The organism is Caulobacter sp. GW821-FHT12D05, assembly GCF_058807295.1.
The window spans coordinates 1134606-1189013 of record NZ_JBXAQO010000001.1; the positions used below are offsets into that span (position 1 = coordinate 1134606).

The 54408-nt window shown below is 67.9% G+C and carries 59 protein-coding genes (2 of these 59 running past the window's edge); 29 read left to right on the forward strand and 30 right to left on the reverse strand.

The features are described 5' to 3' along the window. The 4 genes from AC1RRR_RS04980 to AC1RRR_RS04995 all read right to left on the reverse strand — a co-directional run. Positions 1–1621, reverse strand: the 5' portion of a protein-coding gene (locus tag AC1RRR_RS04980; RefSeq protein ID WP_492811011.1) for an MASE1 domain-containing protein. The gene continues 827 nt to the left of window position 1, outside the view; the window shows 1621 of its 2448 coding nt (coding positions 1–1621); it begins with the start codon at positions 1619–1621; the stop codon falls past the left edge of the window. 132 nt (positions 1622–1753) lie between these two features. Further along, positions 1754–2098: a peptidase inhibitor I78 gene (locus tag AC1RRR_RS04985; protein WP_454716412.1), complete on the reverse strand. Its 345-nt coding sequence runs from the start codon at positions 2096–2098 to the stop codon at positions 1754–1756. Then, complete coding sequence (locus AC1RRR_RS04990) at positions 2095–2556, reverse strand: DNA polymerase III subunit chi (RefSeq protein ID WP_492811013.1); 462 nt, start codon at positions 2554–2556, stop codon at positions 2095–2097. Before AC1RRR_RS04990 ends, AC1RRR_RS04985 begins: the two co-directional genes overlap by 4 nt. A gap of 2 nt (positions 2557–2558) precedes the next feature. Further along, positions 2559–4040, reverse strand: coding sequence for a leucyl aminopeptidase (locus tag AC1RRR_RS04995; protein WP_492811015.1), 1482 nt, complete (start codon positions 4038–4040; stop codon positions 2559–2561). A gap of 225 nt (positions 4041–4265) precedes the next feature. On the opposite strand from AC1RRR_RS04995, the gene lptF reads away from it, so the two are divergent. The 8 genes from lptF (at position 4266) to AC1RRR_RS05035 (ending at position 13275) form a co-directional block, all read left to right on the forward strand. Further along, positions 4266–5405, forward strand: coding sequence for an LPS export ABC transporter permease LptF (lptF, locus tag AC1RRR_RS05000; RefSeq protein ID WP_492811017.1), 1140 nt, complete (start codon positions 4266–4268; stop codon positions 5403–5405). Further along, positions 5405–6505, forward strand: a complete 1101-nt coding sequence (lptG, locus tag AC1RRR_RS05005) for an LPS export ABC transporter permease LptG (RefSeq protein ID WP_492811019.1) — start codon at positions 5405–5407, stop codon at positions 6503–6505. Before lptF ends, lptG begins: the two co-directional genes overlap by 1 nt. Then, complete coding sequence (locus AC1RRR_RS05010) at positions 6498–8912, forward strand: LPS-assembly protein LptD (RefSeq protein WP_492811020.1); 2415 nt, start codon at positions 6498–6500, stop codon at positions 8910–8912. The genes lptG and AC1RRR_RS05010 overlap by 8 nt, the downstream gene beginning before the upstream one ends. Before the next feature lie 169 nt (positions 8913–9081). Next, positions 9082–10446, forward strand: a complete 1365-nt coding sequence (locus AC1RRR_RS05015) for a peptidylprolyl isomerase (RefSeq protein ID WP_492811022.1) — start codon at positions 9082–9084, stop codon at positions 10444–10446. Between the two features lie 4 nt (positions 10447–10450). Further along, entirely contained in the window at positions 10451–11446 is a 996-nt protein-coding gene (pdxA, locus tag AC1RRR_RS05020; protein WP_492811024.1) for a 4-hydroxythreonine-4-phosphate dehydrogenase PdxA, read from the forward strand. Positions 11447–11457: 11 nt separating this feature from the next. Next, a complete protein-coding gene (gene rsmA / locus AC1RRR_RS05025) occupies positions 11458–12279 on the forward strand; it encodes a 16S rRNA (adenine(1518)-N(6)/adenine(1519)-N(6))-dimethyltransferase RsmA (protein ID WP_492811026.1) in 822 nt (273 codons plus the stop codon). A gap of 11 nt (positions 12280–12290) precedes the next feature. Continuing rightward, complete coding sequence (locus AC1RRR_RS05030) at positions 12291–12812, forward strand: SMI1/KNR4 family protein (protein ID WP_492811027.1); 522 nt, start codon at positions 12291–12293, stop codon at positions 12810–12812. 4 nt (positions 12813–12816) lie between these two features. Next, positions 12817–13275: a GNAT family N-acetyltransferase gene (locus AC1RRR_RS05035; RefSeq protein ID WP_492811028.1), complete on the forward strand. Its 459-nt coding sequence runs from the start codon at positions 12817–12819 to the stop codon at positions 13273–13275. Here AC1RRR_RS05035 and AC1RRR_RS05040 read toward each other — a convergent pair. Then, positions 13272–13673: a MerR family DNA-binding protein gene (locus AC1RRR_RS05040; protein WP_492811030.1), complete on the reverse strand. Its 402-nt coding sequence runs from the start codon at positions 13671–13673 to the stop codon at positions 13272–13274. The genes AC1RRR_RS05035 and AC1RRR_RS05040 overlap by 4 nt on opposite strands. A 68-nt stretch (positions 13674–13741) precedes the next feature. Between AC1RRR_RS05040 and AC1RRR_RS05045 the strand changes: the two genes are divergently transcribed. The 3 genes from AC1RRR_RS05045 to AC1RRR_RS05055 all read left to right on the forward strand — a co-directional run bounded on the left by AC1RRR_RS05045 (position 13742) and on the right by AC1RRR_RS05055 (position 16751). After that, on the forward strand, positions 13742–14482 hold the full coding sequence (locus AC1RRR_RS05045) for a MauE/DoxX family redox-associated membrane protein (protein WP_492811032.1): 741 nt from the start codon (positions 13742–13744) through the stop codon (positions 14480–14482). 72 nt (positions 14483–14554) lie between these two features. Continuing rightward, a complete protein-coding gene (locus AC1RRR_RS05050; RefSeq protein WP_492811034.1) occupies positions 14555–16207 on the forward strand; it encodes a sensor histidine kinase in 1653 nt (550 codons plus the stop codon). 286 nt (positions 16208–16493) lie between these two features. Then, positions 16494–16751, forward strand: coding sequence for a GlsB/YeaQ/YmgE family stress response membrane protein (locus tag AC1RRR_RS05055; RefSeq protein WP_291878538.1), 258 nt, complete (start codon positions 16494–16496; stop codon positions 16749–16751). A gap of 146 nt (positions 16752–16897) precedes the next feature. Here the strand turns inward: AC1RRR_RS05055 and gmk are convergent, their stop codons facing one another. The 8 genes from gmk to AC1RRR_RS05095 all read right to left on the reverse strand — a co-directional run bounded on the left by gmk (position 16898) and on the right by AC1RRR_RS05095 (position 23579). Further along, complete coding sequence (gmk, locus tag AC1RRR_RS05060; protein ID WP_492811037.1) at positions 16898–17539, reverse strand: guanylate kinase; 642 nt, start codon at positions 17537–17539, stop codon at positions 16898–16900. Continuing rightward, entirely contained in the window at positions 17532–18413 is an 882-nt protein-coding gene (locus AC1RRR_RS05065) for a YicC/YloC family endoribonuclease (protein WP_492811039.1), read from the reverse strand. Before AC1RRR_RS05065 ends, gmk begins: the two co-directional genes overlap by 8 nt. Positions 18414–18417: 4 nt before the next feature. Continuing rightward, a complete protein-coding gene (gene mltG, locus AC1RRR_RS05070) occupies positions 18418–19515 on the reverse strand; it encodes an endolytic transglycosylase MltG (RefSeq protein ID WP_492811041.1) in 1098 nt (365 codons plus the stop codon). Beyond that, positions 19512–20792: a beta-ketoacyl-ACP synthase II gene (gene fabF / locus AC1RRR_RS05075; protein WP_492811043.1), complete on the reverse strand. Its 1281-nt coding sequence runs from the start codon at positions 20790–20792 to the stop codon at positions 19512–19514. Before fabF ends, mltG begins: the two co-directional genes overlap by 4 nt. Before the next feature lie 166 nt (positions 20793–20958). Further along, the gene (locus AC1RRR_RS05080) at positions 20959–21195 is read right to left on the reverse strand and encodes an acyl carrier protein (protein ID WP_004615098.1); all 237 of its coding nucleotides are present in this window, start codon (positions 21193–21195) and stop codon (positions 20959–20961) included. Between the two features lie 138 nt (positions 21196–21333). Next, a complete protein-coding gene (gene fabG / locus AC1RRR_RS05085; protein ID WP_492811046.1) occupies positions 21334–22074 on the reverse strand; it encodes a 3-oxoacyl-[acyl-carrier-protein] reductase in 741 nt (246 codons plus the stop codon). A gap of 21 nt (positions 22075–22095) precedes the next feature. Then, entirely contained in the window at positions 22096–23040 is a 945-nt protein-coding gene (gene fabD, locus AC1RRR_RS05090; RefSeq protein WP_492811048.1) for an ACP S-malonyltransferase, read from the reverse strand. 68 nt (positions 23041–23108) lie between these two features. After that, the gene (locus AC1RRR_RS05095; protein ID WP_492811049.1) at positions 23109–23579 is read right to left on the reverse strand and encodes a group II truncated hemoglobin; all 471 of its coding nucleotides are present in this window, start codon (positions 23577–23579) and stop codon (positions 23109–23111) included. Between the two features lie 113 nt (positions 23580–23692). Here AC1RRR_RS05095 and AC1RRR_RS05100 point away from each other — a divergent pair, with 113 nt between their 5' ends. The 3 genes from AC1RRR_RS05100 to AC1RRR_RS05110 all read left to right on the forward strand — a co-directional run bounded on the left by AC1RRR_RS05100 (position 23693) and on the right by AC1RRR_RS05110 (position 26314). Then, positions 23693–24229: a peroxiredoxin gene (locus AC1RRR_RS05100; RefSeq protein ID WP_492811051.1), complete on the forward strand. Its 537-nt coding sequence runs from the start codon at positions 23693–23695 to the stop codon at positions 24227–24229. A gap of 86 nt (positions 24230–24315) precedes the next feature. Next, a complete protein-coding gene (locus tag AC1RRR_RS05105) occupies positions 24316–25428 on the forward strand; it encodes a helix-turn-helix domain-containing protein (protein WP_492811053.1) in 1113 nt (370 codons plus the stop codon). Positions 25429–25504: 76 nt separating this feature from the next. After that, a complete protein-coding gene (locus AC1RRR_RS05110) occupies positions 25505–26314 on the forward strand; it encodes a sterol desaturase family protein (RefSeq protein ID WP_492811054.1) in 810 nt (269 codons plus the stop codon). On the opposite strand, the gene AC1RRR_RS05115 is transcribed toward AC1RRR_RS05110, so the two are convergent. Continuing rightward, a complete protein-coding gene (locus AC1RRR_RS05115) occupies positions 26289–26951 on the reverse strand; it encodes a hypothetical protein (RefSeq protein WP_492811056.1) in 663 nt (220 codons plus the stop codon). The genes AC1RRR_RS05110 and AC1RRR_RS05115 overlap by 26 nt on opposite strands. A gap of 263 nt (positions 26952–27214) precedes the next feature. Between AC1RRR_RS05115 and rpsF the strand changes: the two genes are divergently transcribed. The 7 genes from rpsF to alr all read left to right on the forward strand — a co-directional run bounded on the left by rpsF (position 27215) and on the right by alr (position 34884). Continuing rightward, positions 27215–27601: a 30S ribosomal protein S6 gene (rpsF, locus tag AC1RRR_RS05120; protein WP_454716438.1), complete on the forward strand. Its 387-nt coding sequence runs from the start codon at positions 27215–27217 to the stop codon at positions 27599–27601. Positions 27602–27615: 14 nt separating this feature from the next. After that, complete coding sequence (gene rpsR, locus AC1RRR_RS05125) at positions 27616–27894, forward strand: 30S ribosomal protein S18 (protein WP_004615089.1); 279 nt, start codon at positions 27616–27618, stop codon at positions 27892–27894. 13 nt (positions 27895–27907) lie between these two features. Then, a complete protein-coding gene (gene rplI / locus AC1RRR_RS05130; RefSeq protein WP_454716439.1) occupies positions 27908–28492 on the forward strand; it encodes a 50S ribosomal protein L9 in 585 nt (194 codons plus the stop codon). A 198-nt stretch (positions 28493–28690) separates the two neighbouring features. Further along, complete coding sequence (locus tag AC1RRR_RS05135) at positions 28691–31141, forward strand: TonB-dependent receptor plug domain-containing protein (RefSeq protein WP_492811058.1); 2451 nt, start codon at positions 28691–28693, stop codon at positions 31139–31141. A 201-nt stretch (positions 31142–31342) separates the two neighbouring features. After that, positions 31343–32869: a replicative DNA helicase gene (locus tag AC1RRR_RS05140; protein ID WP_492811059.1), complete on the forward strand. Its 1527-nt coding sequence runs from the start codon at positions 31343–31345 to the stop codon at positions 32867–32869. A gap of 209 nt (positions 32870–33078) precedes the next feature. Continuing rightward, a complete protein-coding gene (locus tag AC1RRR_RS05145) occupies positions 33079–33765 on the forward strand; it encodes a MarC family protein (protein ID WP_492811060.1) in 687 nt (228 codons plus the stop codon). 39 nt (positions 33766–33804) lie between these two features. Beyond that, positions 33805–34884 (forward strand): alanine racemase, encoded by a 1080-nt coding sequence (gene alr / locus AC1RRR_RS05150; RefSeq protein ID WP_492811061.1) that lies wholly within the window; start codon positions 33805–33807, stop codon positions 34882–34884. On the opposite strand, the gene AC1RRR_RS05155 is transcribed toward alr, so the two are convergent. After that, a complete protein-coding gene (locus AC1RRR_RS05155) occupies positions 34881–35465 on the reverse strand; it encodes a hypothetical protein (protein ID WP_492811063.1) in 585 nt (194 codons plus the stop codon). The genes alr and AC1RRR_RS05155 overlap by 4 nt on opposite strands. Positions 35466–35614: 149 nt before the next feature. On the opposite strand from AC1RRR_RS05155, the gene radA reads away from it, so the two are divergent. The 6 genes from radA (at position 35615) to AC1RRR_RS05185 (ending at position 42595) form a co-directional block, all read left to right on the forward strand. Beyond that, positions 35615–36997: a DNA repair protein RadA gene (gene radA / locus AC1RRR_RS05160; RefSeq protein ID WP_454716448.1), complete on the forward strand. Its 1383-nt coding sequence runs from the start codon at positions 35615–35617 to the stop codon at positions 36995–36997. After that, on the forward strand, positions 36994–37611 hold the full coding sequence (locus tag AC1RRR_RS05165; protein ID WP_492811065.1) for a CvpA family protein: 618 nt from the start codon (positions 36994–36996) through the stop codon (positions 37609–37611). The genes radA and AC1RRR_RS05165 overlap by 4 nt, the downstream gene beginning before the upstream one ends. Then, entirely contained in the window at positions 37608–39107 is a 1500-nt protein-coding gene (purF, locus tag AC1RRR_RS05170) for an amidophosphoribosyltransferase (RefSeq protein ID WP_454716450.1), read from the forward strand. The genes AC1RRR_RS05165 and purF overlap by 4 nt, the downstream gene beginning before the upstream one ends. A gap of 10 nt (positions 39108–39117) precedes the next feature. Next, positions 39118–40107: a bile acid:sodium symporter family protein gene (locus AC1RRR_RS05175; RefSeq protein ID WP_492811067.1), complete on the forward strand. Its 990-nt coding sequence runs from the start codon at positions 39118–39120 to the stop codon at positions 40105–40107. A 49-nt stretch (positions 40108–40156) separates the two neighbouring features. After that, positions 40157–40912, forward strand: a complete 756-nt coding sequence (locus AC1RRR_RS05180; protein ID WP_492811069.1) for an SDR family NAD(P)-dependent oxidoreductase — start codon at positions 40157–40159, stop codon at positions 40910–40912. Between the two features lie 192 nt (positions 40913–41104). Next, entirely contained in the window at positions 41105–42595 is a 1491-nt protein-coding gene (locus tag AC1RRR_RS05185; protein WP_492811071.1) for a methyl-accepting chemotaxis protein, read from the forward strand. On the opposite strand, the gene AC1RRR_RS05190 is transcribed toward AC1RRR_RS05185, so the two are convergent. From AC1RRR_RS05190 to AC1RRR_RS05260, 15 genes are all read right to left on the reverse strand, one after another. Continuing rightward, on the reverse strand, positions 42592–43728 hold the full coding sequence (locus tag AC1RRR_RS05190) for a serine hydrolase domain-containing protein (RefSeq protein ID WP_492811072.1): 1137 nt from the start codon (positions 43726–43728) through the stop codon (positions 42592–42594). The genes AC1RRR_RS05185 and AC1RRR_RS05190 overlap by 4 nt on opposite strands. Before the next feature lie 54 nt (positions 43729–43782). Beyond that, positions 43783–44607 carry a hypothetical protein gene (locus AC1RRR_RS05195; RefSeq protein ID WP_492811073.1) on the reverse strand — a complete coding sequence of 275 codons (825 nt, stop codon included), beginning with the start codon at positions 44605–44607 and terminating at the stop codon, positions 43783–43785. Further along, positions 44607–46367: a ribosome biogenesis GTPase Der gene (gene der / locus AC1RRR_RS05200; protein WP_492811075.1), complete on the reverse strand. Its 1761-nt coding sequence runs from the start codon at positions 46365–46367 to the stop codon at positions 44607–44609. The genes AC1RRR_RS05195 and der overlap by 1 nt, the downstream gene beginning before the upstream one ends. Positions 46368–46498: 131 nt before the next feature. After that, positions 46499–47929 carry a PQQ-like beta-propeller repeat protein gene (locus AC1RRR_RS05205; protein ID WP_492811076.1) on the reverse strand — a complete coding sequence of 477 codons (1431 nt, stop codon included), beginning with the start codon at positions 47927–47929 and terminating at the stop codon, positions 46499–46501. Next, positions 47926–48699 (reverse strand): tetratricopeptide repeat protein, encoded by a 774-nt coding sequence (locus AC1RRR_RS05210; protein WP_492811077.1) that lies wholly within the window; start codon positions 48697–48699, stop codon positions 47926–47928. Before AC1RRR_RS05210 ends, AC1RRR_RS05205 begins: the two co-directional genes overlap by 4 nt. A gap of 151 nt (positions 48700–48850) precedes the next feature. Then, positions 48851–49678, reverse strand: coding sequence for a 3-methyl-2-oxobutanoate hydroxymethyltransferase (panB, locus tag AC1RRR_RS05215; protein ID WP_492811079.1), 828 nt, complete (start codon positions 49676–49678; stop codon positions 48851–48853). A 75-nt stretch (positions 49679–49753) separates the two neighbouring features. Further along, on the reverse strand, positions 49754–50137 hold the full coding sequence (locus AC1RRR_RS05220) for a hypothetical protein (protein WP_492811080.1): 384 nt from the start codon (positions 50135–50137) through the stop codon (positions 49754–49756). Next, positions 50130–50720, reverse strand: coding sequence for an RNA polymerase sigma factor (locus AC1RRR_RS05225; RefSeq protein WP_492811082.1), 591 nt, complete (start codon positions 50718–50720; stop codon positions 50130–50132). Before AC1RRR_RS05225 ends, AC1RRR_RS05220 begins: the two co-directional genes overlap by 8 nt. A 21-nt stretch (positions 50721–50741) precedes the next feature. After that, the gene (locus AC1RRR_RS05230; RefSeq protein WP_492811084.1) at positions 50742–51125 is read right to left on the reverse strand and encodes a DUF6249 domain-containing protein; all 384 of its coding nucleotides are present in this window, start codon (positions 51123–51125) and stop codon (positions 50742–50744) included. Between the two features lie 113 nt (positions 51126–51238). Next, a complete protein-coding gene (locus AC1RRR_RS05235) occupies positions 51239–51547 on the reverse strand; it encodes a hypothetical protein (RefSeq protein ID WP_492811086.1) in 309 nt (102 codons plus the stop codon). Continuing rightward, entirely contained in the window at positions 51544–52059 is a 516-nt protein-coding gene (locus AC1RRR_RS05240; protein WP_492811087.1) for an RNA polymerase sigma factor, read from the reverse strand. Before AC1RRR_RS05240 ends, AC1RRR_RS05235 begins: the two co-directional genes overlap by 4 nt. After that, positions 52059–52475: a hypothetical protein gene (locus AC1RRR_RS05245; protein ID WP_492811088.1), complete on the reverse strand. Its 417-nt coding sequence runs from the start codon at positions 52473–52475 to the stop codon at positions 52059–52061. The genes AC1RRR_RS05240 and AC1RRR_RS05245 overlap by 1 nt, the downstream gene beginning before the upstream one ends. A 12-nt stretch (positions 52476–52487) precedes the next feature. Further along, positions 52488–52664 carry a hypothetical protein gene (locus tag AC1RRR_RS05250; RefSeq protein WP_492811090.1) on the reverse strand — a complete coding sequence of 59 codons (177 nt, stop codon included), beginning with the start codon at positions 52662–52664 and terminating at the stop codon, positions 52488–52490. Between the two features lie 47 nt (positions 52665–52711). Next, complete coding sequence (locus AC1RRR_RS05255) at positions 52712–53380, reverse strand: HAD family hydrolase (protein WP_492811092.1); 669 nt, start codon at positions 53378–53380, stop codon at positions 52712–52714. Between the two features lie 124 nt (positions 53381–53504). Beyond that, positions 53505–53852, reverse strand: a complete 348-nt coding sequence (locus tag AC1RRR_RS05260) for an ArsC family reductase (protein ID WP_492811094.1) — start codon at positions 53850–53852, stop codon at positions 53505–53507. Positions 53853–53972: 120 nt separating this feature from the next. Between AC1RRR_RS05260 and AC1RRR_RS05265 the strand changes: the two genes are divergently transcribed. Both AC1RRR_RS05265 and AC1RRR_RS05270 read left to right on the forward strand, forming a co-directional pair. Beyond that, positions 53973–54326: an ArsR/SmtB family transcription factor gene (locus AC1RRR_RS05265; RefSeq protein WP_454716472.1), complete on the forward strand. Its 354-nt coding sequence runs from the start codon at positions 53973–53975 to the stop codon at positions 54324–54326. Next, positions 54323–54408, forward strand: the beginning of a protein-coding gene (locus tag AC1RRR_RS05270; RefSeq protein WP_492811096.1) for an SRPBCC family protein. The gene runs 400 nt beyond the window's last position; only the first 86 of its 486 coding nucleotides appear in the window; the start codon lies at positions 54323–54325; its stop codon lies off the right edge, out of view. The genes AC1RRR_RS05265 and AC1RRR_RS05270 overlap by 4 nt, the downstream gene beginning before the upstream one ends.

A 54408-nucleotide genomic window follows, 5' to 3' on the forward strand; every position in this document is an offset into this window, starting at 1 on the left:
GGTTCTTGGCCGCCGCGTCGGGAGCCAGCATCTCCAGCACCTCGGACACCACGCCGGTGATGGCCACGACGCGGGGATCCAGGGTGATGCGTCCCTGCTCCAGGCGCGAGAAATCCAGGATGTCGTTGATCGTCGCCAGCAGGGTCCGGCCGCCGGTGGTGATGCGGTCGACGTAGCGCTTGCCGCGTTGGCTCAGGCCCGGCTCGTCGGCCAGCAGGTTGGCGAAGCCGATCACGGCGGTCAGGGGCGTGCGCAGCTCGTGGCTCATATTGGCCAGGAACTCGCCCTTCACGGCGGCGGCGGTCTCGGCCTCGGCGCGGGCGGCGCGAAGGTCCATCTCCAGCGTCTTGCGGGCGGTGATGTCGCGGATGATGTCGGTGATGCCGGTCGGCGCGCCGGTGACGGGATCGCAGGCCAGGGTCGGACGCGATTCCAGCCAGATCATCCGGCCATCTTGGCGGAACGCGCGATACTCGACCGTCTCGGCCGGCGGCGCGGTGACGCCCTGCGGACAGTCGCGCTGGATCTCGACCACGCGGCGGATCGCGGCCCGGTCGTCCTCGTGCAGGATCTTCAGATAGGCCGTGCCCAGAAGCTCTTCGGGCTCGTAGCCCAGGATCGTCCGGGCGGCCGGCGAGATGTAGGTCATCTGCCCGTGCAGGTCGCTGTGGGCGATGATGTCCAGGGCGCTCTCGGCCAGCAGGCGGTAGCGGGCTTCGCTGCGCTCGGCCTCGGCCCGGGCCTCCTCGACCTTGGCCAGGATGGCGCGGCGCTGGCGCTGGAAGGCCGCGACCGGCAGGCTGACGAAGATCGAGACGGCCAGGAACAGCTGCAGCACGGTCGACTGCGTGCCCGTGCCGGCCAGGATCAGGTGGATCGGCCCTCGGCCGGCGATGGTCAGGACCAGGGCGATGGCGGCGACCAGCACCGCGCTCAGCGCCGCGCCCAGCACCTCCTGGCGCCACGCCACGAACAGCATGACCGGCGGCACCAGGAACAGCAGCGGATACTTGCCCTGGGCGAAGACCACGGTGGTCATCAGGCAGCAGATCACCATCGACAGCACGCCGTCGCGGGTCAGCGGCCGTTCGCGCAAATAGAGCCCGGCCTTGAAGAACACCAGCAGGCACGGCCCGATGGTCAGCATGCCCAGGATGTCGTTCAGCACCCAGCCGATGACGTTTGGTACGAGCGCCCCGCCGCGCAGGACGGTGTGGATCGACGCGGCCGCGGTTCCGGCGACCGTCGGGGCCATGAAGCCGCCCAGCAGGACAAAGGCCAGCATGTCGCGCGGCCGGCCCAGGTCGATCGACTCGCCGGTGACCCGCCGCACGGCATAGGCCGCCAGAGCGCCTTCGGTGATGTTCAGGCTGACCAGGATGACATTGACCAGCGGGCTGTCGCCGGCATGGGCTCCGGCCGTCAGCGCGCCCAGCGCGGCGCCGACGATCAGGGCCGGCCAGCGCCGTGAGGGCGACGACAGCAGGCACGCGGCCAGGAAGCCGTTCGACAGCCAGATCGGCGTAACGTGGTTATAGGAGCGCGGGATCTCGACGCAGAGATAGGCGAGAAACGCAAAGCCGAACGCGACGCCCAACGCCGTCAGGAGCGTGGCCGCCAAGTCGTCTCGGGTTCTGGGTCCGATCGTCGGTTGGTCGACCATGCTCTGAACCAGCCGGGCGGGAATCTCCGGCTTTCGAGTTATTTCATCTCAATCGCACGGAAGCCAGAAGAGCTTGGGAAAGCGCGGTCCTTAGCCGCATTTGACTTCCTGGACGACACCCGTGTCGGCGTTGAACAGGATGTTCAGCCGATCAGCGCGGTAGTCCATGGTCACCGGGCAGGTCGTGCAGGCCACGCGCCAGCGCGAGGGATCGACCGGGGCCGGCAGGCTGGTGCGCGGCTTGCCGACGAAGGCTTGGGCGTCCTTCAGGCCGCACTGGTCTTTGTCCGCCTCCGAGGCCGGCGGCTTGGCGGGCAAGGCGATGGCAGGCGGCGCGGTGGGGGTGCTGGGCGGCGGAGGCGGCGCGGGCTCGGGGGCGCTGGAGCAAGAGGCCAGGACCAGGCCCAAGGCCAGGGCGGACAGTACGCGCTTCATGCCTGCTTCTCCCAACCGCGTTCGGCGCCCTGGCGCCAGTAGGACACCGGATGCCCGGCCTTCTTGAAAACGGACCAGCGCCCGCGCGCCTGCGACAGCGCCAGCTCGTCCCTGCCGTCGAACAGCAGGATACAGCGCGAAACCCCTGAAAGATCTCCAGGTTCTGCCCCGTCGATCAGGAACAGCGCGTCCCCGGCATTGGGGTTCCCGTCGTCGTTTGTCAGCAGCACCGGCTGCCGCTCGGCCATCGGCTCCGAAGCCAGGCCGTGCGGCAGGAAGCTGTCCTCGCGGAAGGTCCACAGGTGCTGGTCCAGCGCCTCGATGCGGCCGGGATCGCCCCCGCGGACCAGGGCCTTCCAGCCACGACCCAGGGTCTTCTCCAGCAGCTCAGGCAGCACCGCCTCGAGCGGCGAGCGCTCCAGGTGGTAGAACCAGACCTCGCAGGGACCCGCCGTCATGCTCAGCCTTCGTAGGCGTCGGCGACGAGGCGGTTGAGCAGACGCACGCCGTAGCCAGCCGCGCCGTCGGGCACGGTCGGGTCGGCCGAGGGCTTCTTCCAGGCGACCGAGGCGATGTCCAGGTGCGCCCACGGCACGCCGTTGACGAACTTCTGCAGGAACAGGCCGGCGGTGATTGAACCGGCCGGGCGGCCGCCGATGTTCTTCATGTCGGCGATCGGGCTTTCGATCTGCTTCTCGTAGGCGGCCGGCAGCGGCAGGCGCCACAGCGGCTCGCGCTCGGCCTTGCCGGCGCTGAGAATTTTCTCCGACAAGCCATCGTTATTGCTGAACAAACCGGCGTAGTCATGGCCCAGCGAGATGATGATCGCGCCGGTCAGGGTGGCCAGGTTGATCATGAACTGCGGCTTGAAGCGGTCCTGGCAGTACCAGAGGGCGTCGGCCAGCACGAGGCGGCCTTCGGCGTCGGTGTTGATGACCTCGATGGTCTGGCCCGACATCGAGGTGACCACGTCGCCCGGACGCTGGGCGTTGCCGTCGGGCATGTTCTCGACCAGGCCCAGAATGCCGATGGCGTTGACCTTGGCCTTGCGGCCGGCCAGGGCGTGCATGACGCCGGTCACGGCGGCCGCGCCGCCCATGTCCCACTTCATGTCTTCCATGCCGTCGGCGGGCTTCAGGCTGATGCCGCCGGTGTCGAAGGTCACGCCCTTGCCGACGAAGGCGATCGGCTGAGCCGACTTATCGGCGCCGCCCAGCCACTTCATGATCACCAGCTGGCTCTCGCGGCGGCTGCCCTGCCCCACGCCCAGCAGGCTGCCCATGCCCAGTTCCGCCATCTGGGCCTCGCCCAGGATCTCGACTTCCAGGCCCAGGCTTTCCAGGCTCTTGGCCCGGGCGGCGAACTCTTCGGGGTGCAGGATGTTGGCCGGCTCGGAGACCAGGTCGCGGCTGAACAGGATGGCGTCGGCGAGCGCGGACAGCGGCTCATAGGCCTTCTGGGCCTTGACCGGGTCGGCGGCGGCGACCTTGACCACCTGGATCGAGGGCTTCTTCTCGGCCTTCTCGGTGGTGCGATACTTGTCGAAGCGGTAGGCGGCCAGGCGGGCGCCGAAAGCGGCGCGGGCGGCGCTCTCGGCGTCGGCGCCCAGCTTCAGGACCAGTTCGGTGACGCCCGTGGTCTTGATGGCCTGGTAGGCCGAGGCGGCGGCGGTCTCGACCGCCTCGGGCTCGACGGCGCCCGAGCCGTCGACGCCGACCAGCACCAGGCGGGCGGCTTCCAGGCCGTGCGGGGCGACGACGTCCAGGGTCTGGCCCTTGGCGCCGGTGAAGCGGCCGCCGGCGATGGCGCGCGCCAGGGCGCCGCCCGTGGCCTCGTTGGCCGCCTTGGCTTCCGGCGAGAGGGCCGCGCCCTCATGGGCCAGGACCGCGAGGGCGGCCGTGGCGCCGGCCTGGGTGTCGACGGGGACGAACTCGATACGCATGCCGCGCTCCTGCATCTGGGCGACTTATGAACGGCGCGTCGCGACGGCGCAGCCGCATCTTGAACTAGGCGGCATAGTCCAATGCCGCGCCATAGAAAAGGCTCCGTTCGGCCCCACTGCGCACAGTCAAGTCAGCTCACCGGTTGTGCCGACGCGAAGCCCCCGTGTAGAACGACCCATCTTCGGGGTTCGTCCCACGAATCCAACCGCCCCGAACGTCTCTGCATGCGCCTCATAGAACGGTATCTTTTCCGCCAGTTGCTGGGTCCGACGCTGCTGGCGACGGCGGCCCTGGTCGCGCTTGCCCTGCTGGCGCGCAGCCTGTCGGAGTTCGACGTGCTGGTGGAGCAGCGCCAGAGCGCGCTGGTGTTCCTGAAGATCATCGTGCTGGCCCTGCCGCAGCTGTTCAGCATCATGATGCCGCTGGCCCTGTTCGTGGCCGCGCTGGTGGCGCTGAATCGTCTGCACACCGAGCAGGAGATCGTCGTCTGCTTCGCCGGCGGCATGAGTCGCTGGAGCGTCATCTCGCCGGCCATGCGCCTGGCGGTGTTCGCGGCCCTGATCTCGCTGATCTCGGGCCTGTGGCTGCAGCCCTGGAGCGCCCGCCAGATCCGCGAGACGGCCTTCGAGATCAAGACCGACGTCGCCTCGACCCTGGTCCAGCCGGGCCAGTTCACCGAGCCGGGTCCGGGCCTGACGGTCTATGCCCAGTCGATCGACCGCGACAACAAGATCCAGAACCTGTTCATCCACCAGGAACTGCCCAACGGCGCGGCCTCGACCTATTCGTCGCGCGAGGCCGAGATCGCCACCCGCAAGGGCCAGCCGGTGCTGGTCATGCGCCATGGCAGCAACCAGCAGTTCTCGCGTCAGGGCGTGCTGCAGTACACCTCGTTCGACGAGTACACCTTCGACCTGTCCAGCCTGTTCAAGACCGACGAGCTGCTGCACTACAAGATCGCCGACCGCTATCCGCACGAGCTGTTCTTCCCGGACATGACCCAGGAGTGGGAGCAGCGGAACAAGGGCAAGATGCTGGCCGAGGGCCACTCGCGCTTCGCCGGCCCGCTCTACAATATCGCCCTGATGACCATGGCCCTGGCGGCCGTGCTGGGCGGCTCGTTCAGCCGCATGGGCTATGGCAAGCGGATCGCCGCCGTCGGCGCCGCGGCCGGCATCGTGCGCATCGTCGGCTTCGGCGTGCAGGCCGCCTGCGAGGACAGCGCCTGGCTGAACGTCCTGCAGTATCTGGTGCCGCTCAGCGCCATGTGGTGGGGCATGGCCCAGATCTTCCGCCAGAAGGTCTCCGCTCGCCGCGCGCCAAAGTCGGTCAAGTCCGCCCCCGCCTGGACGGGAGCCGCCTGATGACCATGGGCATGCTGGAACGCTACGTCCTCAAGCGCACCATGAGCGCGCTGATCGGCGCCCTGGCGGTGCTGGGCGCGATGGTGATGCTGATCGCCTTCGTCGACATCGCCCGCAACGTGGGCACGCGAGCGGACGCGACCTTCTTCCAACTGCTATACCTGACTGTCCTGCAGGCTCCGGCCACGATCCTGGTGCTGGCGCCGTTCGTGTTCCTGTTTGGCACCATGTGGGCCTTCGTCGAGCTGAACCGGCGCAGCGAACTGATCGCCATGCGCGCGGCGGGCGTCTCGGCCTGGCGGTTCATCATGCCGGCGGCCCTGTCGTCGTTCGTGATCGGCCTTCTGACCATCACCCTGCTCAACCCGCTGACGACGGCCATGACGGCCAAGTTCGAGAGCGAGCGCGACGCCGTGATGAACGGCTATCTGAAGGAAGCGCCCAAGGGCACCTGGCTGCGCCAGGGCGACGACAAGACCCAGATCGTCATCCGCGCCCGGGCCCGCGAAACGGTCGACGGCTCGGTGCGCCTGAAGGGCGTGTCGCTGTTCGTCTATGCCCTGAACAGCAAGGGCGTCATGGACTTCACCCGCCGGATCGAGGCCAACGAGGCGCGGCTGGAGCCGGGCTTCTGGCGCCTGTCGGGCGTGCGCGAGGCCACGCCCGGCGCCGGGGCGATCCGCTCCGACAGCCTGTCGATCCCGTCGAACCTGGACGACCGCACGGCGTCCGAGCGCTTCAACACGCCGTCGGCCGTGGCGCTGTGGCGCCTGCCGGCCACGATCCAGCGCACCGAGGACGCCGGCTTCTCGGCCGCGCCGTTCAAGCTGCGCCTGCAGCAGGATCTGGCCACGCCGCTGCTGTTCGCCGCCATGTCGGTGCTGGCCGCGGCCTTCTCGCTGCGCCTGATGCGACTGGGCGGCCTGGCCGCTCTGGCGGGCTCTGGCGTCGCCCTGGGTTTCGGGTTCTTTTTCTTCAACGAGCTGTGCAGCACATTGGGCAAGGCCGACGTTCTGGCCCCGTTCATCGCCGCATGGACGCCGCCGACCGTCGCGATTTTGGCGGGCTTCACTTTGCTTTGCTATACGGAAGATGGGTGAGTCATTGTTTGCAGGGATGACCATGACTGAAACGCGCGTCAGCGCCGCGTCCGTCTGCCGCAAGCTGCTCCTCAGCGGCGCGGCGTGGATGGCGTTCGCCTGCGCGGCCCAAGCCCAGCAGAGCTTCGTCAATATTCCGCCGACCCCGGTGGTCCCCGCCGCTCCGGCCGACGGCCTGGGCGACGAGGGCTATTATCTGGAGTCGGACCTGCTGATCCGGGACGACAAGAACCAGATCATGACGGCCCAGGGCTCGGTGCAGGCGCGCTACCAGGGTCGCACCCTGCGCGCCGACAAGGTGGTCTACGACGCCAAGACCGGCTCGGTGGTCGCCGACGGCCACGTGCAGATGCTCAATCCGGACGGCACGGCCGAGTTCGCCGACCACATGGAAGTCGACAAGGACTTCAAGGCTGGTTTCGCCCAGAATTTCGCCGCCCGCCTGAGCCAGAACATCAAGGTGGCCTCGGTCACGGCCGTGCGCCGCAACGAGAATATCCAGGAACTGAACAAGGCGATCTACACGCCCTGCGAGGTCTGCGCCGAAAAGCCCCGCCCGACCTGGTCGGTCTCGGCCGACAAGATCGTGCAGGATAAGCAGAAGCAGCTGATCTACTACAAGAACGCCGTCATCCACCTGTGGGGCGCGCCGATCCTGTACATGCCGCTGTTCTGGCACCCCGATCCGTCGGCCAAGCGCAGCTCGGGTTTCCTGGCGCCCAAGATCGACTTCTCCAAGGGCCGGGGCATCTCGTACAACCAGCCCTACCTGTACGTGATCTCGCCCTCGTCGGACATCATCCTGTCCCCGCAGATCAACACGGACGTCAATCCGTTCCTGAACGTGAACTACCGCAAGCGCTTCTACTCGGGCGTGCTCGAGGCGCGCGGCGGCTTCACCTACGACAAGGACTTCGACATCCGGGGCGACCGCTTCGGCAAGGCGACCGCCCGCAGCTACATCCTGGCGAACGGCAAGTTCGACATCGACAACAAGTGGAAGTGGGGCTTCTCGGCCGAGCGCGTCTCGGATGCCCTGCTGTTTGACAAGTACAAGGTCAACGACGTCTACCAGCAGCGCGGCCTGTTCACGAGCGACGACCATCGCCTGGTCTCGCAGCTGTATGCCACGCGCCAGGACACCCGGTCGTGGTTCTCGGTCTCGGCCGTCTCGGTCCAGGGCCTGCGCGTCGTCGGCACCACCACGGCGGGTACGGCCAACGCCTTCGAGAACAGCGGCGCCTTCCCGCTGATCGGCCCGCTGGTCGAGGCCCGTTGGGAGCCCGACAGCCCCGTACTGGGCGGCCGCCTGCGCCTGCAGGGCACGGGCGTCATGCTGAACCGTTCTGAGTCGCCGTACGGCGAAGCCCCCTACTACCTGCCCACCTACAAGGGCCAGGACGGGGTCGATTCCAGCCGCGCCAGCTTCAAGGCCGACTGGCGCACCAGCAAGATCGTCGGCAACGGCCTGAAGATCTCGCCGTTCGCCCAGGCTCGCGGCGACGCCTATTCGATCAAGACCTACGTCTCGCCCGCCGCCGCCGCGCTGGGCGACGAGGACAAGGACACCTACACCCGCGCCCTGGGCGTGGGCGGCGTCGACTTCAGCCTGCCCTTCTTCAAGCCGCTCAAGAACGGCGGCAACATCGTGCTGGAGCCCCTGGCCCAGATCGCCGCCGGCTCCGACAGCTCGCGCGTGCCGACCGTCGTCGCCCGCAACGGGACGACGACCTACCTCTACAACGAAGACAGCGCGACGCTGGAGTTCGACGAGACCAACCTGTTCCAGGCCAACAAGTCGCCGGGCTTCGACCTCTATGAGGGCGGCCAGCGCCTGAACGTCGGCGGCCGGGCCACCTACAGCCTGCCGGGCGGCCGCAGTGGCAGCATCCTGATCGGCCGCAGCTTCCGCTCGGAATTCGACCCGCTGCTGCCGGCCCGCACTGGCCTGCAGAGCAAGTCGTCCGACTGGATCGTGGCCGCCACGGTCACGCCGGTCCAGGGCATCAACGCCTTCGTCCGCACGCGACTCGACGCGCAGACCCAGGAGATCCACCGGATCGAAACGGGTGTCGACGCTTACACCAAGCGCGGTTGGGGCTCGATCCGCTACCTGAAGGACGAGATCGACTCGAACGGCGCGCGCCAGGAGAGCTTCGAAGCCCGCGGCGAAGTGAAGCTGACCAAAAAAATCTCGCTGACCACCTTCGGCCAGCGCGACATGGTGCAGGACGTGTGGCGTCGTCGCGACGTCGGCGTGGCCTACCAGGACGACTGCATTCGCATCGATGTGATCTACCAACAGGAAGACCGTTACGCCTCGACGGCCACCGGTCTGCGGCTGCAGCCTGACCGTACGGTCGTCTTCCGCCTAACGCTCGCCACATTAGGTGATACAGGGTACTGAGTGACCGCGCCTGGGGGGCGTGCGGGGCGAACCCGCATGTCAGACAGGCGTGTCTTGGGGGCGACGGCCGAAAGGAAATCGCCGGACCGGCGACGCCGCCCCTGAAAACATGATAATCGACCGCGCTTCCGCAAGGGGGCGGACCCGGTCTAGAGGAACGACACTATCCATGCGGTCTGCGCGTAGCGTGACGACTTTCGCGGCCGGCGCCGCGTCCATTCTCGCCCTGACCGTGGCGAGCCTTGGCCTGCCCGCCTTCGCTCGAATCCAGGAGGCCGCGCCGCCTCAGGTCGACGCGCCTCCGGCCGCCGCGCCGGCGCAGCCGGCTGCGCCGCAGCCGCTGCAGGAAAGCGTCGCCGCCGTCATCAACGACGAAATCGTCTCCAGCTATGACCTGATGCAGCGCATGCGCCTGCTGATGGCCACGTCGGGCATGCAGCCGACCCAGGAGAACCTGCCGCAGATCGAGCAGGAAGCCCTGCGCTCGCTGGTCGACGAGCACCTGCAGATGCAGGAGCTGCGCCGCGTCGAGAAGCAGCAGAAGATCACGATCATCTCGACCGACAAGGAAGTCGACGAGCAGATCGCCGACATCGCCTCGTCCAACAAGATGAGCGCCGACCAGCTGAAGCAGTCGCTGGTGCAGCAGGGAATCGGCCTGGACACCTGGCGCGCCCAGCTGCGCGCCGATTCGAGCTGGCAGTCCTGGATCCAGGGCCGCTACGGCTCGCGCCTGCGCATCGGCGAAGACCAGATCAAGGCCTATCAGCGCCGCCTGGCCGAGTCGGCCGCCAAGCCGCAGTACCAGCTCAGCGAAGTCTTCCTGGACGCCGGCCGCGTGGGCGGCATGGAAGTCGCCATCAACGGCGCCGGCCAGCTGATCAACCAGATGCAGCAGGGCGCGCCGTTCGCGGCCGTGGCTCGCCAGTTCTCCGGCTCGGCCACCGCGGCCAACGGCGGCGACATCGGCTGGGTCAGCCAGGGCGAGATGCCGGCCGAGGTCGACGCCGCGCTGGAGCAGCTGCGCCCCGGCCAGCTGTCCAAGCCCATCCAGGTCAAGGACGGCGTCTACATCATCTATCTGCGCGACAAGCGCGCCGGCTCCAAGACCGCGATCGTCGACCTCAAGCAGGTCGCCGCCCCGCTGGCCGCCGACGCCAACGAGGCCCAGATCGCCGCGGCGACCAAGCTGCTGACCGACCTGAAGCCCAAGATCACCAGCTGCGAGACGCTGGAAAGCGCCGCCGGCAAGGTGGACGGCCTGGTCGCCGGCGACCTGGGCGAGGCCGAGATCACCGATCTGGCTCCCGCCTTCCAAGACGCGGCCAACAAGCTGGACGTCGGCCAGATCTCGGATCCGATCCGCACCGACGCCGGCATGCACCTGATCGCCGTCTGCGGTAAGCGCCAGGGCGGCGCCAATGCGCCCAGCCACGACCAGATCGAGAACCGCCTGCGCGGCCAGCAACTGGCGCTGATCGCCAAGCGCTACCTGCGCGACCTGCGCAACCAGGCCACCATCGAGACCCGATAGGCGTATGCGTCCCCTCGCCCTCAGCGCCGGTGATCCCGCCGGCGTCGGCGCGGAGATCATCGCCAAGGCTTGGGCCGCGCTGCGCCAGGACGGCCCGCCCTTCGTCGTGATCGGCGACGCCCAGCTGCTGGCCTCGGCCGGCGGCGGGGTGAAGGTCCGCACCGTGACCCGGCCGCAGGACGTGGCGGGCGTCTTTCCCGACGCCCTGCCCGTCATCGACATCCCCCTGCTCTCGCCCGTCGTCGCGGGCCAGCCGTCGCCGGCCTATGCGCCGCAGGTGATCCGCTGGATCGAGACCGGCGTCGGCCTGGCGCTATCGGGCGGCGTGTCGGGACTGGTCACCGCCCCGATCGCCAAGGCCCCGCTGTACGAGGCCGGCTTCAAGTTTCCCGGCCACACCGAGTTCCTGGCCGAACTGACCGCCGCCGAGCGCTTCGAAGGCGCGCGCGGGCCGGTGATGATGCTGGCCGCCGCCGACCTGCGCGCCACGCTCGTCACCATCCACACGTCCATCGCCAAGGTCCCGGGCGCCCTAGATGTCGAGAGCATCGTCAATAGCGGCCTCGTCACCGCCCAGGCCCTGCGCCGCGACTTCGGGATCGCGTCCCCGCGCCTGGCCATCGCCGCCCTGAACCCGCACGCTGGCGAAGGCGGGGCGCTGGGCCGCGAAGAGATCGAGATCATCACCCCGGCCGTCCGCGCCTTGCAGGATCTGGGCGTCGACTGCTTCGGTCCCGCTCCGGCCGACACCCTGTTCCACCCGGAAGCCCGCGTCCGTTACGACGGAGTGCTGTGCATGTATCACGACCAGGCCCTGATCCCGGTCAAGATGCTGGACTTCTGGGGCGGGGTGAACATCACCCTGGGCCTGCCGATCGTGCGCACCTCGCCCGACCACGGCACCGGCTTCGACATCGCTGGACGCGGCATTGCTCGTCCCGATAGCCTGATCGCCGCCATCAAGCTGGCGGCCGACATCGCCGCCCGTCGCGGCGTCTGAGAGAACATACGATGAGCCTGGCCGACCTGCCGCCCCTGCGCGAGGCCCTGGAGCGCCACGACCTGATGGCGCGCAAAAGCTTTGGCCAGCACTTCCTGCTGGACCTGAACATCACGCGCAAGATCGCCCGCCTGGCCGACGTCCATGAGGGCGACACCGTGGTCGAGGTAGGTCCCGGTCCCGGCGGCCTGACCCGCGCCCTGCTCGAGACCGGCGCCCGCGTCGTGGCGATCGAGAAGGACAGCCGCTTCCTGCCCCTTCTGGCCGAACTGTCCGAAGCTGCCGATGGCCGCCTGGAGTTGGTCGAGGGCGACGCCCTGAAGGTCGACGGCGCCAAGGCCGCCGGCGACGTCCCGGCCCACGTGGTCTCCAACCTCCCCTACAATGTCGGCACCCAGCTCTTGATCAACTGGCTGACGGGTCCGTTCAAGCCGCTGTCGATGACCTTGATGTTCCAGAAGGAAGTCGCCGACCGCATCGTCGCCACGACCGACGACGACGCTTACGGCCGCCTGGCCGTGATCTCGCAGGTGCTGTGCGACGCCAAGACGGTCATGGACCTGCCGGCCAAGGCCTTCACGCCGCCGCCGAAGGTCGCCTCGGCCGTGGTGCGCCTGGTCCCCAAGGCCGATCCGCCGCCCGCCGACGTCATCGCCGCCCTGGAACGCGTCACCGCCGCCGCCTTCGGCCAGCGCCGCAAGATGCTGCGCTCCAGCCTCAAGGCCCTGGGCGGCGGCGAGCTGTGCGAAAGGGCCGGAATCAGCCCCGACGCCCGCGCCGAGGTCATCGACCTGGCGGGGTTCCTGGCGTTGGCGCGAGCGACGCTGGACTAGGAGAGACCGCCATGTGGGCAGAGATCATCGAGCGGATCGCCGTGCGATCACCGGACGTCCTTCCCACCCTGAACCCTCCGGCCTCGCCCGATGAGATCGCCGTCCTCGAGCAGCGGGTCGGCGCGCCCCTGCCAGAAGCCTTCAAGCAGTACCTCGCCATCGCCAACGGCCAGAACGATCTGGGCGCCGAGCACGCGCTCTTCGAAGACAACCGCTTCCTGCCCATCGACGAGATCATCGAGGCGATGGATCTGATGGAGGACCTCTTTGGCGACGAGGAACCCGTCGCGCACATTGCCGAGAATCGGATCCAGCCGGTGCTGTGGGACAGGCTCTGGGTCCCGTTCGCGGCCTTCGACGACAGTCCTCGGCTGATCCTGGACCTGCATCCTGGCCGCAATGGCGCTCATGGACAGATCCTGCTGCATTTTCCCGGCGTCGACCTGGAAGCTGACGACACGGTGATCGCGCCCGGCTTCGCGGAATTCTCCATCGCGCTGTTGCGAGACCTGACGAACGCGCCCACCTCCTGAGCGCATGTCGAACCGTTACGGCCTCTCGATCAGAGCCGCCCAGATCAGTGATGCGGAGGGCCTGGCCGAACTGCTGTCGACCGCCGGCGAGACCGTCGGCAAGGATCGGCTGGCGCACCGCCTGACCGCCCTCCTGGACCAGCCCGGCGCCTTGCTGATCGCCGACGAATGGGGACCACCCTCGGGCGTCATCGCCGTGCACTGGCATGCCGTGTTGACGGCCGATCTCAAGGTGGGGACGATCTCGGCCCTGCTGGTCGATCCCGAGCGACGCCGCAACGGCATAGCCCGCCTGCTGCTGAAGGCCGCCTCGCAAGCCGCGCGGTCGGCGGGATGTGGCGAACTGATCCTCGAAGCGCCCGCGGAGGCCAACGATCTGCGCGCCTTCGGCCTCGCCACGGGCTTCGAGCAGACCGGCGAAACCTTTGCCCGCGCACTGCGCAAGCGGGGCGCCCAGGACTAGGCCTCGAACGCCTCGATGATCGGGCACGGGCCGTTGTCCGAGGCCGCGCACGCATGCGCCAGCTTGGCTAGCGAAGCCCGCGCCGTCTGCAGCTCGGCGATCTTCTTATCCAGCGCCGTGATGCGCTCTCGCGCCAGCGCCCTTGCCCGCGCCCGGTCCTGGCCGGCGTCCAGTTCCAGCAGCTCGCCGATCTGCTCCAGGGTGAAGCCGGCCGCCTGGGCTTGGCGGATGAACTTCAGGCGGCGGACGTCCTCGGCCTCGTAGCGCCGCACCCCGCCCGAGATCGCCGAACCGCCGGACTTGTCGGGCGTTCGAAGCAGTCCGCGACGCTGGTAATAGCGCACCGTCTCGACGCCGACGCCGCCCTCGCGGGCCAAGTTCGCGATCGTATTGGCCATGCCTTGACTCCGTACCATGGTACGGAACCTACATGGGGCGGGAACAGTCGCGAGCAAGGAGTGAAGCGATGAGTCCCGCGAAGACCGCCGTGCTGTACCGCATGGTCATGCCCGAGCACCTCTGCCCGTCCGGCCTGAAGGCGCTGCACCTGCTGAAGGCCAAGGGCTATGCGGTCGAGGACCATTGGCTGAAGACCCGCGCCGAGACCGACGCCTTCAAGGCAGAGCACGACGTCAAGACCACGCCCCAGGTCTTCATCGACGGCCAGAGGATCGGCGGCTACAGCGACCTGCGCCTCCACTTCGGCGCGCGCGATCCCAAGGCCCGGACCTACACGCCGGTGATCGCCGTCTTCGCCGTGGCCGCCCTGATGGCCCCGGCGGCCAGCCAGGCGGCCTTCCACACGCCCCTGACGGTCCAGGCGGCCGAATGGTTCGTGGCCTTTTCCATGAGCCTGCTGGCGATGCTGAAGCTGCGCGACGTCGAGACCTTCTCGACCATGTTCCTGAACTACGACCTGCTGGCCCGCCGCTGGGTCCCGTACGGTTACATCTATCCCTTCGCCGAGCTGGCGGCCGGGGTGCTGATGGCGGCGGGCGTCCTGACCTGGTTCGCCGCGCCCTTGGGCCTCGTCATCGGCGGCATCGGGGCGGTGTCGGTGTTCAAGGCGGTCTATGTCGACAAGCGGGACCTCAAGTGCGCCTGCGTCGGCGGCGACAGCAATGTGCCGCTGGGTTTCGTGTCCCTGACCGAGAACCTTTTCATGGTCGCCATGGGCCTGTGGATGTTGGCGAGCCCACACGCGTAACCCCTTGCGTGAAAGGCTATTGACGCTAAGCCTGCCCCCCTCCAGCCTAACCAAGGGCTGAGCGGGGCGAATGTGACCACCACTAGTGCGGCGAAGGCGCCCTCGACGGTCGCCCGACGCCTTCTTTTCATGGCCTTGACCCTGGCGGCGCCGGCTATCCTGCTGATGGGCGCGCTGGTGGCCATGCAGTATGGCGAAGGCCAGCGGCGGTTCTCGACCCAGCTGGTCGCCATGACCCGCGCCCTGTCCCTGGCGACCGACCGCCAGATCGGCCAGGGCCAGAGCGTGCTGCAGGGCCTGGCCGTGTCCCCCGCCCTGGCCGAGGGCGACCTGGCGACCTTCGAGACACAAGCCCGCCAGGCCGTGAAGGGCCGCGAGGGCTGGATCGTGCTGATGACCATGGATCGTCAGCTGATCAACACCCGCATTCCGCCGGGTGTCCCGACGCCGTACGCGCCGGTCACGCCTCAGTCCTGGGCCGAGATGACCACGGGCAAGTCGAACGTCAGCAACCTGATTCCGCGCCATGGGCTCAGCCCGCTGATCGGCACCAACGTGCCGGTGCTGGTCAAAGGCAAGCTGCTGGTCCTGGCCTACATGCAGCATCCGGCCGCCTTCCACGCCCTGATGACCGGCCAGGCCTTCCCCGACAGCTGGACCGCCAGCATCGTCGACCGCAACGCCGCCCTGGTGGCCCGCTCGCGCGACCAGGACAAGATGCTGGGCAAGCACGCCAGCAAGGACATGCAGAAGGCCATGGCCCGCGCCAATGACGGCGTCGTGCGCACCCACACCCTGGACGGCGTCCAGACGCTGTCGGCGTTCAGCCGCTCGCCGACCTATGGCTGGACCTTCATCGTCGGGGTGCCGCGCGAGGAGCTGAACCGCGCCGTCATGACCTCGCTGGGTCCGGCGGTCGCTGGGGCCGCGCTGCTGATCGCCCTGGGCGTCACGGCCGCCCTGGCCTTCGCCCGCCCCATCTCGCGCGACGTGCGCGGCCTGGTCGCCGAGGCCGAGGCCCTGGCCGCCGGCGCGCCGCTGGACCCCGCCCCCTCGCACCTGCAGGAGATCGCCGAGGTGCGCGGCTCGCTGCAGGCCGCAGCCGACATCCTGCGCGCCCGCGAGGAAGAGGCCCAGGCAGCGGCCGAGCGGCAGCAGCTGATGATCAACGAGCTGAACCATCGGGTGAAGAACACCCTGGTGGTCGTCCAGTCCCTGGCCCGCCACAGCCTGCGCGAAGGCGGTCCGCAGGGCCTGGCCCAGTTCAACGACCGCATCTACGCCCTGGCCCAGGCCCACGACCTCCTCACCCGCCGCAGCTGGGAGGGCGCCGACCTGGGCGAACTGCTGGCCGAGGCGCTGCAACCCTATTCCACCCAGGTCCGCCTGGACGGCCCCCCCGTGCCCCTGGCGCCCAATGTCGCCGTGGCCCTGGCGATGATCTTCCACGAGCTGGCGACCAACGCCTCGAAGTACGGCGCCCTGGCCCAGGACACCGGCCGCGTCACGGTGGACTGGCGCCTGGACGGCCGCACCAAGCTGGTGGTCGAGTGGAAGGAACGCGGCGGCCCGCTCGTGAAGCCGCCCACCCGCACCGGCTTCGGCTCGCGCCTGATCGCCTCCAGCCTGAAGGGCGACCTGGCCGGCGCGGCCGATTTCGACTACGCGCCCGAGGGCCTGACCTGCACCCTGGCGCTGCTGGCCCCGTCGCGCGGCGCCGCCTAGGCGGACAAAGCCAAGACCGATCGTCGCAGCGCCCCCTTGTCGCCTTGGCTCGGCCACGAAGCATCTGCAATAGCTCGTCCATCGTCGTAGGGGATTTGCGTGATGGACCTGACCTTCCTGATCGGAGCCGTTCTGGGCTCGGGCCTGTTCATCGCGTTCGGCCGTCCGCCGGCCGAGAAGCTGATCGCCTACGTCCAGGAACGTATGCGCGGGAACTAACTGGACTATTTGGGACTTGATTGGGCAAGGCCGCGCAGGGCGGCCCATCGCTCATGGAGTCCCTACGATGTCCATTCTCGCCTGGCTTCTTCTGGGCCTGATCGCCGGCTTCATCGCCAGCAAGCTCGTCAACCGCTCTGGCAGCGGCGTGCTGCTGGATATCGTGCTCGGCATCGTCGGCGCGTTCGTCGGCGGCTGGCTGTTCAACCAGTTCGGTAACAGCGGCGTGTCCGGCTTCAATCTCTACAGCCTGCTGGTGGCCACCATCGGCGCCGTCGTCATCCTGGCGCTGTACCACCTGATCTTCGGCCGTCGCGCGCTTTAAGGCGCCGCGGATGGTGGGGCTGCTGATACCGAGCGCCCCACACACCGATCATCCCCGCGAAAGCGGGGATCCAAGCCGAGTTGGACGCATCCGTTCTGACAGTCAGCTTGGGTCCCCGCTTTCGCGGGGATAATCGGATTGGGGTACTAGATCTCTTCTTTCAAGAGATCGCCCACCAGGTTGCCGATCCACGGGTTACGCGCCCGCTTCAGGCGTTCGGCGTGGTAGATGTGGGCCAGATCCGCGTAGGCGCGGTCGAAATCATCATTGAGAATGACGTAGTCGAACTGCTCCCAAGCGGCGACCTCGTCCTTGGCGCGCGACAGGCGGCGGTGGATCACCTCTTCGCTGTCCTGGCTGCGCGCGTGCAGGCGGCGACTCATCTCGGCCAGCGACGGCGGCAGGATGTAGACCAGCACGCTGTCCTGTTGGGCCTGGGCGTGCACCTTCATGGCGCCCTGGAAGTCGATGTCGAACAGCGCGCTCTCGCCCCGCTCCAGCGCCGCCATGATCGGCGGCTTGGGGCTGCCGTAGAAGTTCCCGTAGACCTCGGCCCACTCCAGGAAGGCATCCTGGTCGATCAGCGCCTGGAAGTCCTCACGCGTGGTGAAGTGATAGTCGCGGCCGTGATGCTCGCCCGGACGCGGCTCGCGGGTCGTGTAGCTGATCGACAGGTGCAGGTCGTTGTGGTCGGCCACCAGGCGGCGGGTCAGCGAGGTCTTGCCGACGCCCGAGGGGGCGACGACCATCAAGAGCAGGCCGCGGGTGTTATGGTGGGGCTTATTCAACGTTCTGGACCTGCTCGCGGAACTGCTCGATCACGGCCTTCAGCTCCAGACCGATCGCGGTCAGGGCGGTCAGGGCCGATTTCGAGCAGAGGGTATTGGATTCTCGCATGAATTCCTGGGAGAGGAAGTCGAGCCGGCGGCCCGACGCGCCCTCGCCCGACAGCAGACCGCGCGCGGCCACGACGTGGCTGGCCAAGCGGTCCAGCTCCTCGCGCACGTCGGCCTTCACGGCCTGGGCGGCGGCTTCCTGGACGATGCGTTCTTCGCTGGCGGCCTCGCCGACCAGTTCGGCCATGCGGCGGGCGAAGCGCTCCTTCAACACGGCGGGCTGACCAGCGGCCTCGCGCTCGGCGTCGGCGGTCAGGCCTTCGATACGGTCGACCAGGCCGTTCAGGACGGGGTCGAGGGCCGCGCCCTCCTCCTGCCTGGCGGTCTTCAGGCCGTCCAGCGCCTGGGCGATCGAGGCGGCCATGGCCGCTTCGACGGCGGCGCGGGTTTCGGCGTCGTCCTCGTCCTCTCGGGCCTCGATGACGCCCTTCAGGGCCAGCAGGCCGTCCAGGGTGGGCTTGGCGACCATGCCGGTGGCGACATAGGGGTCGCCGGCCTTCAGGTAGCGCTCCAAGGCCTGGACATTGACCTGGGTCTCGCCCGAGGTCTCGGCGCGCTTGGCCTGGACGTTGACGGTCAGCTGGCCACGCTGGAAGCGGCCTTGCGAGCCTTCGCGGGCGGTGCGTTCCAGGCTCTCGAAGCCGGGCGGGCCCCGGAAGCGGGTCTCGAGGTTGCGGCCGTTGACGCTGCGCGCCTCGACCGCCCAGGTCCAGGCCCCGTGAGCGCCTTCGACCCGGGCGAAGCCCGTCATCCCCGAGATGGCCATGACCCTAGTTCCCCGCCGGCTTGGCCGGCACCACCGGGACGCTGTCGTCGCCGGCGCGATCACGCTCGATCTGGCGCCACTTGGCGACGTTGGCGTTGTGTTGCTCCAGGGTGGAGGCGAACACGTGGCCGCCCGTGCCGTCGGCGACGAAATAGAGGTCGTTGGTCTTGGCCGGGTTCAGGGCCGCCGACAAGGCCGCGCGGCCCGGATTGGCGATCGGCGTCGGCGGCAGGCCGGTGATCTTGTAGGTGTTGTAGGGCGTGAACGCATCCAGCTCCGACCGGCGCAGACCACGGCCCAGCGGACGGCCACGGGTGATGCCGTAGATCACGGTCGGGTCGGTATCCAGGCGCATGCCGGTGCGCAGGCGGTTGACGAACACGGCCGCCACCTGCGGACGCTCGCCCTTCACGCCCGTTTCCTTCTCGACGATCGAGGCCATGATCGCGGCCTCTTCCTTCGACTGGTACGGCAGGCCCGCCTGGCGCGTGGCCCACAGCTTGTTCAGCAGCTGGTCGCGGTCGTCCATCATGTGCTTGAGGACGACGGCCCGGTCTTCGCCGCGCTGGACCTCGTAGGTCTCGGGCAGGATCGCGCCTTCGGGCGGGGTCGCGGCGTCGCCGACCAGCAGGTCGGACTTGTTGAGGATGTCCATGACCATGTCCGAGGTCAGGCCCTCGGGGATCGTGATCCAGTGGCGCACGATGCGGCCGTGGCGGATGGCGTCCAGCACCTGGGCCATCGAGGCGCGGTCGGCGAATTCGTATTCGCCGGCCTTCAGGCTGCGGGCCGCGCCCGTGAGCTTGGCGGCGGTCATGAAGATCGAGTTGGAGCGGATCACCCCGCCCTGCTCCAGCGCCGAGGCGATCTCGGGCAGGCTGGCGCCCTTGCGCAGAATGACGGTCGTCTTGTCGCCGGTCTTCGCGGCGGGGCCGGGACCGTTATAGACGAAGGCGACACCCAGGATGGCGACCATCCCGATCAAGACCAGGGTCGTGAAGGCGCCGAACAGGGCGCGGATCAGCCGTCGCCCCACCGAGGCGGTTTCCCGGCGGCCGGAGCGCGCGGGGGCTTTGCGGGGGGGCGACGGCTTTTTGCTCACGAGACCTTCTTGAACACGACGGTGGCGTTGGTGCCGCCGAAGCCAAAGCTGTTGGACACGGCCACGTCGATCTTCATCGGCACGGCCTTGTTCGGCGCCAGGTTCATGGCGACGTTCACGTCCGGATTGTCGAGGTTGATCGTCGGCGGGGCGATCTGGTCGCGGATCGCCAGGATCGAGAAGATCCCCTCGATCGCGCCGGCGGCGCCCAGCAGGTGGCCGGTCATCGACTTGGTCGACGACATGACGACGTTCTTGGCGTGGTCGCCCAGGAAGCGCTCGACGGCGCCGGCTTCCAGGCCGTCGGCCATGGTCGAGGTGCCGTGGGCGTTGACGTAGTCGATGTCCGAGGGCTGGAGGCCCGCGTCCTTCATCGCCGCCGCCAGGGCGCGGCCGCCGCCTTCGCCGTCTTCCGACGGGGCGGTGATGTGGTGCGCGTCACCAGACAGGCCGTAACCGACCACTTCGGCGTAGATCTTGGCCCCGCGCGCCTTGGCGTGCTCGTACTCTTCCAGGACCAGGGCGCCGGCGCCCTCGCCCATGACGAAGCCGTCACGGTCCTTGTCATAGGGACGCGAGGCCTTTTCCGGGGTGTCGTTCCATTCGGTCGACATGGCCCGGCAAGCGATGAAGCCGGCCACGCCGACCTTGCAGACGGCCGCTTCGGCGCCGCCGGCGATCATCACGTCGGCGTCGCCGTACTTGATCAGACGCATGGCGTCGCCGATGGCGTGGGCGCCGGTGGCGCAGGCTGTCACGACCGCGTGGTTGGGGCCCTTGAAGCCGTACTTGATCGAGACCTGACCCGAGATCAGGTTGATCAGGGCCGAGGAGATGAAGAACGGGCTGACGCGGCGGGGGCCCTTGGCCTCCAGCTCCAGCGCCGTGTCGGCGATCGTCGACAGGCCGCCGATGCCCGAGCCCAGGATGACGCCGGTGCGCCACTTGTCCTCGTCGGTCTCCGGGACCCAGCCCGAATCCTTGATGGCTTCGTCAGCGGCGGCGATGCCGTAGAGAATGAAGTCGTCCACGCGCTTCTGGTCACGCGGGCTCATGGTCTGGTCGGGATCGAAGCTGCCTTCGACGTCCGGGCCGCCGCCGCCGCGTCCATCGACGCGCGGCACTTCGCAGGCGACCTTGCAGGCATAGTCGGTCGGATCGAAGGCCGTGATGCGGTTGGCGCCGGACTTGCCGGCGAGGATGTTCTTCCAGGTCACGTCAACACCGTGGCCCAGAGGGGTCAGCAGGCCGATACCCGTGACGACAACTCTACGCATGGATCACTCCCAAACCTTCGATGCGGGACGCAGCATTTGGGGAGTTATCCCCACGCGCGCCAGCCGCGAATCTTGGCCTCAAACGAAAACCGCCGCGCGCACGATGGCAAGAGCCCGTGCGACGCGGCGGAAATGGTCAGGTTCGACTAGCGAACTCGACCGCCTATTAGGCGGTCTTTTCCGTGATGAACTTCACGGCGTCGCCAACCGTCTGGATGTGCTCGGCGGCGTCGTCCGGGATTTCGATGTCGAACTCTTCTTCGAACGCCATCACCAGCTCGACGTTGTCGAGGCTGTCGGCGCCCAGGTCGTCGATGAAGGAAGCCTTCTCGGTGACCTTCTCGGGATCGGCATCCAGGTGTTCGATGACGATCTTACGCACGCGCTCGAGAATGTCGGACATTCTGTTAGTCCCTCGTTGAGAAAATTTCGGCCCATGAACAGCCAGGCGAAAACCAAGCTATTCGCAGGAATTGTCGGGCTCCGCCTATCACGTTCCTTTTCGGCTTGCTAGCGGCAGACCGACTTAGGAACAGCGGTTTTAGATCATGGCCATGCCGCCGTTGACGTGCAAGGTCTGACCGGTGACGTAACCGGCTTGATCGCTGGCCAGGAAAACGCACGCCGCGGCGATATCGCTCCCCTCGCCCAGCTTGCCGGCGGGAATCGTCGACAGGATGCCGGCCTTCTGGGTTTCGTTCAGGGCGTCGGTCATCGGGCTGGCGATGAAGCCGGGGGCCACGCAGTTGACCGTCACGCCACGGCTGGCCAGTTCCTGGGCCAAAGCCTTGGAAAAGCCGATCATACCGGCCTTGGAGGCCGCGTAGTTGGTCTGGCCGGGGTTGCCGGTCACGCCCACCACCGAGGTGATGCCGATGATGCGGCCGGCGCGGCGCTTCATCATGCCCTTGGCGGCCGCGCGGGCCAGGCGGAAATAGCCTTCCAGGTTGACCTTGATCACGGTCTCCCAGTCCTCGTCCTTCATGCGGACGATCAGGCCGTCGCGGGTGACGCCGGCATTGGCGATCACGATGTCCAGCGGCGCGCCGGCGGCTTCCTCGGCCTTGGCGACCAGGCCGTCGACGGCGGCGGCGTCCGAGAGATTCGCGGCCACGAACGAGACGCGCTCGCCGAACTGGGCGGCCAGTTCCTGCAGAGCCGATTCGCGGGTGCCCGAGAGGACGACGTGAGCGCCTTGCGCGTGCAGAGCCTTGGCGATGGCGCCGCCGATGCCGCCCGTGGCGCCGGTGACGAGAGCGGTCTTGCCGGTCAGATCGAACATGTGTCGGTCTTCCTTATGAATTTAGAGCGAGGCCGCGAAGGCTTCGAGATCAGCAGGCGTGTTCAGCGGGGTCGCCTCGGCGTCCGGGGCAATGCGCTTGGCCATGCCCGAGAGGACCTTGCCGGCGCCGGCTTCGGCGAAACGCGTGACGCCGCCGTCCGTGGCCAGCCAGGTCATGCTCTCGCGCCAGCGGACGCGGCCGGTGACCTGCTCGACCAGCAGCTTGCGGATGACGTCCGGGTCGTGGACCGGGGCGGCGGTGATGTTGGCGACCAGCGGCGTGCGCGGGGCGATGATGGTCGTGCGAGCCAGCGCCTCGGCCATCTCGTCGGCGGCCGGCTGCATCAGCGGGCAGTGGAACGGGGCCGAGACGTTCAGCGGAATGGCGCGCGCGCCCAGTTCCTTGGCCTTCTCGATGGCCTTGTCGACGGCCGCCTTGGCGCCCGAGATCACGACATTGCCGTTGTTGTTGTCGTTGGCCACGACGCAGACGCCGACTTCCGAGCCGGCCGCGGCGGCCGCTTCGGCCAGGGCCAAATCCGTCTTCGGACCGATCAGCGAGGCCATAGCGCCCTCGCCCACCGGCACGGCGCGCTGCATGGCCTGACCGCGCAGCTTCAGCAGGCGCGCGGTGTCGGCCAGGCTGATGGCGCTGGCGGCGGCCAGGGCCGAATATTCACCCAGGCTGTGACCGGCCACGAAGGCGGCGCGATCGATGCCGACGCCGAATTCCTTCTCCAGCGTGCGGGTCACGGCCAGCGAGACGGCCATCAGGGCCGGCTGAGCGTTCTCGGTCAGGGTCAGGTCGCCTTCGGGACCTTCCTTCATCAGCGAAAACAGCTTCTGGCCCAGGGCGTCATCGACTTCCTGGAAGACCTCGCGAGCGCTGGCGAAAGCTTCGGCCAGGTCGACGCCCATGCCGACCGACTGGCTGCCTTGTCCCGGGAAAATGAAGGCGATGCTCATGATGGCCCGCTCCGTCTTTTGTAGATTCAAGGGGCGGAGGGTTAGGCCAAAGGCGGCCGGGCGGCAAGTCAGCCCAACCAGGGGCCTCCCGGCGGTCCCCAGCCCCACACCGGCATCGGCGGCTCGCCCTCGGGCTCGGGAACGCCTTCGGCCGAGTTGATCACCGCCAGCCGCGTGCCCCATTCCAGATAGCCGACGAAGGCGGCGCGGAACTCCGGATCGTCGGGCATCCCCACCTGATCGGCGGTGTCCACCATCAGCGCCACCCAGGCCCGGCGCTGCTCCTGGGTGAGATGGCGGCCCATGTGCTTGCGGATCATCGCCGCATGGCCGCCGCCGGCCTCGGTATAGGCCTTGGGGCCGCCGAACACCTCGCCGACGAAGGCCGCCACGTGCTGGGCGTGATGCGGGTCCATTTCGGCGAAGACCGGGGCCAGCACCGGATCGTTCGGCACGCGGGCGTAGAAGGTCTCGAACAGCGTCTTGAACCGCTCGGGGCCGCCGGCCCACTCCGCCAAGGTCGGGACGTTGTCGGCCATGTCTTTCTCCCCATCCGCCCAACCGACGTAACGACGAAGGTAGCGGTTTGGAAGATGGCGGAATGGGGTTATCCAAGGCGTGACCGTTAACAGCCCTCCTCCTGGAGCTTCCGATGTCCCGTCTGCTCGCCGGTATCGCCGCCGCCGCCCTCGCCGTGGCCGCCGCTTCCCCCGCCCTGGCCGCCCTGAAGGTCGGCGACAAGGCGCCGGACTTCGACGCCAAGGCCGCCCTGGCCGGCAAGGACTTCGACTTCAAGCTGGCCAAGGCCCTGAAGAAGGGCCCGGTGGTGCTGTACTTCTTCCCCGCCGCCTACACCGCCGGCTGCACCGCCGAGGCCCACGAGTTCGCCGAGGCCACGCCCGAGTTCGAGAAGCTGGGCGCCACGGTGATCGGCGTCACGGCCGGCAATGTCGACCGCATCAAGGACTTCTCCAAGGAGCACTGCCGCGACAAGTTTGCGGTCGCCGCCGCCAACGCGGACCTGGTCAAGAAGTACGACGTGGTGCTGTCGCAGAAGCCCGAATGGTCGAACCGCACCTCGTACGTGATCGCGCCGAACGGCAAGATCCTGATGTCCTATACGGACGGCAACTTCGCCGGCCACGTCACCCAGACGATGGACGCGGTGAAGGCGTACAAGAAGAAGTAGCCTGGCAAGAAGAAGTAGCCAGCCTTTTGCGGTTCCGACCAGCCGCGCGGGTTGAACCCCGCGCGCGCTGGCGCCCATGATCGGTCATGACCGATCTCGCCCAGCTTGAACTGGCCATTCGCGGCGTGACCGTCGGGGCCTTCGCCGCCACCGGCGTTTCCCTGGCGGCCAGCCGCAAGATGACGCCGACGCGCTGGGTTGGCGTGCTGGTGATGCTCTGTTCGATCGCCCACGTCGTCGAGAGCCACTTCTACTACACCGAAGGCCGGCATTTCAGCCCGGTGACCTGGGCGCTGGCGGCCTCGGCGGCGGGCGTCTTCTGGCTGTTCTGCTCGGTGCTGTTCGAGGACGAGCCGAAAATTCCGCCCTGGCGCTACGCCATTCCCGGTGCGGCTTTCACCTTCTGGCTCATCGGCGCGTTTCTGCCGCCATCACCCGTCCGCGCCGCTGTCTGGTGGTCGTTCGCGGCCTATTCGGTGGTCCTGCACACCCATATCCTGCTGATGGCCTGGCGTGGCTGGCGGATCGACCTCGTCGAGCGCCGCCGTCACCTGCGGGCGCCGATCGCGGCGGCGGCCACGGGCTACATGTTCATCCAGACCCTATGCGATTTCAGCTTCGGCAATGGCCCGATGCTGCCCGGCATGGTCCAGACCGTGGCCCTGGCCGCCCTGGGCGTCGGCTCGGCCCTGGCCCTGCTGCGCGCCGAGCCGGTGCTGGTCCAGGCCTCGCCGGCCGCCGGCGAGCCTCCAGTGGTCAAGCCGGCCGAGACCCTGGATCTCACCCCGGCCGACCGCCTGGTGCTGGCGCGCCTGGACAAGGCCATGAACCAGAACGAGGTCTGGCGCGGCGAGGATCTCTCCATCGGCACGCTGGCGGCTCTGGTCGGCGCGCCCGAGCACCGCCTGCGCAAGCTGATCAACGGCACGCTGGGCCACCGCAACTTCGCCGATTACGTCAATGGCCGGCGGATCGAGGCCGCCAAGGTCGCGCTGTCTGATCCCGAACAGGCGCTGAAGTCGGTCTCGACCATCGCCTATGAGCTGGGCTTCGCCTCGCTGGGGCCGTTCAACCGCGCCTTCCGGGCCGCGACCGGCGTCACCCCGACCGCCTGGCGCCAGGACGTGACGCCGGCCCATCCGCACCTGCGACTGGTCGAAACCGGCGAAGGCGCGTCGAAACCCGACAAACGGGCCTGATTTCAAGTTCGGCGCGACGGTCGGAGCACTGGCCGCTTCCCTGAGGGCGTCTCTCACCGCCCTGGAGCCCAACGACGTGCTCGACGCCCTCCTCCCCTTCGCTCGCAACTGGCTGGCCTCGATGCAGGTCGACGTCACCCGCTATGTGGTCTTTTCCGTCAGCGTCTGGCTGGCCCTCTGGGTCGTGTTGGCCATCCCGCTGGCCGGTCGCAAGATCCGCGACAGCCGACCGGCCGCGCGCCAGCTGCTGATCGAGTTCGCGACCTCGATCCGCTCGATCATGATCTTCTCGACCCTGGGTCTGCTGACCTTCGGCCTGTTCCGGGCCGGCTGGCTGCCGGGACCGTACATCGCCAAGAGCTGGGGACCGGTGTGGTTCTGGACCAGCCTGGTGCTGATGATCGTCGCCCACGACGCCTGGTTCTACTGGACGCACCGGCTGATCCACGACCGGCGGCTGTTCCGGCGCTTCCACCGCCGCCATCACCGGTCGAACAATCCCTCGCCGTTCACCGCCTACAGCTTCGACCTGGGCGAGGCCTTCATCAATGGCGTCTTCGTGCCGCTGTGGGTGATCCTGATCCCGACCCAGTGGCCGGTGGTGGGGCTGTTCATGCTGCACCAGATCGTGCGCAACACGATCGGCCACTCGGGCTACGAGCTGTTCCCCGCTCGCAAGGACGGCCGGCCGCTGATCCCGTTCGTGACCACCGTGACCCACCACGACCTGCACCACGCGCAGGCCGGCTGGAACTACGGGCTCTATTTTACCTGGTGGGACAAGCTGATGGGCACCGAGCACCCGGAGTATCTGAAGCGGTTCGCGGCCGTGACGGCGCGCAAGGACCGCAAGCTGGAGGCTACCAGCCGACCTTCACCAGCTTGACCATGGCGCGGGCGTCCTGCAGCCGCCAAGCCTCGCGCTGGTTGTTGACGCCCCGCACGCTGATGGTGAGCTCGGCGGGGATTTCGAACGGACGCATGACGCTGAGGTCGACGCCCTCCTCCCCCTGCGAGCCGCCGCCAAAGGCGATCGAGCCGACCGGACGGCCGTCCAGGGTCAGGGACGAGCGGATGTTGGCGCGGGCCACCGGGATCTTGCCCGGCACGGCGATGGCCTGGCTGGCGTCCATGTCCATCGAGACGCGCACATAGTTGGCGCGCGGCAGCAGGCCAAAGCCGAACAGCTTGGACATCGACGAGCGCAGCCGGGCTTCGCTCTGGTTCCAGGACGCGCCCAGAGCCATCGAACGCTCGCCGACGCGGTCGCTGTCGGGCTTCTTCGACAGGTTCAGGTCGAAGTCGTAGGTCGGATTGTCCAGCATGCCCGACGACTTGACCGTCAGGGCGACCTTCTCGGTGTCGGTCGACAGGTCCAGCGGCAAGGCCGCCGAATAGCCGGCGAAACGGCCTTCATGGGCCGAGACCGAGGTGACGGGCTTCTGGATCAGTTCGGCATGCGCGGGCGCGGCGACGGCAAAGCCGGCGGCGAGCACGATCATGAAACGATGTCCGATCTCCATGTTCGCCTGCTAGCATAGGCCTTTGCGCGGATGAAGACCGCTCGGCGTCGAAAGCCCGACATTTCCCGTGTGCCTGCTTCGGCGGCGCCCCTGCGCTTGCCTTTCACGCCCATCTTCTGTAATAGCGCGCGTTCTCACGGAAGAGCGGTCTTGCACGCACCCATCCGGGACCGGGGTTTACCCCGCTCGGCGTGTCGGATCCATCGTGGTTGACGGACTTCCGTCGTCGACCGCGCCGCCTTCCACAACGGAAGAAGGAAAACATGGCGTTCTACGAACACGTGGTCATCGCGCGGCAGGATATCTCGCCGCAACAGGCCGAAGCTCTGAACGAGCAACTGAAGACCCTCATCGAAGAGAATGGCGGCCACATCGCCAAGATCGAGTACTGGGGCCTTCGCAACCTCACCTACCGCATCAAGAAGAACCGCAAGGGCCACTATTCCCTGCTCGCGATCGACGCCCCGGCGCCGGCCGTGAAGGAAATGGAGCGCCAGCTGCTGATCAATGAAGACGTTCTGCGCTTCATGACGATCCGCGTCGAAGAGCTGGACCTGGAACTGTCGCCGGTTCTGGCCCGTCGTGATCGTCCTGATCGCGCCGAGCGCCCGCGCGAAGACTTCGCGCCGCAAGCGCAAGCCCAAGCGTAAGGGAGAAAAAGATCATGACCGATACGACTGCTCCCGAAGCCGGCGCTCCGGCCGCCGCCGCTGGCGGCGCTCGCCGCCCGTTCTTCCGTCGCCGCAAGGTTTGCCCGTTCTCGGGCGCCAACGCGCCGAAGATCGACTACAAGGACGTGAAGCTGCTGCAGCGTTACGTCTCGGAACGCGGCAAGATCGTTCCGTCGCGCATCACCGCGGTGTCGGCCAAGAAGCAACGCGAACTGGCCAAGGCCATCAAGCGCGCCCGCTTCCTGGCTCTGCTCCCCTACGTCGTGAAGTAAGGGAGACACCACGATGAAAGTCATTCTGCTCGAACGCGTTGAAGGCACCGGCGTCCTCGGCGACGAAGTCACCGTGAAGGACGGCTTCGCCCGCAACTTCCTGCTGCCCCGCGGCAAGGCCCTGCGCGCCACCAAGGCGAACCTGGCCACCTTCGAAGCTCAGCGCGCTGAGATCGAAGCCCGCAACGTGAAGAACCGCGAATCGGCCGCCAAGAACGGCGAAGAGCTCGACGGCACGCAATACATCCTGATCCGTCAGGCTGGCGAAAGCGGTCAGCTGTACGGTTCGGTCGCGGGCCGCGACGTCGCCGACGCCATCAAGGCCGAAGGCGGCAAGGTCGACCGCTCGATGGTCGTGCTGGACAAGCCGATCAAGACGCTGGGCGTCCACGAAGTGAAGGTGATCCTGCACGCGGAAGTGACCATCACGGTCACCCTGAACATCGCGCGCAGCCAAGACGAAGCCGAGCGCCAAGCGCGCGGCGAAAACGTGATCAACTCGCAATTCGAGGAAGATCGCGCGGCCGAAGCCGAAGCCGCCCAAGACATGGCGGAAGGCGGCGCCGGTTCGTTCGAAGGCGACCACTACGAAGCCTAATCCCTTCCGGGATCAGAGGTTTTATCGAGAAACGGCGCGGAGCAATCCGCGCCGTTTTTTTCTGCACTTTGCTCCAGAAATGCTTAGCTTGTTCGCAGAAGTGTCAAATCCCATGTTCGCGGTAGGGGTTGAAACCCCTTCGGGGGCGTAAGGCCGAATGGCCGGCATCCCCGACAAAAATGAGAGGGGATATCTCACATGCGCTACAGAAGCCTGCTGCTGGCCGCCGCTTCGCTGACGGCCTTCGCCACCACGGCCCACGCCCAGACCGCCGCCCCTGCTGGCGGCGACGACGCCAACACCAATGTCGAAGAGATCATCGTCACCGGCACCCGCACCGCCGGCCGCTCGCGCCTGGACAGCCTGGCGCCGGTCGACGTCGTCACCGCCAAGACGCTGCAACAGCGTGGCAGCACCGAACTGGCCGCCGCCCTAGCCGCCACGGTGCCGTCGATCAACTTCCCGCGCCCGTCCAACACCGACGGCACCGACTCGGTCCGCCCCGCCGTCCTGCGCGGCCAAGGCCCCGACCAGACCCTGGTGCTGGTCAACGGCACGCGCCGCCACGCCACGGCGCTGGTCAACCTGAACGGCTCGGTGGGCCGCGGCTCGGCCGCCGTCGACCTGAACGCCATCCCGTCCGTCGCGCTCGACCGCATCGAAGTCCTGCGTGACGGCGCTGCGGCTCAATACGGCTCGGACGCCATCGCCGGCGTCGTCAACCTGCGCCTGCGCGAAGCCGACCACGGCGGCGGCGTCACGGTCACGACCGGCAAGTACATCACCAGCTTCGACGGCCTGCAGACCGGCCAGAAGCAGAAGCGCCGCGACGGCCTGACCAAGACGGTCGCCGGCTGGCAGGGCCTGAAGCTGGGCTCGGATGGCTTCCTGACGCTGTCGGCCGAGTATGTCGACCGCGACTTCACCAACCGTTCGGACACCGACACCCGCGTGACCCCGCAGCGCGTGACCTCACGCTTTGGCGATCCCGAGGTCGAGCAGGTCAGCTTCTACGCCAACGCCGGCAAGCCGATCGGCGACAACTGGGAAGCCTATGGCTGGTACGGCTATCAGCAGCGCGACGCCGAGGCCTCGGCCACCTATCGCCTGCCCACCGACGCCAGCCAGAACATCCCCAGCGTCTATCCCAACGGCTATCTGCCGCTGATCACGACCAACACCGAGGACGTCACGGCCGCCGTCGGCCTGCGCGGCGAGCTGGCCGGCTGGAAGCTGGACACCAACCTGGTCTACGGCAAGAACGACCTCGACTTCGGGGTCAAGAACACCATCAACCCGTCGTATGGCGCGGGTTCGCCGACCAGCTTCAAGGCCGGCGGCCTGACCTATGACCAGGTGGTGTTCGGCCTGGACGCCAGCCAGGAGTTCGAGGTCGGCCTGGCAGGGCCCTTGAACGTCGCCTTCGGCGTCGAAGCCCGCCGCGAGACCTACAAGATCAACGCCGGCGAAGTGGCGTCGTACGCGCGCGGCACGGTGTCCCCTACCCTGTCGTTCGGCTCGCGCGGCTTCACTGGCTTCACGCCCAGCAACGCGGTCGATGTCGATCGTGACGCCGTCGGCGTGTACCTCGACCTGGAAGGCAAGATCACCGAGAAGCTGACCGGCTCGGCCGCCGTCCGCTACGAGGACTATTCGGACTTCGGCACCAATACGAGCTGGAAGCTGTCGGCCCGCTACGACTTCACCGACAACTTCGCCATCCGTGGCGCGGCCTCGACCGGCTTCCGGGCCCCGAGCCTGCAGCAGCAGTACTTCACCTCGACCTCGATCCTGTACATCAACCAGAACGTCGGCGGCGTGACGACGGCGGTGCCGTTCGAGACCGGCACCTATCCGTCGCTGAGCCCGGTCGGCACGGCCCTGGGCGGCAAGCCGCTGGAGCCGGAAAAGTCGAAGAACTTCTCGCTGGGCGCGGTCTATCACAAGGGCGCCTTCGAGCTGACGATCGACGCCTATCAGATCGACGTCGACAACCGCATCGTCCTGACCGAGACCTTGACGGGCACGGCCACGGCGGCGGTCGGCACCAATGCCCGGGTGATCTTCGACCTGCTGGCCCCTTACGGCGCGTCGGCGGCCCGCTACTTCACCAACGGCGTCGACACCAAGACCAAGGGCGTCGACGTGGTGGCCCGCTACCGGATCGTCGACGAGCAGGCCGGGACCTTCGACCTGACGGCCGCCGCCAACGTCAACGACTTCAACGTTCTGCGGACGCCAACCACCACCGTCCTGCCGACGCCGGTCACCCTGTTCGCGCGCCAGGCCACCCTGCGCTTCGAAAAGGGCACGCCGCGCACCAAGGTCTCGCTGCAAGGCGACTGGAGCAAGGGCCCCTGGGGCGCGACCCTGCGGAGCACCTTCTACGGCAACGTCCTGTCGCCCGGCACCGCCGCCGACGGCAGCGGCGACTGGTACACGGGCAATCAGGGCATCGTGGATCTGGAAGGCCGCTATCGCTTCGGCGAGCACGCCACCGTCTCGGTCGGCGCCGACAACCTGTTCGACCAGTACCCCGCCCAGGTGCCGCCGAACCTGAACACCAGCGGCGGCAACCCGTTCTCCAGCTTCTCGCCGTTCGGCTTCAACGGCCGCTTCGTCTATGCGCGCCTGGCCATCAACTGGTAGGCTGAAAACCGCGCAAACGTTTGGGCCCGGAGAGCGATCTCCGGGCCCTTATTTTTGTCCGGCGTCAGAAGCGGACGCCACCCGAGGCGCGTGCTCTTGCACTTTTTTGCGCTCGGAACATACACAGAATATCCCCGTTCATCTGACCCTCTGCGGGCATCGGAACGGGCTTCCAAAATCGCCTTCCGTTAATATCCGCCGATGTCCCTCGTACCAGCGCTCGACCTGCTTCCCTCGGTCCTTCCCGAGCCCGTGATCAATGTGGCCCCGCACAACATGGAGGCCGAGCAGGCGCTGCTCGGGATCCTGCTGTATGACAACGCCGCCTACGAGCGTCTGACCGACAGCCTGCAGGCGCGCTGCTTCTACGAGCCCTTCCACCAGCGCCTGTTCCAGTCGATCGAGACCCACGTCCGCAAGGGTCAGCTGGCCGAGCCGATCCTGTTGTCGGACGAGTTCAAGAAGGACGCTGCGTTCGAGGAGCTGGGCGGCCTGCGCTATCTGGCCGACCTGGTCGACCGTGCCCCGCCTGCCGCCAATGCCGGCGACTACGCCCGGGTGATCTTCGACCTGTCGCTGCGCCGCGAGCTGATCCGCATCGGCGGCGACATCGCCACGACCGCGCACAGCGGCCTCGGCAAGGACGAGGAAAAGAAACCCGCCCGCGACCAGATCGAGCTGGCCGAACAGCAGCTGTACAGCCTGGCCGAAAGCGGCACCGCCTCGTCGGGCTTCGTCTCGTTCGGCGACGCCCTGCGCGGCGCCGTCGAGATGACCGCCGAGGCCTACAGCCGCGAAGGCGGCATGTCGGGCGTGTCGACCGACCTGATCGACCTCGACCAGAAGATCGGCGGCCTGCACCCCTCCGACTTGATCGTCCTGGCCGGTCGTCCGTCGATGGGCAAGACGGCGCTGGCGACCAACATCGCCTTCAATATTGCGAAAAAGTACGCCTACGAGATCCAGCCCGACGGCACCAAGAAGACCGTCCAGGGCGGCGTCGTGGCCTTCTACTCGCTGGAAATGAGCGCCGAACAGCTGGCCCTGCGTATGCTGGCCGACGCGTCCGGCGTGTCGGGCGACAAGCTGCGTAAGGGCGAGATCGACGCTTCGGAGTTCGGACGCGTCCGCGACGCGGCCATGGAGCTGCAGGAAGCGCCGCTGTTCATCGACGCCACCGGTGGTATCTCGATCGCCAAGCTGACCGCCCGCGCCCGTCGCCTGAAGCGCCAGCACGGCCTGGACCTGGTCGTGGTCGACTACCTCCAGCTGGTCACCGGCTCGGACCTGTCGTCCAACGCCAGCCGCGTGCAGGAAGTCTCGCAGATCACCATGGGTCTGAAGGCCCTGGCCAAGGAACTGGCCTGCCCCGTCATCGCCCTCTCGCAGCTGTCGCGTCAGGTCGAACAGCGCGACGACAAGCGGCCCCAGCTCTCCGACCTTCGGGAATCGGGCTCGATCGAACAGGACGCCGACATGGTGTGGTTCGTGTACCGCGAGGCCTACTATGTGGGCCGCGCCGAACCGCGCGAAGGCACGCCCGAGCACCTGACCTGGCAGGAAGACATGGACCGCCTGCACGGCCTGGCCGAGGTGATCATCGCCAAGCAGCGTCACGGCCCTATCGGCACCGTGCGCCTGTCGTTCAACAGCGACACCACCCGCTTCGGCAACCTGGCCAAGGACCACTACTTCGCCCAGGCGCGGAACATTCCGTCGGACGAGTAGTCCTCCTTCCGTTTCCCCGGCGAAAGCCGGGGCCCAGATGGAAGAATGTCGGGGGTGGGCTCTAGAGGCTCAACACCCTTCCAATCAACCCAAACGCCCTGAGATCTGGACCCCGGCTTTCGCCGGGGAAACGGGTTTGGGATGGCGTTTGACTTCTCCCTGCCTCGCAAGCCACCGTCCACGCCTCGCCCTCCAGTTCGACGAGTCACATGGACTTCAGCCCCCTGCCCACCTCCAGCCTGGTCGGCGCTTTCCTGCTGGCGTTTCCGGCGCTGTTCTCGATCGTCAATCCGGTCGGGGCGTCGCTGATCTTCGACCAGGCGATGGGCGGCCGCAGCCGCAGCGAGCGACGCAAGCTGGCGCGGCAGATCGGCCTCTACGCCTTCCTGGTGCTGCTGGGGTCGCTGCTGCTGGGCGGCTACATCCTGAACTTCTTCGGCGTCAGCCTGGGGGCCCTGCGGGTGGCCGGCGGCCTGGTCGTGGCGATCCGGGCCTGGGGCCTGTTGATGGACCCGCAGGAACACGAAGACCGCAAGACCAGCCAGACCGAGCCCGTACAGAGCCATGAAGACGTGGCCTTCTTCCCACTGACCATGCCGTTCACGACCGGCCCCGGCTCGATCTCGGTGGCCATCGCCCTCTCGTCCCAGCGTCCGACCGAAGGCGCGGCCGTGGCGCCGTTCTTCATCGGCGCGGGTCTGGCCGCCGCCGTGGTGGCGGTGATGGTCTGGCTGTTCTACAGCGCCTCGGGCCGCGTCATGCGCCTCTTGGGTCCGTCCGGCGCTCGCGTGTTGTCGCGGCTGGTCGCCTTCCTGCTGCTGTGCATCGGGGTCCAGATCATCGCCTCGGGCGCCGAGAGCCTGGTGGGCAAGTTCATGAGCACGCACCACGGTTAAACCGTTGAACCTCAAGGCCGCGTCCGCTACGCGGAGCCCGTGACCGAAAGCCGCCTCACCCTCGACCTCGACGCCCTGGCCGCCAACTTCGCGGCCTTGCGCAAACGCGCGGGCGGTGTGGAGTTGGCGCCGGCGGTCAAGGCCGACGGCTATGGCCTGGGCGCGCCCGTGATCGCCGACCGCCTGTGGGCCGAGGGCGCCAGGACCTTCTATGTCGCCCGTCTGTCCGAGGGCGTGGCCCTGCGCCAGGCGCTGGGCGATCGCGACGCCACCATCTACGTCCTGGACGGCGCCACGCCCGGCTCGGGCGACACGCTGGAAGGCGCGGGGCTCACCCCCGTGCTCAACAGCCTGCCGCAGATCGAAGCCTGGAACGCCCAGGCGCGCTCGGGCCGGCTGGAGGCCGCTCTGCACGTCGACACCGGCATGAACCGCCTGGGCCTGCGCCCCGAAGAGGTGAAGGTGCTGGTCGGGGCTTTCGACCGCCTCAAGCGCCTCGACATCGAGCTGGTCATCAGCCACCTGGCCTGCGCCGACACGCCATCGCATCCGCTGAACGCCCTTCAGCTGGCGCGCTTCCAGGAAACCACGGCCCTGCTGCCGAACGCGCGCCGCAGCCTCGCCAATTCCGCCGGCCTATTCCTGAGCGACGCCTACCGTTTCGATCAGGCGCGGCCGGGCGTCAGCCTGTATGGCGGCGGGCCGGAGGGCGTGCCGCATCCCGAGATCCGCGCCGTCGCCACGGTAGAAGCCCCGATCCTGCAGGTCCGCGTCGTGCCGCGTGGCGAGAGCGTCGGCTATGGCGCTGGCTGGACCGCGCCCGACACCACCCGCGTGGCCATCGTCGCGGCCGGTTATGCCGACGGCGTGCTGCGGTCGACCCATCCCAACGGCCAGGTCTGGTTCGACGGCGCGCGCCGCCGCCTGCTGGGTCGCGTCTCGATGGACCTGATCGCGGTCGAGATCACCGACTGCGACGCCGCCCGTCCCGGCGCGATGGTCGAGCTGTTTGGTCCCAACCTGCCGATCGACGACGCCGCCAACGCCGCCGGCACCTCGGCCTACGAGCTGCTGACCCGCATCGCGCCGCGCGCCCGCACCGTGGTCGTCGGCGGCTAGCCCGCCAGCGCCCGCAGCCGCGCGGCGTTGACCGTCTCGACGGCGGCCTTCAGCACATCGACATTATCCGCCGAACCCTCGGCCGAGATCGCGAAGCGGTCGGCGGCCACGATGCTGTAGCGGCCCGACTTCGACGCCGTATCCCAAGTCTCGGTCACCATCCGTCCGCCAGCCGTAGTGATGGTCTCGTAGCCGCTGGCCGTGCGCCGCGTGCTGGCCGCGCCCTGGGCGTCGTCCGAAGCGCCGATGCTGCCGATTGCGCCCAGGTCGGTGACTTCCAGCAGGAAGGCGGACGTCCCCTTCCCGTAACGGGCGCTGGCCTTGGTCTGGTTGGACTCGGGACCGCTCGCGGTCGCTGTCGGCCCCCGCGCGAAGCCGCCGACGCTGGCGGGCAGCAGGTCCTTCAAGCCCGCCGGGTTCAAGGCGCGCGTGCCCTTCTGGGCGGCTTTCTCGGCACGTTCGGACTCACGCTCCAGCTGGCGCAGGTCGACCGACTTGCCGTTGACCTCGACCGGGCCGGAGGATTTGCGTTCACCCTCGCGGCCGCACCCGGCCAGCGCCGCCACAACGGCGATCGCCACGCTCCAACGCCACGTCCTGCTCCCGACCACGAAACCCTCCACAGCGATCTCGCCACCCTAACGCCTGTTACGCGGCTTGGCTGCGTCCGGCTTTGGCGCACCGGGCCGCCAACCTGTAGTCTCCAGACATCCGAGAATCAGGAGCCCCCATGGCCCGCGACGGCGCCGTTTACGCCTGCCAGTCCTGCGGCGCAGTCCAGACCAAGTGGTCCGGCCAGTGCCCCGCCTGCCAGAGCTGGAACACCCTGGCCGAAGAGGTCGGGGCCAGGCCGCCCGGCGCCCTGTCGTCGACCAAGGCCACCCGCGTGCGTGGCCTGCAGTTCAGTGGCCTGGAAAGCGAGAGCGCCCCGCCGCCCCGGATCATGACCGGCGTCGACGAATTCGACCGCGTCTGCGGCGGGGGCGTGGTGCCCGGCTCGGCCATCCTGATCGGCGGCGACCCGGGCGTGGGCAAGTCGACCCTGCTGTTGCAGGTCTGCGCCAGCGCCGCCCTGCGCGGCGTCTCCTGCGCCTATATCTCCGGCGAAGAGGCCGTCGAGCAGATCCGGGGTCGCGCCGAGCGCATGGGCCTGTCGAAGGCCAATGTCAGCCTCGCGGCCGAAAGCTCGCTGCGCGACATCCTGGACGGGCTGAAGCGCGACAACTTCGACCTCGTCGTCATCGACTCGATCCAGACGATGTGGAGCGACGCCCACGAGGCCGGCCCCGGCACGGTCACGCAAGTTCGCGCCTGCGCCACCGAGCTGGTGCGCCTAGCCAAGAAGAAGGGCGTGGCGATCCTGCTGGTCGGTCACGTCACCAAGGACGGCCAGATCGCCGGTCCGCGCGTGGTCGAGCACCTGGTCGACGCCGTCCTCAGCTTCGAGGGCGAGCGCGGCTATCCGTTCCGCATCCTGCGCGGGGCCAAGAACCGTTTCGGGGCCACCGACGAGATCGGCGTCTTCGAGATGGGCGACATCGGCCTGCGCGAGGTCAAGAACCCCTCGGCCCTGTTCCTCAACGAAGGCGGCGAACGCGCGGCCGGCGCGGCCGTGTTCGCCGGCATCGAAGGGTCTCGGCCCGTCCTGGTGGAGTTCCAGGCCCTGGTCTCGCCCTCCGCGTACGGAACACCCAGACGCGCCGTGGTCGGATGGGATTCCGGCCGCATGGCCATGGTCCTGGCCATCCTTGAATCCCGATGCGGCCTTGGTTTTGGCGACAAGGACGTCTATCTGAACGTCGCTGGCGGCCTGCGCATCACGGAACCGGCGGCGGATCTCGCGGCGGCGGCGGCTTTGGCCTCCTCCGCCCTCGATGTGGCCCTGCCCCAGGACTGCGTCGTGTTCGGTGAGCTCAGCCTCTCAGGCGAGGTCAGGCCGATCAGTCGAATGGAGTCGCGTTTGAAGGAAGCCGCGAAACTGGGATTTGGCCGGGCGCTAGGACCGCTCACCGGCCTCCCTGAGGGTGGCGGAGCCTTGCCGGTCGCGGGGGTCGCCCGTGTGGCCGACGCCGTGCGCCGCATCGGCGACGAGATCTGGACGAGCCTGACGTGACGCCTTTCGACATCATCGCCGGTCTCCTGCTTCTGGTGTCCGGCGTCACCGGCTGGATTCGCGGCGCTTCGCGCGAGCTGACCTCGGCCCTGTCGTTCATCTTCGCCGCTGCCATCGCCCTCTTCGGCCTGCGCATCAGCGGCCCGATCTTCCGCAAGCTCATGGACCCCGATTGGGCCGCCACCGCGTGCGCCGTGCTGGTCGTGTTCGTGATCTTCTTCCTGATCTTCCGCCTGGTCGGCGGCCGACTGACGGCCAGCCTGCATGAGACCTCGGCCGGCGTGCTGGACCGCGCGGTCGGCGCGACGTTCGGCGTGATCCGCGCCTGCGTGATCCTGGGGGTCTTCAACCTGCTGCTGCACCTGGCCACGCCGCCGGACCGCATGCCGCGCTGGGTCGAGGATTCGATGTTCTATCCGCTCTCGGAAGCCAGCGGCACGGTGCTCAAGGTCTTCGCCCCGAAGGGCAAGGCCCTGGCCGGCAAGCTGGCCCCGGCGATCAAAGAGGCCGTCCACGAGGGCGGCGACAATACGTCCGGCGAGAAGTCGTCCGGAAAAGGCTATAATGATGACCAGCGTCGTAAGCTCGACGACCTGGTGGAGAAATCGCGATGACCTTCCTGGGCCAATCGACCGACCGCTATTCCTCTTCGCCCGTCCGTGATCCCGAGGACGATACGCTGCGCCTCGAGTGCGGCGTCTTCGGCGTGTTTGGCACGCGCGACGCGGCGGCTATCGCGGCCCTGGGCCTGCACGCCCTGCAGCACCGCGGCCAGGAAGCCTGCGGCATCGCCGCCTTCGACGGCGCCCGCTTCCACACCGAGCGCCACATGGGCCATGTCGGCGACGCCTTCACCGGCTCGGACCTGGTGCAGCGTCTGCCCGGCAACATGGCCATCGGCCACACGCGTTATTCCACGGCCGGCGGCGCGGGCATCCGCAACGTCCAGCCGATGTTCGCCGATCTGGAGACCGGCGGCGTCGCCATCGCCCACAACGGCAACCTGACCAACTTCCTGACTCTGCGCGAGCGCCTGGTGCAGGAAGGCGCGATCTTCCAGTCGACCTCAGACTCCGAAGTCATCCTCCACCTGATCGCCCGCTCGCGTAAGGCCCGCATCGTCGACCGCTTCGTCGACGCCGTCGGCCAGATCGAAGGCGGCTACGCCCTGGTGGCGATCACCAACAAGAAGATGATCGGCCTGCGCGATCCGCTGGGCATCCGCCCGCTGGTGCTGGGCGACCTGGACGGCAAGCCAGTCCTGGCGTCCGAGACCTGCGCCCTCGACATGATCGGCGCCCGCTTCGTGCGCGACATCGAGCACGGCGAGATGGTGGTCATCGAAGAGACCGGCATCACCTCGACCAAGCCGTTCCAGACCCAGGCCGCGCGCCCTTGCGTGTTCGAATATGTCTATTTCGCCCGTCCCGACAGCGTCGTGAATGGCCGCTCGGTCTACGGCGTGCGCAAGCGCATGGGCCGCAACTTGGCCAAGGAAACCGGCGTCGAGGCCGATGTCGTGGTGCCGGTGCCCGACTCGGGCGTGCCGGCGGCGCTGGGTTACGCCCAGGAGAGCGGCCTGCCGTTCGAGATGGGCATCATCCGCAACCACTATGTGGGCCGCACCTTCATCCAGCCGACCCAGGGCGTCCGGGAGCTGGGCGTGCGCATGAAGCACAGCCCCAACCGCGCCATCCTGGCCGGCAAGCGCGTCATCCTGATCGACGACTCGATCGTGCGCGGCACCACCTCGCTGAAGATCGTTCGCATGGTCCGCGAGGCCGGCGCCAAGGAGGTCCACCTCCGCTCGGCCAGCCCGCCGATCAAGTGGCCCGACTTCTATGGCATCGACATGCCGGAACGTGAGCAGCTGCTGGCGGCCAACAAGTCGCTGGAAGAGATGGCCAAGTTCCTGGAAGTCGACTCGCTGGGCTTCCTGTCGGTCGAAGGCCTGTACGACGCCCTGGAAGCCGGTCCCCGCGATCCGGCCGCCCCGCAGTTCACCGACCACTACTTCACCGGCGACTATCCGACCCGCCTGACGGACCGCGAGATCGCCGAGGGCCGCAACGAGACCAACGACAAGCAGCTCTCGCTGCTCAGCGCCTAAGTCTCTGCCCGTGAGCGTGAAGACCGTTCTCGAGAAGCTGAAGCTCGAGCCGTACGTCATCGCCCTGTTCGGCATGGTCGTGCTGGCCTCGATCATCCCCGTGCGCGGCGAGGCGGCGCACGGGCTGAACATCGTCGTCAAGCTGGCCATCGCCCTGCTGTTCTTCCTGCACGGCGCCAAGCTGTCGCGCGAGAACGTGGTGGCGGGCCTGACGCACTGGCGGCTGCATCTGCTGATCCTGGCCTTCACCTTCGTGATGTTCCCGATCCTGGGCCTGGTGATCAGCAAGATCTCGATCCTGCCCACCACCCTGGCGGCGGGCATGCTGTTCCTGTGCTGCCTGCCCTCGACAGTGCAGTCGTCGATCGCCTTCACCTCGATGGCGCGGGGCAACGTCGCTGCCGCCGTCGTGGCGGCCAGCGCCTCCAACCTGTTCGGCATCTTCATCACGCCGGTGCTGGTCAGCCTGCTGATGCACACCCAAGGCGGCGCATCGGGCGGCTGGAAGTCGGTGCAGGACATCGTCGTCCAGCTGCTGCTGCCCTTCATCGCCGGCCAGCTGGCTCGGCCGCTGGTCAGCGCCTGGATCAACAGGCACAAGCAGCTGATCGGCTATGTCGATCGCGGCTCGATCCTGCTGGTGGTCTACGCCGCCTTCAGCGAGGCCGTGGTCGGCGGCATCTGGCACAAGATCTCGCCGCTGCAGCTGGCGATCCTGCTGGCGGTGTGCGGCGTGCTGCTGGCCGTGGTGCTGGCCGCCACGACCTTCGGCGCGCGAGCGCTGGGCTTCTCGCCCGAGGACGAGAAGGCCATCACCTTCTGCGGCTCCAAGAAGAGCCTGGCCACCGGCGTGCCGATGGCGGGCATCCTGTTCCCCGGCCCAACCGCCGGCGTCATCGTCCTGCCGCTGATGATCTTCCACCAGATCCAGCTGATGGCCTGCTCGGTCATCGCCCAGCACTACGCCAAGAAAGCCGCCGAACAGGACATGGCGGCCTAAGGGCCTCACGCCGGTTCCCGTCCGCCCTTCCCTGCTCTAGAACCCGCCCATGACCTCCGACTCCTCCCAGCCGCTGGCCGGCCGCATCGCCCTCGTCACGGGCGCCACGCGCGGCATCGGCGAGGCGGTCGCCCTAGGCCTGGCCAAGGCCGGCGCCCACGTCATCGCCGTGGGCCGCACGCAAGGCGCCCTCGAGGCCCTGGACGACGCGATCCTGGAAGCGACCGGCGAGCGCGCCACCCTGGTGCCGCTGGACCTGCGCGAACCCGAAGGCCTGGACCACCTGGGCGCGGCCATCCACCAGCGCTGGGGCAAGCTGGACATCGTGGTCGGCGCGGCGGGCCTGCTCGGCCCACTCACGCCCGTGAGCCACCTGGAGCCCAAGGGCTGGGACATGATCCTGTCCACCAACCTGACGGCCAACTGGCGCCTGATCCGCGCCATGGATCCGCTGCTGCGCGCCTCCGACGCCGGCCGTGCGCTGTTCTTCTCCAGCAGCGTGGCCAAGACCCGCCCGGCCTTCTGGGGCGCCTACGCGGCCACCAAGGCGGCGCTGGAAGCCATTGTCGACGTCTATGCCGACGAGACCGAAAATACCCCGATCCGCGCCCTGTGCGTCGATCCGGGCGCCATGCGCACCCGCATGCGGGCCGCGGCGTTCCCCGGCGAGGATCCCCAGAGCGTCCCGGCGGCGGACACCATCGTCCCGTTCGTCATCGACCTGGTCCGCCCGGACCGCCAGCCGCCCAAGGGCGTCGTCCGCTTCAAGGACCGTGGCCAGGAATCACCCAGCACTAACATTTGATAAGGCGACTTCAAATGTTGCGTGAATTGTTACGGAAATAAACCTTGAGATTGCATCGAGGTTAAAAATACCACCCTGGCACTAAACCGGGGAACAATGTTTTGCGACGACTTCGCAAATTAGCGTCTCGTTAACCCCCTTGCCGCGACACGTTGCCGCACGGCAAAGACGCCGTTCCTTGGGACCCCGCAAATGGCGCTGTTCTCTCGCGGCCGTGACACCGGTGACACTGGCAAAATCTCCGACCTGGAGGGCATCGTCGCGGCGATCCAGCGCTCCCAGGCGGTCATCGAGTTCAATCTCGACGGCACGATCATCACCGCCAACGAGAACTTCCTGAAGACGCTGGGCTACAGCCTGTCGGAGATCCAGGGCCGCAAGCACAGTCTGTTCGTCGAGGCCTCGGAAGCCGGCAGCCCCGCCTATGGCGACTTCTGGCGCCGCCTGAACGCCGGCGAGTTCTTCGCCAGCAAGTACAAGCGCATCGGCAAGGGCGGTCGCGAGGTCTGGATCCAGGCCTCGTACAACCCGGTCTTCGACAAGACCGGCAAGCCCGTGAAGGTCATCAAGTTCGCCTCGGACATCACCGCGATCGAAACCGAGCGCGCCAGCAACGAAGCGGAGCGTGAAGAGGTCAAGATCGAGCAGGACCACGTCGTCTCGGTGCTGGCCGACAGCCTGGGCCGCATGGCCCGTGGCGACCTGACCGCCCGCATCGAGGCCCGCTTTGACGGCCGTTACGCCCAGCTGAAGCAGGACTTCAACGCCGCCATCGACAGCCTGCGCGACGCCATGAGCGCGATCGCCGAGGCCGCCAGCGGCATGGAGAGCGGCGCCAACGAGATCGCCAGCGCCTCGAACGACCTGTCCAAGCGCACCGAACAGCAGGCCGCCAGCCTGGAAGAGACCGCCGCCGCCCTGGACGAGATCACCGCCACGGTGAAGCGCAGCGCCGATGGGGCCAAGCAGGCCTCGGCCGCCGCTTCGGCCGCCAGCACCGACGCCGATCGCTCGGGCACGGTCGTGGCCGAGGCCGTCGCCGCCATGGGCGAGATCGAGAAGTCCTCGGGCCAGATCACCCAGATCATCGGCGTCATCGATGAGATCGCCTTCCAGACCAACCTCCTGGCCCTGAACGCCGGTGTCGAAGCCGCCCGCGCCGGTGAAGCCGGTCGTGGCTTCGCGGTCGTGGCGCAAGAAGTCCGGGCCCTGGCTCAGCGCTCGGCCGACGCCGCCAAGGAGATCAAGACCCTGATCGCCAACTCGTCCTCGCAGGTCGAGCGCGGCGTGCGCCTGGTGGGCGACACCGGCACGGCGCTGAGCGGCATCGTCAGCAAGGTCGGCGAGATCAACAGCCTGATCCGCGAGATCGCCGAAAGCTCGCAGGAGCAGGCCACGGGCCTGAACCAGGTCAATGCCGCGGTGAACCAGATGGACCAGGTCACCCAGCAGAACGCCGCCATGGTCGAGCAGGCCAACACCTCGTCAGCCGCCCTGCGCGGCGAGGCCCAGGACCTGGCCCGCCAGGTCTCGCGCTTCCAGACCGGCGCTCACCATGCGCCTGTCCGTCGTCCCGAGCCGGTCCACGCGCGCGCTCCAGCCGCGCCACCGCGCGCCCGCGCCGCCGCCCGTCCCGGCAGCTCGGCGGCCGTCGCGCCGGCCCAGGAGTGGGAAGAGTTCTAGTGGGGGGAGCGGACCTGCCTTAGCAGCAGGTTCGCCGTGGCCGCCGCCGGGCCGTCACCGGTCAGGGCGGCGGCCACGATCACACCGTCCTTGACCGAATACGCCACGACCGCGCTCGCGCCCGGCGTGCCGCCCAGGTGGCCCAGCCACAGGCTCTTGGTCCCGTCCGCGTCCGGGACCTCCACGACCATCGCGCCCAGTCCGTAGAAGCTACCAGCGTCGAACATCGGATAGAGCTTCCCGAACATCGCCTGCACGGTCTCCTGCTTCAGCAGCTTGCCGCCCAGCAGCGCCGCCCAGACCCGCGCCATGTCGCCGGCCGAGCCCACGGCGGGGCCCGCTGGACCAGCCCAGGCCGGCTCGATCGGGGCCTCCTTGGCCGAGACCAGCTTGGCCACGTCCTCGGCCTTGTCGCCGTCGCTCAGCACGCGCAGCGACATCAGCCCCAGAGGCTTGATGATCCGCGCCTCGACGGAGGCCTGCCAGGGCTGACCGTCGGCCTCTTCGATGACCTTACCCAGCAAGGCATAGCCGGTGTTGGAGTAGCGCCAGCGCTCGCCGGGACACGAGAACGCCCCGTGGCGGGCGATGATCTTCACGTCCTCGTCCAGGGTGTGGGCGCGGCGCTCCGCCCTCGCCTTCAGGTCTTCGTTGGCGCTGAACAGGCCGCCGGTGTGGGCCAGCAGGTCGCGGATGGTCACCACGTCGCCATTGGGCACGCCGGCGACGTACTTGCCGATCGGGTCTTCCAGCTTCAGCTTGCCGGCCTCGACCAGTTGCAGGGTCACGATGGCGATCAGGCTCTTGCCCGCGCTGGCCCAGAACAGCATCGGCGGCTGGTCGCCGCTGTCGGTCTTCTCCCAAACGCCCTTGCCAGGGATCAGGACGGCGGCGGTCATGGCCGGCGCCTTGGTCGCGGCCTTGGCCTGCAGGAAGCCCGCCTCCAGCCGCGCGACGGTCTGCGGATCCAGCGCGGCCTTGGGAACCTCGGCGAGCAGCGGCGGCGCGACCGGCGCATGCAGCGGCGGGCCGGCATAGGTCACCGCGCTCTTGCAGACCACGGGCTTGTAGTCGGCCGCCAGCGCGCTCGCCGGCAGGGTCGCCAACACCAAAGCCAATCCCATCCCCCGCATCGCCATCCTCCGGTTCAGCTTCAGAACGCTAAACGCGTATGGCGAAGTTTAGGCTCAGGGCGTGGTGACAAGCTTCTGGGACATGACGAAACGCGCCGTGGTCTTGCGGGACATGTCGCCGGGCGCGGTCAAGTCGCGGCCGCTGACACAGGTCGCCTGCAGGGCCAGGCCCGTGGCCTGGTCGATCAGGTAGTCGCAGCGGACCGTCACGACCAGATGGCCATCCGGACCGATGCGCCCCTCCTGGCGAGCGTCCAGGGTCACCTTGGCTCGCCCCTGCGCGTCCAGACCAGTGAAGGTTAGCGTGCGAGGAACGCTATTCGCGCCGGGCTGAAGCTGCGGCTTGCCCATGACCAGGGCCTGGCCCTGCGGCTCGGCCAGCAGCATCTGCGCGGGCATCAGCCCTTGCGCCGCCACTTCGGGCGTCAAACTCTCGAAAATACGTCGACGGCTGGGCGATAGGCCCGCATCGGCGCGATCCTCTTCCGAGGCCTTGGCCAACGCACCGGTCTCGAAGATGGCGGTCACCAAGGCCGGATAGTCTTCGATCGACTGCGGTGACATCCGCGCGTCGGCCCAGAAGCCGAGCTTGGCCGCTCGCGCGATCCAGTCGCCCGGATCGCCCGCGAACTGGCCCGACCGGTCCCGCAGGGTCCGCGTCACGTGAAGACGGTCGCCGGCGACGTCCACGGTCTCGGCATAGCCGACCACGCCCGTCACCGTTCGCGTCTCCCCCAGGAAAACGTCGGTATTGGTCTCCTCGACGCTCACGGCCAGGACGGCGCCTTTCGGCAACGTCAGGCGCTCCGGCAGGGTCTGGGCGACGGCATGCCCGGACAGGACGGCCGCGAAGGCCAGGGCGATCGCGACCTTCATCATCAGCGCTTCTTGCCCGGACCGGTATTGCCCCGCACCGTCCGCGCGCCCGACACCGGACGCTTGGGACCGGCCGCCTTGCCGCCGGCCGACTTGACGCCGACCTTGTAGCTGGGCGTGGTCGACACCTTCTTCTGGACCTTGGGGCCCAGCTTCTTGACCGACTTGACGGCGGCCTTGCCCGGTTCGGCCGGCGCGGCGCCCTCGACGGGAGCGGCGGCGACCTTCGGCGCGGCCGGAGCCTTCTTCTTGACCGGCTTGGCCAGGCGCGGATCGGGCAGGCCCGCCTCGATCGCGGCCTTGGCGGCGGCTTCGTCGGCGATACGCTTGGACTTCTTGACCGTGTTGCGCGAGGCGCGGATGCGTTCCTCCTCGCGCTCGCGGCGTTCGAACTCACGCTTGCCCCGGCCGCTGTGGCCTTTGGCCTCGCCGTCGGCATAGGGGTTGGCGCCCGACTTGATGGTGATGCGCAGCGGCACCCCCGGCAGGTCGAAGCTTTCGCGCAAGGAGTTGATCAGATAGCGCCGATAGTGGTCGGGCATCTGGTCGGCGCGGCTGGAGAACAGCACGAAGGTCGGCGGACGAGCCTTGGTCTGGGCCATGTACTTCGGCTTCACGCGGCGGCCGCTGACGGCGGGCGGCGGGTGGCGCTGCATGGCCATCTGCAGCCAGTCGTTCAGGTCGCGGGTCTTGACCTTGGTCGACCAGTCCTTGTGGATCTTCAGCACGGCCGGCATCAGCTTGTTGACGCCGCTGCCGGTCTCGCCCGACAGCGCCACCACCGGCGCGCCACGCACCTGGGGCAGCATCCGCTCGGCGTGCTCGCGGAAGGCGGCCAGGGTCGCGGCCTGGTCCTCGATCAGGTCCCACTTGGCCAGCACGAACACCAGGGCGCGCCCTTCGCGCTCGGTCAGGTCGGCGATCTGCAGGTCCTGGATCTCGAACGGGTGGGTGGCGTCCATGACCAGCACCACGACCTCGGCGAAGGTGATGGCGCGGATGGTGTCCTGGGTGGAGAGCTTCTCCAGCTTCTCCTGCACCTTGGCCTTCTTGCGCAGGCCGGCGGTGTCCACGAGGCGCACCTTCTTGTCACCCCAGACCCAGTCGACCGAGATCGAGTCGCGGGTGATCCCGGCCTCGGGACCGGTCAGCAGACGCTGCTCGCCGATCAGGCGGTTGATCAGGGTGGACTTGCCCGCGTTCGGACGGCCGACGATGGCCAGCCGGATCGGCTTGTCCTCGTCGTCCTCGTCGTCCGAGTACTGGTCCTCGGGAACGGCCTCCAGCATGGCGGCGTACAGCTCGGCCATGCCTTCGCCGTGCTCGCCCGAGATCGGGATCGGCTCGCCCAAGCCCAGCTTGTAGGCCTCGCCTATGCCCGACTGGCCGGCTTTGCCCTCGGCCTTGTTGGCGGCGATGATCACCGGCTTGCCGCGACGGCGCAGCAGGGTGGCGAACACCTCGTCCAGCGGCGTGACGCCTTCACGGGCGTCGTAGATGAACAGCGAGAGGTCGGCTTCCTCGATCGCCAGCTCGGTTTGGGCGCGCATGCGCGCTTCCAGGCTCTCGTCGGCGACGTCCTCGAAGCCGGCGGTGTCGATCAGGTGCAGGTCCAGGTCGCCCAGGCGGCCGTCGGCGTAGCGGCGGTCACGGGTGACCCCCGGCTGGTCGTCGACGATGGCCAGCTTCTTGCCGGCCAGACGGTTGAACAGCGTGGACTTGCCCACATTGGGGCGGCCGACGATGGCGAGTTTCAAAGGCATAAGGCGTCCAGTAGTCGATTTTCGCGTTTCCCGCAAAAGGCGCTGGAAAAGCGAAGGCCCGGGCCAGCTTTCGCGGACCCGGGCTCAAGAGCATTTCAAGTTGTCAGCGGGCCTCAAAGGACCCGTTTTGATCAGCGGATGGCGACCAGGTCGGCCTCGTCCGTGACCAGGTAGATGGTATCACCGACCGCGATCGGGTTGATCAGCACCGGAGCGCCGATCTTCAGGGTCTTTTCCTTGGCGCCGGTCTTGGCGTTCAGGGCCACGGCTTCGCCGTTGCTGGACACCGTGATCAGGCGGCCATTGGCCAGGATCGGCGTCGACCACAGGATCGGGTGCTTGGCGCGCTTCTTCTTCTGCTTCTTGGACAGGCTCTCGGTGTTGTTGAGGTCCTGGATCCAGTAGACCGAGCCGTTCTCGCGCGAGACGCAGATCACCTGGCCGGCCTTGTCGACGACATAGACGACGTCGCCGGCGGCCCACGGGGTGGTGATGGCGGTGACCGGCAGGCTCCAGCGGGCCTGGCCCGTGCGCAGGTCGGTGGCGGCGAAGACGCCCGAGTGGCTGACGGCGAAGACGTCGCCCTTGTAGATCACCGGGCGGCCCGGGATGTCGCGGATTTCCGACAGCGCGTTGGTGCGGCTGGCGCGGCTCAGGGCCTCGCTCCACAGGTCGTTGCCGTTGGCGGCGCGCAGGGCCACCAGTTCGCCCGAGGCGAAGCCCGCCACGACGGTGTCGCCGCTGACGGCGGGGCTCGAGGCGGCCAGGATGCGGGCCGGTTCGCTCAGGGCCTGGTAGGTCCAGCCCGGCGCGCCGTTCTCGGTGGCGTAGGTCAGCAGTTCGTTGTCGGTCGAAACCACGAACACGCGGCCGTCGGCGACGGTCGGGGCGCTGTGGATCGGCGTCGAGGTCTGCTGGGTCCAGCCGATATTGCCGGTCGCGGCGTCGATCTGGGCCACGAAGCGGAAGCCCGAGGCGACGTACAGCTTGCCGTCCGGACCGACGGCGACGCCGCCGCCGAAGCCCAGGCGATCGTTCTTCTTGGGGATCAGCCCCATGAAGCCGCCCTTGATGGTCGGGCCGGCGGCCGGACGCAGATCCTTGCGCCAGATCTGCGAGCCCGACTTGGCGTCCAGCGCCACGACGTCGGCTTCACCGTCCATCACGTAGATGCGGCCATCGGCCGAGACCGGTGGCGCGGTGACGTGGAACGTCTTGCCGCCCTTCTTGCCGAAGCCCTTCTTCCAGGCGATCTGGAAGCCCTTGCCGGCGTCGACGTGCTCGATCGACTGCTCGGCGTTGCCGCCCGGCAGGCGCCATTCGGTCTGGGCGACCGGCTCGGGCAGGAAGAAGTCGGCGCCCTTCAGCGTCTCGTTGGCCTCGACCTTCTGGTCGAAGGCGATGATCGAGATGCGCTGGCCCTGGCTGGCCGTGGACTTGTTCTTGTCCTTGCCGCCGAAGGGATTGAGTTTCGAAGCCGTCGAGCAGCCGGTGATGGCCACGGACGCGGACATCAGCGCGACCAGGGCGACGGAACGCTTGGAGATCATCAGGCGGCTCATTGAGAGGCGTTGGGGCCGGCAGCGGCGGCGTTGGGCGCGAGACCGGCGGGCAGCTGACCCATCGGCGGCATCGGAGGCAGTTTGGCGGCGGCCTTCACGGCCGCGCCCAGTTCCTTGGCGGCGCCCGAGTCGATCAACTGCATGGCGGCCTGGGCGCGCTGGCGCACCTCTTCGGACGTGCTTGAGTCGAGCGAGTTGGCCAGGATGACGAAATCCGCCCGCGCGCCGGCCAGATCACCGGCCTGCAGCTTCGCGAACGCCAGGGCTTCCTTGGCGTACACGCGGTACGGACTCTTTTCCCCCGCCAACGGCGTCAACCTCGACTCGATGTCTTTCAACGAGGCGGTGTCCATCAGGGCGAAGGCGGATTTGAGGCGGGCCAGGTCACCCAGCAGAACATTCGGCGCGACCTTGGCGGCCTCGTCGAAATAGGCGACCGCCTCGGTCGTCTTGTTTTCTTCGACGCGGATGTCGCCCATCTGCAGCAGGGCCAGGGCCTTGTAGCCCTTGGAACCCGTGTCGGCGACGGTCTTGAACTGGCCGAAAGCCTTGGCCGGACCTTGCTTCTGAGCGGTTTCGAGCGCGGCCTGATAGCCTTCCGAGGCCTTGTCGGCCTGGGTCGTCTGATACGAGGTCCAGCCCCAATAGCCGCCGACGCCGATCACCACGGCCGCCGTCGCCGCCGCCACCCAGGGCAGCGACTTCACCGCCAGGCTGCGATAGCGCTCCGACCGAAGCTGCTCTTCGACTTCGTCAAAAACATCGACCACGAAACGAGGCTCCGAAACGGGCGGCAGGCCCTTGGACGTCGCGCCAGAACTTAGGCGACGTCGCTGGTTTAAGACAGATTGTGGCTAGCGGAGGGCCGCTCGCCGAGGCGGCGAACCTATAGCGTGCCGCGCGCAGCCGCAACGAGCCCTTTTACGACTTCTTGGCGTAGTAGGTCTCGCCCTCGCCGGGGAAGCTGCGATCTTTCACGTCACGCGCGTAATCGGCGGCGGCGCGGGTGATTTCGGTCTTCAGATCGGCGTAGCGGCGGACGAACTTCGGGGTCCAGTCGAACAGGCCCAGCATGTCGTCGGTGACCAGGATCTGGCCGTCGCAACCGGCGGAAGCGCCAATGCCGATGGTGGGCGCGTCGATGGCGGCGGTGATCTCGCGCGCCAGGCTCTCGGCCACGCCCTCGACCACCACGGCGAAGGCGCCGGCGTCGGCGGTGGCCTTGGCCTCCTCCAGGATCCGCTCGCGCTCGGCGGCGTCCTTGCCCTTGGCCTTGAAGCCGCCGTCGACCAGCACCGCCTGCGGGCGCAGACCCACATGGCCCATGACCGGCACGCCACGCTGGGTCAGGTAGCGGATGGTGTCAGGCACCGTCGGGCCGCTCTCGACCTTCACGGCCTGGGCCCCGGTTTCCTTCATGATCCGCACCGCGTTGGCATAGGCCTCTTCCTGCGAGCCCTCGTACGAGCCGAAGGGCATGTCGATCACGACCATGGCCCGCCTGGAGCCGCGCATGACCGCCTGGCCGTGCAGGATCATCATCTCCAGGGTCACGCCGACGGTGTTGGGCAGGCCGTGGACGACCATGCCGACCGAATCCCCCACCAGCAGCAGGTCGCAGGACTCGTCCAAGGCCGCCGCCACGGGCGCGGTATAGGCCGTCAGGCAGACAACGGGCACGCCGCCCTTGCGGCTGGCGATGTCGGGGGCGGCCAAACGGCGGACCGTCTCTTCACGATGGGCGGACACGGGCGAACCCTCCCTAGACGCATTTCGGGCGCCGTTTGTGGGCCGGATCGCGCCGCACCGCAACATGAACAGTGATTACAGGTCCTCGACCGCCCGCGTGACAGCAAACGCCAGAGCCAGCACCGCCAGACCCGCCGCCAGCCACATGGCCTCACCGCTGGCCGGAGCGCCCGTCAGCAGGCCATTGAACTTGGCCACGCCGGCGTCGATCTCGGTCTGCAGGTTGTGGCCGCTGTTGCGCGACAGCTGCGAGATCTCGCTGGAGAACCGGCTGCTGAGGATCTGGAACGCGGCGAACAGGCCAGCCGCCGTGCCGGCCAGGCCGATGAACAGCCGCCGCATCGCCCAGCCGCGATCCAGCTTGGACGCGACCTCGGCAGTGAACAGCGCCGCGTCCGGGAACGACGGCGTTTCGGCGAACAGGCGACTTAGTTGGGCTTCGAAATCGGGCTCAGCCATGGGCTTCCCTCCTCGTCCCTTCCTCTGGTCGGGCGAGTTTCGCCCGAAGTTTGTCCAAACCACGTTTGACATGGGATTTCACCGTGCCGATCGGGATGTTCAAGGCTTCAGCCGCCTCGGCGTGAGACCAGTCGGCCCCGTAGCAGAGGGAAACGCACAGGCGCTCCCCGCGAGACAGCGTCTTCAACGCCTCGTCCAGGTCGATCCGGCTGGCCGCAGCGCCGTCTCCGGACGCCTCGCGCACCGTGATCTCCTCGACCGGCTCCACGGTGTCCGAGAAGATCAGCCGCGCCTCGCGCTTGACCTTCTTCAGATAGAGCCGCGCGGCGATCTTCTTGATCCAGCCGCCGAAGGCGCCCTCGCCGCGGAACTCCGCCACCTGTTCGAAACCGGTGATGAAGGCGTCCTGGGCCACGTCGTCAGCCGTGGCGCTGTCGGCGCCCAGGCGTCGGAGCAGCCCCCGCACGGCCGAACCGTGCCGGCGCACCAGCTCCCCGTAGGCCCTGCGATCGCCCGCCGCCGCGAGCGCGGCGAGTTCGACGTCGTGACCGGTAGGCGGGCGTTCCATGCCCATCGACTTCAAGCCCCTCCCAAGGCCTTCCGCTTAAACCCGCGGTTCCTTGTTGGGGTTGAAGAAGCTGAGAAGGATCAGCGCCAGGCCGATCATGCCGGGAATGAAGGCGATGCCCAGCATCGGATGGAACGCGTCGTGCTCCTCGAAGCCGATCATGGTCCCCAGACCCGCCAGGCCCAGGCCGACGGCCAGCCAGATGACACCCGAGCGCAAGTCGCGCAGCGCCGTGGCGGGCTGGCGGACATCCTTGGTCATGGCGTCGATCAGCTCCTGCGGCAGCGCCTGGCCCTTGTCGATCGCCGAGCGGATCGTGGCCTGCATCTCCTTGCGCTCGCGGCTCTTCAGCCAGACGGGAACGATGCAGATGGCCGCGATCAGGCTGAAGAACGCGATCGGAACGAAAATGCCTTCCATGGCAGTGCTCTCCTAACGGGGTGACGACGCCCCCGCGCCGCCTTCACTGATAAGAGGCGTTCACGACCTCGTTTGGAGGCGCCCGCCCGCATGAAACTTTCGTAAGGCTGATTTCAGCCCGCCGACAAGCCAAGGCGACGCCAGACGCCGGGGCCGCCAGCCATCACCACCGCCGCGACAAAGGCCAGCATGGCGGCGGTCGGCGCCAGGCTGGGCGCGATCGCCGAGACCGCCGCGTTCAGCGCCGGCGCGCAGGCCCACAGCACCAGGGCGCTCGCCCCTGCCCCGATCACGATCGTCTTCAGCTGATCCAGGAACGCCTGTTGCTCGACCCGCTTCATCACCTCGGCGGTGAAGATGTCGGCGCGGCTCTGCTTGGGGGTTTCACCCAGGAAGGCCGAGAGTTGATCGTCCAGGTTCATTGCGAACCTCCCATAACCGCCAGCAGCCGCTCGCGGCCGCGGGTAACATGCGATTTGACCGTACCCAGCGGAAGTCCCAGGGCCTGCGAGACCTCGGCGTGCGACCAGGCCTGGCCCAGGCACAGGGTGACACAGGCCCGCTGATCCTCCGGAAGCGTCGCCAGGGCCGCCTCGAGGGCCATGCGGTCCTCGGCGCCGACCTCGGCGGCGGTCTCCAACTCCTGTTCGCCCCGCCAGGCCTCGTCGCGGGCGGCCGCGCGCTGGGCGCCGCGTCGCTGCGACAGGGCCTTCTTCCAGGCCACGCCGTAGAGCCAGGCCCGAAAGCCCTCGTCCTCGCGCAGCTTGGGCAGCCCCGCCCAGGCCGCCACGAAGGCCTCCTGAGCGATATCGTCGGCGTCGATCCAGCCGCTCTTGCGCAGGAAGCCCCGCAACGGCTTTTCATGGATCGCCACCAGTCGGGCGAAAGCAGCCTGGGATCCCGCGCGCGCCTGCCTGACGAGCGCGGCGTCCATCAGATGGTCGGGCCCTTCTGATCCAGGATCACCTGCACCAGGGTCGCGGCGCACAGCGCGCCCAGCACGAAGGCCACGATCACGAAGGCCTCGCCAGCGCCGTACATGTCGGTGGCGGCGGCGACCGCGAAACCGCTGGCCAGCAGGCCAAACAGCACCACCTGGTACCAGCTGCGCTCGCGGCGGCGGCGATAGCGCGGACGCTCGTCGTCATAGTCGTCGTCACGATGCAGGCGGCGACTGATCTTGTTCAGCAGCTCGGCCGGCGGCTCACGGCCGGAGGCGACATAGGTCTTGATCAGGTCCAGGGCCTCGCGGCGGGCGCGATAATCCAGCCAGGTGCGGAAAGCGCCCAGCAGCATGAACCCCACCGGGAAGATCAACCACCAGAACTGCCAGAAGAATTCTTCACGCATCTCGAGCTTCCCCTAGAGCAGACGGTTGATCAGGGCGGCGGGCGGCTCGCGGCCGGCGGCGGCCAGCTCGCGCAGCACCTGGGCCGCGTCGCGGCGGGCGCAGTAGTCCAGCCACGACCGGAAGACCCGAAGCGCCATGAAGCCCAGCGGGAACATCAGCCACCAGAAGTGCCAGAACACATTGTCCATCGGTCGATCCCTTCGATCAGCGGCGCGATCTCTCGCGCTTTCGAAGGTTAGTCGCCGCCGACCGCCGCCTTGGATGCGCCGACGTACGAAATAATTTCGGACATCGTGCTGAACGACACCGTGGGCTGGTGTTGGGCCAGGATCGAGGGCTTGGCGTAGCCCCAGTTGACGGCGCCGCAGTCCAGGCCCACCGCGCGGGCGGCCTCGATGTCGCGGGTCTCGTCGCCAATGCAGATGATCTTGTCGCGGGACACGCCCTGCCGGGTCACCTGCTTGAACTTGCGGGCCTTGCCGAACAGCGACGCGCCACAGGCGTACAGGCTGATCAGGTTGCCCAGCTCCTCGCCCAGCACGCGGCGGATCACCGCCTCGCTGTTGGAGCTGACCACCGCGATCTTCACGCCCGCTTCGTTCAGGGCGCGCAGCATCCGGGCGGTTTCGGGGAACAGCGGGATCGTGTGGGCGTCGGCGGCCATCAGCTTCTTGCCAGCGCGCGCGATCAGCGGAAGCTTCCAGGGCGAGACGCCCAGATAACGGATAACCTCGCGCGTGCTGCGGCCCCGCAGCATCTCGATCTCATCGTCGGTGACGGTCTTGAAGCCATATCGGCGGGCCATCGGATTGACGGCTCGCATCATCCACGCCGCGCTGTCGGCCAGCGTGCCGTCGAAGTCGAAGATGACCAGCTCGTACCGCGAGATGGCGAACTCCCCCACGCGCCTATGCCCCCACTTGAGTCCGTTTCAACCGGACGCTCCGTCCAGTGATAGACTGATCCCCCGCAAGTTGTCGTCTTAAACTTCGCTTAGAAGGCGACGAAACGCGTGGACAATTCGCGGTTTAGCTTACAGCAGCCTCATAGATATCGGGCTTGAAGCCGACCAGGCGCTTGTCGCCGAGATCGAGAACCGGCCGCTTGATCATCGATGGCTGGGCCAACATCAGGCCGATGGCCTTGTCGGCGTCCAGGTTCTGCTTGTCGGCCTCGTCCAGCTTGCGGAAGGTCGTGCCGGCGCGGTTCAGGATCACCTCCCAGCCGTGCTCCTTGACCCAGCCCTCCAGGGTGGCGCGATCGATGCCAGCGGTCTTGTAGTCGTGGAAGGCGTAAGCGTGGCCACGATCTTCCAGCCATTTGCGGGCCTTGGCGACGGTGTCGCAGTTCTTGATGCCGTACATCGTGGCGGTCATGGCGGGGCCTCCTGAGGGCCAGCGAATCCGCGCCCTCCCCCTGCCCTAGCCGAGCCAACCGCTTGACGGCTAGCGCGATCGAATCCATAACCATCTCGTTACATAACGAGTACATTATAAATGAGCCTCGCCGCCGCGCGCCTCGACACCACCTTCGCCGCCCTGGCCGACCCGACCCGTCGCGCGATCATCGCCCGGCTGGCCCAGGGCCCGGCCTCGGTCGGCGAACTGGCCCAGCCGTTCGCCATGAGCCAGCCGGCCATCTCGCGTCACCTCAAGGTGCTGGAGACCGCCGGCCTGATCTCGGGCGGCAAGGACGCCCAGCGCCGGCCTCGCCGGCTGGAGGCCCAGCCCCTGGCCGAGGCCACCGCCTTCCTGGAGGCCTTCCGCGCCTTCTGGGAAACCCGCTTCACCGAACTCGACCAGGTCCTCGAGGACCTCAAAGCCCAGACCAAAGAAGGAGACGCCCCATGAGCAAGCTGACCGTCGTCCAGTCCGGCGACCGCGACCTGATCGTCACCCGCGTGTTCAACGCCCCCCGCGACCTGGTCTTCCG

Excerpts from the sequence above, each read along its gene's own strand:
- AC1RRR_RS05035 (WP_492811028.1), top strand. The coding sequence starts at position 12,817 with ATGTCGAACCGTTACGGCCTCTCGATCAGAGCCGCCCAGATCAGTGAT.
- rsmA (WP_492811026.1), top strand. The coding sequence starts at position 11,458 with ATGAGCCTGGCCGACCTGCCGCCCCTGCGCGAGGCCCTGGAGCGCCAC.
- AC1RRR_RS05135 (WP_492811058.1), top strand. The coding sequence starts at position 28,691 with ATGCGCTACAGAAGCCTGCTGCTGGCCGCCGCTTCGCTGACGGCCTTC.
- rplI (WP_454716439.1), top strand. The coding sequence starts at position 27,908 with ATGAAAGTCATTCTGCTCGAACGCGTTGAAGGCACCGGCGTCCTCGGC.
- AC1RRR_RS05235 (WP_492811086.1), bottom strand. The coding sequence starts at position 51,547 with ATGAACCTGGACGATCAACTCTCGGCCTTCCTGGGTGAAACCCCCAAG.
- fabG (WP_492811046.1), bottom strand. The coding sequence starts at position 22,074 with ATGTTCGATCTGACCGGCAAGACCGCTCTCGTCACCGGCGCCACGGGC.
- AC1RRR_RS05220 (WP_492811080.1), bottom strand. The coding sequence starts at position 50,137 with ATGGCTGAGCCCGATTTCGAAGCCCAACTAAGTCGCCTGTTCGCCGAA.
- AC1RRR_RS04995 (WP_492811015.1), bottom strand. The coding sequence starts at position 4,040 with ATGCGTATCGAGTTCGTCCCCGTCGACACCCAGGCCGGCGCCACGGCC.
- pdxA (WP_492811024.1), top strand. The coding sequence starts at position 10,451 with ATGCGTCCCCTCGCCCTCAGCGCCGGTGATCCCGCCGGCGTCGGCGCG.
- lptF (WP_492811017.1), top strand. The coding sequence starts at position 4,266 with ATGCGCCTCATAGAACGGTATCTTTTCCGCCAGTTGCTGGGTCCGACG.
- AC1RRR_RS05015 (WP_492811022.1), top strand. The coding sequence starts at position 9,082 with ATGCGGTCTGCGCGTAGCGTGACGACTTTCGCGGCCGGCGCCGCGTCC.
- AC1RRR_RS04985 (WP_454716412.1), bottom strand. The coding sequence starts at position 2,098 with ATGAAGCGCGTACTGTCCGCCCTGGCCTTGGGCCTGGTCCTGGCCTCT.
- AC1RRR_RS05145 (WP_492811060.1), top strand. The coding sequence starts at position 33,079 with ATGGACTTCAGCCCCCTGCCCACCTCCAGCCTGGTCGGCGCTTTCCTG.
- AC1RRR_RS05265 (WP_454716472.1), top strand. The coding sequence starts at position 53,973 with ATGAGCCTCGCCGCCGCGCGCCTCGACACCACCTTCGCCGCCCTGGCC.
- AC1RRR_RS05140 (WP_492811059.1), top strand. The coding sequence starts at position 31,343 with ATGTCCCTCGTACCAGCGCTCGACCTGCTTCCCTCGGTCCTTCCCGAG.
- radA (WP_454716448.1), top strand. The coding sequence starts at position 35,615 with ATGGCCCGCGACGGCGCCGTTTACGCCTGCCAGTCCTGCGGCGCAGTC.
- AC1RRR_RS05010 (WP_492811020.1), top strand. The coding sequence starts at position 6,498 with ATGGGTGAGTCATTGTTTGCAGGGATGACCATGACTGAAACGCGCGTC.
- AC1RRR_RS05190 (WP_492811072.1), bottom strand. The coding sequence starts at position 43,728 with ATGCGGGGGATGGGATTGGCTTTGGTGTTGGCGACCCTGCCGGCGAGC.
- purF (WP_454716450.1), top strand. The coding sequence starts at position 37,608 with ATGACCTTCCTGGGCCAATCGACCGACCGCTATTCCTCTTCGCCCGTC.
- AC1RRR_RS05250 (WP_492811090.1), bottom strand. The coding sequence starts at position 52,664 with ATGGACAATGTGTTCTGGCACTTCTGGTGGCTGATGTTCCCGCTGGGC.
- AC1RRR_RS05055 (WP_291878538.1), top strand. The coding sequence starts at position 16,494 with ATGTCCATTCTCGCCTGGCTTCTTCTGGGCCTGATCGCCGGCTTCATC.
- rpsR (WP_004615089.1), top strand. The coding sequence starts at position 27,616 with ATGACCGATACGACTGCTCCCGAAGCCGGCGCTCCGGCCGCCGCCGCT.
- AC1RRR_RS05045 (WP_492811032.1), top strand. The coding sequence starts at position 13,742 with ATGAGTCCCGCGAAGACCGCCGTGCTGTACCGCATGGTCATGCCCGAG.
- AC1RRR_RS05105 (WP_492811053.1), top strand. The coding sequence starts at position 24,316 with ATGACCGATCTCGCCCAGCTTGAACTGGCCATTCGCGGCGTGACCGTC.
- AC1RRR_RS05240 (WP_492811087.1), bottom strand. The coding sequence starts at position 52,059 with ATGGACGCCGCGCTCGTCAGGCAGGCGCGCGCGGGATCCCAGGCTGCT.
- AC1RRR_RS05100 (WP_492811051.1), top strand. The coding sequence starts at position 23,693 with ATGTCCCGTCTGCTCGCCGGTATCGCCGCCGCCGCCCTCGCCGTGGCC.
- AC1RRR_RS05195 (WP_492811073.1), bottom strand. The coding sequence starts at position 44,607 with ATGATGAAGGTCGCGATCGCCCTGGCCTTCGCGGCCGTCCTGTCCGGG.
- AC1RRR_RS05245 (WP_492811088.1), bottom strand. The coding sequence starts at position 52,475 with ATGCGTGAAGAATTCTTCTGGCAGTTCTGGTGGTTGATCTTCCCGGTG.
- lptG (WP_492811019.1), top strand. The coding sequence starts at position 5,405 with ATGACCATGGGCATGCTGGAACGCTACGTCCTCAAGCGCACCATGAGC.
- AC1RRR_RS04990 (WP_492811013.1), bottom strand. The coding sequence starts at position 2,556 with ATGACGGCGGGTCCCTGCGAGGTCTGGTTCTACCACCTGGAGCGCTCG.
- AC1RRR_RS05230 (WP_492811084.1), bottom strand. The coding sequence starts at position 51,125 with ATGGAAGGCATTTTCGTTCCGATCGCGTTCTTCAGCCTGATCGCGGCC.
- fabF (WP_492811043.1), bottom strand. The coding sequence starts at position 20,792 with ATGCGTAGAGTTGTCGTCACGGGTATCGGCCTGCTGACCCCTCTGGGC.
- AC1RRR_RS05115 (WP_492811056.1), bottom strand. The coding sequence starts at position 26,951 with ATGGAGATCGGACATCGTTTCATGATCGTGCTCGCCGCCGGCTTTGCC.
- AC1RRR_RS05180 (WP_492811069.1), top strand. The coding sequence starts at position 40,157 with ATGACCTCCGACTCCTCCCAGCCGCTGGCCGGCCGCATCGCCCTCGTC.
- rpsF (WP_454716438.1), top strand. The coding sequence starts at position 27,215 with ATGGCGTTCTACGAACACGTGGTCATCGCGCGGCAGGATATCTCGCCG.
- AC1RRR_RS05260 (WP_492811094.1), bottom strand. The coding sequence starts at position 53,852 with ATGACCGCCACGATGTACGGCATCAAGAACTGCGACACCGTCGCCAAG.
- fabD (WP_492811048.1), bottom strand. The coding sequence starts at position 23,040 with ATGAGCATCGCCTTCATTTTCCCGGGACAAGGCAGCCAGTCGGTCGGC.
- AC1RRR_RS05040 (WP_492811030.1), bottom strand. The coding sequence starts at position 13,673 with ATGGCCAATACGATCGCGAACTTGGCCCGCGAGGGCGGCGTCGGCGTC.
- AC1RRR_RS05065 (WP_492811039.1), bottom strand. The coding sequence starts at position 18,413 with ATGGCCATCTCGGGGATGACGGGCTTCGCCCGGGTCGAAGGCGCTCAC.
- AC1RRR_RS05095 (WP_492811049.1), bottom strand. The coding sequence starts at position 23,579 with ATGGCCGACAACGTCCCGACCTTGGCGGAGTGGGCCGGCGGCCCCGAG.
- AC1RRR_RS05080 (WP_004615098.1), bottom strand. The coding sequence starts at position 21,195 with ATGTCCGACATTCTCGAGCGCGTGCGTAAGATCGTCATCGAACACCTG.
- AC1RRR_RS05185 (WP_492811071.1), top strand. The coding sequence starts at position 41,105 with ATGGCGCTGTTCTCTCGCGGCCGTGACACCGGTGACACTGGCAAAATC.
- AC1RRR_RS05030 (WP_492811027.1), top strand. The coding sequence starts at position 12,291 with ATGTGGGCAGAGATCATCGAGCGGATCGCCGTGCGATCACCGGACGTC.
- der (WP_492811075.1), bottom strand. The coding sequence starts at position 46,367 with ATGCCTTTGAAACTCGCCATCGTCGGCCGCCCCAATGTGGGCAAGTCC.
- AC1RRR_RS05205 (WP_492811076.1), bottom strand. The coding sequence starts at position 47,929 with ATGAGCCGCCTGATGATCTCCAAGCGTTCCGTCGCCCTGGTCGCGCTG.